The organism is Chryseobacterium sp. (assembly GCF_045629545.1).
Classification (GTDB): Bacteria; Bacteroidota; Bacteroidia; order Flavobacteriales; family Weeksellaceae; genus Chryseobacterium.
This window is the reverse complement of record NZ_JAZQRK010000016.1, coordinates 1-55,418: the sequence shown is the minus strand read 5'-3', so window position 1 is coordinate 55,418 and position 55,418 is coordinate 1. Positions and strand designations below refer to the sequence as shown.

Below are 55,418 nucleotides of genomic sequence, written 5' to 3'. Positions count from 1 at the left end.
ACCAGAAATGGTAGGTATGTTTCAGAAAGAAGTGGCACAAAGAACAGCTGCTGTGCCAAGAACAAAAGAGTATGGAATCCTTTCTGTATTGGTACAAGCCTACTATGATGTAGAGTACTTATTTACTGTTCATGAGAATGTATTTAATCCCCCACCAAAAGTAAAATCTGGGGTGATAAAGCTGACTAGAAATCCAAAAGAAGGATTGGTAGGCAATGAAGTTTTATTTAAACAAATTGTTAAGGCCGGCTTCAACCAAAGAAGAAAAAAATTATCCAATTCTCTAAAGGTTCTGAATATACCTGAAGGATTAGCTGGGCACAAATTTTTCGATATAAGAGCTGAAGAACTAAGTATCAAAGACTTTATCTCTTTTACCCAGCAGTGGAAAGACAAACTATAACAACTAAAAGCCTTTCAAGAAAATATTGGAAAGGCTTTTTTATTTCTAAAAGTTGAATTTTATTATTCTCTATTTTTCAACATGATCCATCCCGATCTACTAAAGTTGGTTTTAGATTTATTATATTGGAAATTGAATTTGTACCAATAGGTAGCTGTAGGAAGTCTTTTTCCAAACAAAGTACCATCCCATATCGGATTTTCTTTGGTAAATCTAAACATTACAGAGCCATATCTATCATAGATTTCTCCATCAAAATTATTAAAATTACCTATACCTGAAAGGTTAATTACATCGTTTACTCCATCTTGATTAGGTGTAATTACATTATTGATGTACACAGTAAAAAATTCTAATGTACCCTCACATGTAGTTCCCTTTAACCTCACATGTATGATGTAATTAGTATTATCCGTAAGGTTGCTAAATATATTAGAGTCTTGCCATGTTATCCCATCAATCGAATATTCTAAAGTCCCTTGCACATTATTCACAGATGGATTAGCTGCAGTTATAGTGAGGGTATTATTACTATAGTCCACATTGGTTACAAATGGTGATGCTGCTGCTTGCACTTTTACAGTGAACATTTTTTCACAAATCCCATTATCTATAATTACCGTATAAATTCCTAATTCTGTTGCAATAATTGTTTGGGTAGTTGCTCCTGTACTCCATAAGTAAGTATAGTTGTTTCCAGCGCCAGCATTCAAAGTTACTCTATCTCCAATACACATTTCTACATCTAATAGTGGAGAGGTAATTTCTGGTATTACTTCAACTGTTACAGTAGCGGGTTGAAGAGATTTACATCCCTTTGGTCCAAGTGCATATACTGTAAATGTAGTTGTTTGGTGTAGCGTTACGGTTTGTGTATTTCCAGATCCCGAGAAGTTATTCCATTGGTAAGTTGTTCCTCCTGTAGAAGTAAGCGTTACAGATTCGCCAGCACAGATTCTTCCACTAGAAGCAGATAATTGCGCAATAGGAGTTGTTTCCTTTTGAATAGTTAAAACAACCATCTTACTACAAAAAATGCCATCAGATACTACTACATACAACAGCTGTCCATCATTTCCATTGAAATTGGATACATTAGTGATATAATTATTATTTTGTGCTAATGCATCTGCTTGATTAACATAAAATTGAAAAATAGCATTCGTATTAGGACTTATGAGTGGCTTGGTAGCATTTAGATCAAAAGTGGTAATGTCTGGTGTACTACAAAGTAAAAAAGTAGCATCTTGTGCTAAGGGTGTGGTACCTCCATGAATCTCAATAGTAGCAGTACCAGGGCAAGAGTTCCCAGGCACGCTTACTTCTATAGTATATGTTCCTGGCTCAATTGCGGTAATAGAATTTGTAGTTGCACCGGGTACCAAAGCACCATTATAATACCATTGATACGTCATAATAGGATCATTTACAGAGGCTGTAAGTACTGTAGGAACTTTATCGCAAACATTGATATCAGAAGGTAATGCTGCTCCATTATTATCCTGTAATTCTACACCAATATTAAAAGATCCACCTTCCAAAAACACGGCAGAATCATAACTACTATCAGTAGCATCTGCTAAAACCAATTTGAAATGATATGCTTGCCCTGGTACTACTGTTGCGGTAGCAGTAAGCGGAATTGTTCTGCCATTAAAATTGGTTTCAACAGCTGCATTATTATATCCACCAAAAAAACTAGGATTTACTGCACCACAACCCAATACAGAACCATCAAATTGAGTTGCGGGACGGATATTAGTAACACTTACAGGTCCTGCTCCACCAGGTAGAATAGCCATATTCACATAAGGTCCACCTGCTACTGGTTTTAGCAATAAAGCAAATGCATCGGAAAAACTGCATGGGAAAGTGCCAGTGTATTCTTCTGAGGCGAATAAGTAATTAAACTTAACTTGACTAGAAGTAGGTACAAAGTCAAATTCTAAGATAACAGCATCATTCAATGACGTTCCAGGAGATGTAGCAGCCACCAAATCGGGATCACTACCAGTAGGCAAATTATCTCCTAAGGTACTGCTCACGAATATATTACCTGATTTTGAAACGTGTCCTGTAGATAAAACAATACCGTCCTTAAATGGAAATGTGGTATCAGCACGATGGAAATATCCCCAAGATCTATTGGCATTACTTACAGACAAGTTCGGACTTACTTGCACGTTGGAAACATTAGGCGTTAGACAAGTATTGGTACCCGATGAAATAAGTACATCTTTTACCAATTGCAACGGTGTAAATCCGGATTCTGGATAAGGGGCAACATTGACGTCAATAAAAGATCCTGCTTTTTTTGAGGCAACTGAGGCCACTTCTTTTTGTGGTAATCGTACACCTTTGTTTTGAGAATGATAACAATTGGACCCAAAGATTCCAATTGATAATAACAGCACAATTTTTCTCATTGATTGATTTTTGAAAATTTCAGTATTTTTAAAGTAAATTTAAATTATAATTTTAATTTATTGCAAAATTTTACATTTTAAAAACAAATTTATACAAAAAAATAAATATTCCACATTATATGGGATTTTAAATAAAGAATAATAATCTGCAATATTTTAATAATCAAACAAATCTATCTGCATATTTTAGAACGTTGCAGTAAAATCGTTTACATAATATAAAAATAGCTGAAAAGGAAGTTTATTTTACAAAAAAAAGCCTTTCAAGAGGTTTGAAAGGCTTTTCTATTTTTCACATCATTATTAAAGGAATTATTGGATCGTTAGTTTCTATTTTTTAGCAAGATCCATCCAGAGCGAAGTTCTAATTTTTTGCTCGCTGGATTTTCCCATTGTACTCTATACCAATAAGTAGCCGTTGGAAGATTGATGCCTTTAAGAGAACCATTCCAAATGGTGTTAGATTTACTTGCTTTAAAGAGTTCGGCACCATAACGATCAAATATAGAGGCAGCGAAATTATTGTACTTGCTAATTCCTGTGAAGTCTACATAATCATTATGTCCATCTGCGTTTGGAGTAATGGCATTGTTCAATGCAAAAGTAAAATACTCTAGAGAAGTTCCACATTCTGCATCTTTTAGTCTAACCATTAGATGATAATCAAGATTATTCAAGGCATTATAAAAAACATTAGAAAGTTGCCATGTAACTCCACCATCATTAGAATATTCTAAAACCCCGCCTGATGGGTTAGTTGTAGTAACCGTGAGAACGTGATTATCGTATGAAACATTAGTAAACTGAGGTAAAATAGGATTAAGTAATTGAGCTGTAAATACTCTGGAACAAATTCCATTGCTAATTGTTACATTATATGAACCTGGAATATTGGTAGAAATAGTCTGGGTTGTTGCTCCATTACTCCATAGGTACTCGTAGTTAGGGCCTGCACCTGCATCCAAAATACCTGTATTTCCCGCACAAACTGAAACATCTTGTAAAGTGGATACTATTGCAGGTACCACTTCAATTATAATACTAGCAGCAACACCAGATACACAACCATTACCACCCAACGCATATACCGAATAAGTAGTGGTAGATGTAGGATTAACAATTTGAGTATTTCCTGTACCTGATAGACCAACCCAATTGTAAGTAAAACCTCCACTTGCAGTGAGTGTTACTGGATCTCCCGCACAAATTTTAATAGCAGATGCCGTAATAGAAGCTGTGGGAGGGCCAACAACAATAGTAATGGTAGCATTAGTAACAGAGGTACATCCATTAGCACCAATACCCGAAACCGTATAGGTGGTTGTGGTAGCGGGAGAAACAACTTGTGTATTCCCTGTTCCGGGCAAAGTTCCCCAATTATAAGTAACAGCGCCAGAAGCAGTAAGTGTTACAGACTCACCTGGGCAAATCTGCATAATGTTTGAAGTTACAGTAACTACTGGAGATACTTTATCTTGTGTAACGGTAACATTAGCGGTATATATACAGGGCAAATTTGATGGTGCTGTAGTAGTAGTAATTGTTATTGTATAAACTCCACCAGCACTTACAACAGGCGTTAAAGAATTAGCTCCAGAAACAATAGTACCACCAGCCGTTGTCCATGCGATTGTAGCACCTGTAGGTACAGTAGAACCCGAAGCATTAAGCGTTATCTGAGGAGTTGTGCAAGTAATAGTCTGAGGAGTAGCAATTGTAATATTAGTAGCTGCTGTAGCTTGTAATTGCAAATTGGCTACATATCTACATCCACCATTACTTATCAAAACATAGATCGTTTGGTTTCCATTACTTACATAAGCCGTCGGGTTCGCAATTGTATTGTTGTTACCCGCATTTGCATCTGCTAAATTTTGATAATAACTGAATGTAATGCCAGTCGCTGTGCTCATCTGCCCTTGTACGGAGGTAAGATCAAAAGGAGTTCCTCCTTGTACATAGCACTTTAATATGCTAGCATTTTGCACAGTGAATGGTTGTCTTACTTCTATAGTTTGTGTTGCACTGGTAAGAGATAAACAACCATTGGCTCCAACTGCCGTTACTGTATAGGTAGTAGTTGTAGTAGGTGATACTGTTTGTGTACTTCCTGTACCAGGTAAACCTACCCAATTATATGTAACACCTCCAGAGCCTGTAAGAATTACAGATTCTCCACTACAAATAATAATTTTGCTTGCCGAAAGTCCTGTTGTAGGTGGGGCACTATCTCCTACTATCGTAATATTAGCCGTTGCAGTACAAGAAAGATTTCCTGGCTGGTAGGTATTGGATATTGTTAAAGTATATACTCCAGCATTATTAATTATAGGATTCAGAGTATTTCCTCCAGAAACTATATTTCCTCCAGTTGTTGTCCAAGCGAATGTAGATCCTGCGGGATAAACAGATGAAGAAGCATTCAGAGTAATTTGAGAATTCAGACAAGTAAGCGCTGCTGCTGGTGCAATGGTAGCAGTAATTTGAGGTGCTTTTATCAACTGTAATTCTGCTACTCTAGAACAAAATCCGTTTTTCACTAAAACATAAATTATTTGATTACCTGTACTTGAGAAAGTAGCAGGAGTAGCTATAGTGCTTGCATTGCCCGCCAATGCGTCTGCCTGATTGAGATAATATGAAAAAGTAACTCCAGGAGTTGTACTTATAGAGTTTTGAGCAGTTGGTAAATTGAACATTACATTTCCTGCACCATAACAACTTGTTAAAGTGGCATTTTGTACAGTAGGAGAAGTTCCTCCCACAATGGTAACACTTGCACTTCCAGGGCACGAATTTCCTAATACTGTAACTTCTATAGTATAAATTCCTGGTAATGAGGTAATGTGCGTACTAGAAGTAGCACCCGGAATTGGAGTACCATTAAACAACCACTGATAAGTGACATCTGGAGATTGTACGGATGCAGTAAGAGTTTGCTGTGCATTATCACATACATTGATGCTTGCGGGCAATTGTACACCAGTAGGACCTTGGATCTGAACTCCAACATCAAAGGAACCCGCTTCCAAAAATACTCCAGAATCATAGGCAGCATCTTGAAAATCTGCTAAAACCATTTTAATACGATAAGTTTGCCCAGGTATTACAGTTGCTCTAGCAGTTAATGGGATTGTTCTACCGCTAAAGTTAGTTTCTACAGTGGCGTTATTATAACCTGCGAAATAACTGGCATTAAGTGCTCCACAGCTAAGCGTATTTCCTCCAAATTCTGTACTAGGACGTATATTTCTCACACTTACAGGTGCACCATTAGGCAGCACAGCTAAGTTAGTGTAGGTAGGATCACCTACTTTTTTTAGCAGTAATGCAAATCCATCTCCAATGGTACAAGGGTAGTTACCATCATATTCTTCTGATGCAAACAAGTATCTAAATTTCACTTCCGTAGCTACTGGTACAAAATCGAATTCAATAAAAGTAGCATCTTTTAGATTTGCGTTATTATAATTGAGTGCTGCAGCAAGATCTACATCACCTTGCACTGCTACTCCATCGCTCAATTGTCCAGATTGGAAAGTATTTCCTGCTTTTCTAGCATGGCCTGTAGTAAGAAGTATACCTTTGGCGAAAGGAAAATTAGTAGTTCCCTTATTGAAGAATCCCCAAGTTCTTGTCGCATCATTTGTCGCAAGATTGGGCGATACCGCAATATTGCTTACATTAGCTGTGGAACAAGCAGAACCGCCCGCAATTAAGACATCTTTTACGAGTTGGCTAATACTGTATGAAGACTCAGGATAGTTGGTCGTATTTACATCTATAAAATTCCCTGCTTTCTTAGATTCAATTGTTCCCTTCTGGAATTTTGTAGTCCCCATTCTATCTTGTGCGTGGCCAAAATTTCCAAAAAGAGCTAATAGTAAAGCCAAAAATACACTTCTTGCACTTTTATTTAACATTTTTTATTGTTTTGAACAAAATTACTATTTTTTTTTGTTTAAAGTAAAATCAAAACAGGATAAATAATCTCAGTAATTTTAACAATAACAATAATACAGCAACGATTTCACAAAAAAATAGACCAACAATTAGTTAGTCTATCTATTTTATATCTGTATTACCAATTAAATTCTAAAATCCTGTCCCCATTTGATGCTGTTATAAATTTAATATTATTTTAAAAACTAAAAAATTACTAATCATTCGTCAGTTCATCAATTTTACTTTGAAGTTCATTGATTCTGTCTTTCAAAAACTTTATTTCAGTTTTATTGATGCTTACATTGCTTTTCAGGATTACATTTTTAGCTCTATCGCTATGGTCTTCGTCATCTTCGTCTTCATTTATTTCTTCTATGTCTTCTTGGATATCCTCTATGTCTTCTGTAATTTCTTCTATATCCTCACTGATTTCTTCAATGTCTTCGCTGATCTCCTCTATGTCTTCTTGGATATCCTCAATGTCTTCTTGGATATCTTCTATTTTCTCGTGGCTTCTATTTACAGCCATTTGGATAAATATAGAAAGGTAAATTGCTTCTAATGATAAAACCGTAGTCAAAATAAGTAGCATTTTGTCAAAAGATACTACCCCTAACAACGGTAATGAAAATGATACTATGAAAATAACAGTATGCGCAATGACCGAAGGTATAGAACCTACCCACCACGTCAGTTTATCTGCAATCTTTTCCAGATATTTTATCTTCTCCTCTCTCTCTTTATCTCTTGCCATGATAGTTTTATAATTCTTTTGTTACCCCTAATCCAAATAAGGCAAAATCGTATTTTGCAGGATCGTATTTATCCAATTTTCTCACCACTTCATCCAATAGCGCTACTGTTTTCCAATCATTTTGCGTACGAGTAATCAGTCCCAGTTTTCTAGATATATTACCTGTATGCACATCTAATGGTATCGAAAGATGACATGCATCAATGTTTTCCCAAATACCAAAATCTACGCCACGATTATCTTTTCTCACCATCCATCTCAAAAACATCATTATTCTTTTTGCAGAAGAATTTTTGTAAGGTGAACTCACGTGTTTATGCGTTCTATGTTTTTCTGATCCTATAAACGCAGTTCTAAATCTTTCTATAGAATGGTAAAAATTATATTCACCTTCATTAATAATAAATAAACTTTCTAGACTTTCATTTTCTTTATAAATTCTATTAAATTGTTTAATAAAAAATGTAAAATCTTCTCCATTAAAAGTTCTATGTACACTATGATTTTTTATGGATTCTAAATCTTTTTCCGAATAATTGAGCACAAAATCATAAGGAGAATTCCCCATGATATTTAGCATTTTTTCAGCAGACTTAATAATCGACTTTCTATTTCCCCAAGAGATTGTTGCAGCCAAAAAACCAGCAATTTCTATATCTTGTTGTAAAGAAAAACGATGCGGAATCTGTATAGGATCGTTCTCTATAAAATCTATTGTATTATAGAGATCTGCCTTCTCATCCAAAAATGATTTTAGCTCTTTAAAATTCAACATTTTCAATTAAAATTTTACTACCTCCAATGCCTTCGGTAAAAAAGTATTTGGAAATATTTCCCTTGCTTCATCTGTAAACACAGATAAATCCCCATATCGGTTAGAAAAATGTCCTAAAATTAATTTCCCAACTTCCGCTTGTTGCGCAATTATCGCAGCTTCTAAAGCAGTAGAATGTCCTGTGTAATCTGCCATCTCTTTCAAGTCGTGTAAAAATGTAGATTCATGATAAAGTACTGTTACGTTTTTAATGATAGGGATCACTGATTCCAAATATCTAGTATCACTACAGAATGCGTAAGATACGGGCGCAGAAGGTTCCGTAGTTAACACCTCATTTTTCAGAATATAGCCGTCACTCAACTCGAAATCTTTACCTGATTTGATGTTATGATAATCGCAAGTTTCAATCTCAGGATATTTGGTAATTTCCTTCATATTGAGATGCTTATCTTTCTTTTTTTCTTTAAACAAATAACCATTACAATAGATCCTATGATCCAATGGTATGGTATAAACTTCTACTCTATTGTCCTCGAATATTTTTTCAGATTCTTTGCTTTGCAACTCATGGTAAACCACTTCAAAACCTCGATGTGTCTCTGTAATGTTAAAGATTGTTTCTAGCATTTTTTTTATGCCCTTCGGACCATACACATGCAGAGGAACATCTCTTCCCAAAAGCCTGAATGACGCAATAAGGCCTGGCAAACCAAAACAATGGTCGCCATGCAAGTGCGAGATGAATATATGATTGATCCTAGAAAATCTTGCTTTAGCTTTTCTCAGTTGCACTTGTGTGCCTTCGCCACAATCTATCAAAAAACTTCTTTCCTCCATCTCCAAAAGTTGTGATGTAGGAGAAGTATTAACCGTAGGAATTGCAGAGTTGAAGCCTAAAATTGTTAAGTAAGTACTCAAATTATTTTTGTATTAAGGTAAATGTATTGCAGAAATTCAATTTGTGGGATAAAAAATCTCTGTTATTATTTGTTTTCTGAATGAAGGTATTTCAAAAACAAATCTAATGCTTTTTTACGATGACTCATTTTGTTTTTATCTTCAGGATCTATTTCTGCAAAAGTGAAATCATATCCTTCTGGTACAAATATTGGATCATATCCAAAGCCTCTGTGCCCTTTGTTTTCATCTAAAATATTTCCATATACACGGCCTTCAAAATACTGAGCTCCACTTTGGTCATAGTAGCAAAGTACAGTGATAAAATAGGCTTTTCTGTTTTCTATTCCTTTTAATTCTTCCAACACTTTAGCCATATTTTTGGCAAAATCATGATCTCCTGCGTAACGTGCAGAGAAAATCCCAGGCCTTCCATCCAAAGCTTCAATTACCAATCCACTATCGTCTCCCAAACTAGAAATTCCTGTTTTTTCAAAGCAATATTTTGCTTTTATCAGTGCATTGGCATTAAAAGAATCTCCATCTTCCACAATCTCTTCATGCAAATTGTAATCCGTAAGACTTTTTACTACAAAGTCAGTTCCCAGTATTTGCTCTATTTCCTCCTTCTTATGTACGTTGTGTGTGGCTACAAGTAATTCCATTTTATTTTTTAATTCTATTTTAAATTTCAGAATAATGTACTTTATATTTTTTTACAAATAAATAATAAAAAAGAGAAAAAAGTACAATTCCTATTGCTAATATTATCCATTCGGAAACCTTAATTGCCTCCGAAAAACTTTCATTTTTAGTATAAAAAATTAAAATTGATGAGCACAAATTATTAAAACCGTGCAACAACATAGGTAATAATAATGATTTTGATTTTTCGTATACCAATCCCAAAACGCATCCTAATAGTACAGCTCCTACAAACTGCCAAGGATTACCGTGAACCAATCCAAAAATAATGGCTGCAAACAAAATGGCTTTCCAAGATTTTACGCCTTTATTCACCAATCCTTTTTGGATAATTCCTCTAAAAATAATTTCCTCAAATATAGGTGCCATAATCACAGCTGTAATTATCATTACTACAGGATTATTGGTGAGTTGACCCATTAACTGAGTAAAAAAATCGTAATACTCTCCAAAGAAAGGTCCAGTAGTTGGAATTTGAGACGTTACAAATTCACCTATAAACATCATTCCCAACATCATTGGAAAAATTAATAAATACGTATAGAAATTGGTTGGTGAAAAATTGAAATTCAATTTTTTATGCGTTGAAGGTCTTACCACAAAAAAATCGAAAAAAGCAATCGATGTTAAGAACACTATAGCATTAGATACCATTAGATACCAATCTTTGTATTGCAAATTTTGCTGAAAAAAATACATACTGATCACGTTGATGATCGCTATAGCCATAGATCCTACTACAAAACCTGAAAGCAAAATAAATCCTCCTAGCCATGTAAATGTAAATTTTGGGTAAATGCTTTTTTCCATATTTGTAGTCCTATTTTTCCAAAAACAAAGATAATTTAATTTAAGAATTTAATCGTAATTTAAAATGAGTTTGTGATTGTAGAAAATAGATTTTTTGTTTTGATTAAAAATCACGATTTTTGCAACTTCAAAATACACTATGTCAGACTTAATAAAAGAAATAGAAAGAAGAAAAACATTCGGAATTATTTCTCACCCCGATGCCGGAAAAACAACACTTACTGAAAAGTTACTACTTTTCGGAGGTGCCATCCAAGAGGCAGGAGCCGTAAAATCGAATAAAATAAAAAAAGGAGCTACCTCCGACTTTATGGAAATTGAAAGACAGAGAGGAATCTCTGTGGCAACTTCTGTATTGGCTTTCGAATATAAAGATCACAAAATAAACATCCTAGATACACCTGGTCACAAGGATTTTGCTGAGGATACCTACAGAACACTTACCGCAGTAGATTCTGTGATAGTGGTGATAGACGTTGCAAAGGGTGTAGAAGAGCAAACCGAAAAATTGGTAAAAGTTTGTAGAATGCGTAACATCCCCATGTTGGTATTCATCAACAAACTAGACCGTGAAGGTAAAGACGCCTTCGATTTGCTAGATGAAGTAGAACAAAAATTAGGATTGCGTGTAGTTCCTTTATCATTACCTATTGGTATGGGAGCAGATTTCCAAGGGATTTATAACATTTGGGAAAACAATATCCAACTTTTCTTGGAAGAGAAGAAACAAAAGGTGGGCGAAGCGATAAAATTTGATGACATCAACGATTCTACAATTGATGAAATCATTGGTGCTAAAGCTGCTGAAAACTTAAGAGAAGAATTAGACTTAATACAATCTGTATATCCACCCTTCAGTAGAGAAGAATACATGAATGGAGATTTGCAACCTGTATTTTTTGGATCTGCGCTGAATAATTTTGGTGTAAGAGAATTGTTAGATGCTTTTATCGAGATTGCCCCAATGCCTCAACCCAAAGAGAGTACAACACGCGTTGTAAAACCTGAAGAGAATGCCTTTACCGGATTTGTATTTAAAATCCATGCGAATATGGATCCTAAACATAGAGACCGTCTTGCCTTTATTAAAATTGTATCAGGAACATTCAAAAGAAATGAAAATTACTTACTAGTAAGAGAAGGCAAAAAAATGAAGTTTTCTTCTCCCAACGCTTTCTTTGCAGACAAAAAAGAAATTGTAGACGAGAGTTTTCCTGGTGATATCGTAGGATTACACGACACAGGAAATTTCAGAATTGGTGATACTTTGACGGCTGGTGAAAAAATAAACTTCAAGGGAGTACCAAGTTTCTCTCCTGAACATTTCAGATACATTAATAATAATGATCCTTTAAAAGCTAAACAATTGGCAAAAGGGATTGATCAGTTGATGGACGAAGGAGTGGCACAGCTATTTACTTTAGAAATGAACAACAGAAAAATTATTGGTACTGTTGGTGCACTACAGTACGAAGTAATACAATACCGTCTGGAGCATGAATACGGTGCAAAATGTAACTACGAACCATTAGCCATGCACAAGGCATGTTGGGTAGAAGCAGACGAGAAATCTGAAGAGTTCAAAGAATTTGCAAGGTTGAAACAAAGATTTTTGGCAAGAGATAAGTACAACCAATTGGTTTTCTTGGCAGATTCTTCATTCACAATTCATATGACGCAAGAAAAATTCCCGAATGTGAAGTTGCATTTCATTAGTGAATTTAAACAAGATTAATTTTCAATTTAATGATAAAATACAAAAAACCGTTCTTCAAAGAGAAGAACGGTTTTTTGTATTTTATATCGTAAAAATTACTGCCTAAAATTTTGTAAAACAGAAATAATTATTTTACAAATTACTGATTATTAAATACATGAATATTTACGACAATAATACATTCTATTTACAAACAGATATTTGGTACTCGATTTAATTTTACATCAACAAAAATTAACGATATGAAAAAGTATATAGTATTGATTGCTGTTGCTAGCAGCTTGATTATGTGTAAAAAAGGCGAAGCTACATCTTCTGAATTTAAAGATTTGGTCTCATCAGCCGATAGTGTAATTGCTAATAGCAGTTCTACCGTAAATGATATGAGCAATGAAGCCAATGCAATTTTGGATTCTGCTTCTATAAAAATTAAAGATTATCAAAAGACAGGAATTGCTATAAAGGAAGAAATAGAAAAAACTGGGAAAAATCTAGACTCACTATCCCAAGAATTTGCTAAAGCGAAAATTAACTCGAATAATGATGATAAGGATACTTTAGTTCATAAAGATAAACAAGTAGTGGTAAATGTTGCCGCGCCAAAAGTGATCAAAGAAACCAAGGTGATTTATCAAGATCGTGAAGCCACAAAAAAAAGAGAAGTTATTGCACAGGTAGATAAGATGAGGAAATCTGGAGTTGTAGAATTAAATGTAGAAGATGCTGAAATGGCAAAAGAAATTGTATTAGATCAAGTGAAAAAATACGATGGATTTATTAAAAGCGAAAATACCTCTACCAATAATAATGATAAACAGATTTCTTACCTAAAGGTGAAAGTTCCGATTCAGAAATTCGATTATCTTATGGAGGATCTTAGCAACCAAATAGGCGTTGTGCAAAATAAAGGCATTGATATTTTTGGGGAATACTATGATAAAAATACACTTTGTGATATCGAGGTTACGTTATCTAGCGTAGGAAATAATGCTGTTGTACTCGATGATAAAGACTTTGGATCACGTTCATTTGCGGCGCTTTCTTCTGGATGGAATGTGATCACCTCTATCTTTCTTTTTCTACTGCCCATGTGGCCCCTGTATTTGATTGTAGGGATTGCATATTACTTTTATAAAAAGAAAAACGTAAAGAATACATAGTGTAAAATAAAAATCCTTTCAGAGATTATCTGAAAGGATTCTTGTTGATTATTTCATATTCACTACCTTATCAACTACATATTTTGTATTCCCTCGCCAAGGCAAGTTCCCCTTATATTCTTTGTAGTGAAGATCGAAGTTTTTTCCGCTGTTCGATTCTAGTTGTTTGAATATTTCTGGATCTGAAACAGAAAATTCAAATTCATAGCTAGTAACAGAACCCGTTTTATTTCCTCCAAAACCTTCCTGAATCAGCTTGCCTTCATATGTTTTAAAAACATAGCCTTTCTTGATAGCATAATTGAGATATCCTGATTTTACACCTTCTCCGAAGACAAAGAAAAATTTGTACCAAACAAGAACACTTAAAAGTAGTGCTACCACTCCAATAGTAATCCACAAAGATTTTTTCATATATATAGTGTTTAGTGATTTGTTGTCATTAAAAAAATAAATTTATTTTGCGATACTTCTTGAAATTACAATTTTTTGGATCTCTGAAGTCCCCTCATAAATCTGTGTGATCTTTGCATCACGCATCATTCTTTCTACATGGTATTCTTTCACATATCCATATCCACCGTGAATTTGAACTGCTTCAATAGAGGTATCCATTGCCGTTTGAGAAGCGAATAATTTTGCCATTGCTCCACTCTCAGAAATATCTTTACCTGCATCTTTTTCCACTGCAGCTTTGAAACATAGCATTCTTGCAGCCGTAATTTGAGTAGCCATATCTGCTAACTTAAATGCAATTGCTTGGTGATTGATAATTTCAGTTTTAAAAGCTTTTCTTGTTTTTGCATACTTTAAAGCCAATTCGTAAGCTCCAGAAGCGATACCCAATGCTTGAGAAGCAATCCCAATTCTACCACCGTTTAGTACAGCCATTGCAAAATTGAATCCGAAACCATCTTCACCAATTCTGTTTTCTTTTGGTACTTTTACGTTGTTAAAAAGTAAAGAGTGTGTATCACTACCTCTAATTCCCAATTTGTCTTCTTTAGGTCCGATTTCGAAACCTTCCCATCCTCTTTCTACGATAAATGCGTTGATACCTTTGTGCTTTTTCTCAGGATCGGTTTGTGCAATAACGATGTAATAGCTTGCCGTTCCACCATTAGTAATCCAGTTTTTTACACCATTCAACAGATAGTAATCCCCTTTATCTTCTGCAGTAGTTTTTTGTGAAGTTGCATCAGATCCAGCCTCCGGTTCTGATAAAGCAAAAGCTCCTATCACCTGTCCGCTTGCTAATGGAGTTAGATATTTCACTTTTTGGTCTTCTGAGGCGAATTTTTCCAATCCTGCACATACCAAAGAGTTATTTACAGACATCACCACAGCAGCAGAAGCATCTACTTTTGCTATTTCTTCCATTGCTAAAACGTAAGAAACGCTATCCATACCAGCTCCACCATATTTAGGATCAACCATCATTCCTAGAAGACCCATTTCTCCCATCTTTTTTACTTGCTCGGTAGGAAATTTTTGATCGCGGTCTCTCTCGATAACTTCAGGTAATAATTCGTTTTGTGCAAAATCTCTTGCTGCCTGCTGAATCATCAGCTGTTCTTCTGATAAATTAAAGTCCATAAAAAGTAATAATAATTATATGTCCGTAAATTTACACAAATTAGTTAAATCTAGAAAAATTAATTCCCAATTGAAAATTATTTAAAGTTTTAGGCTGTTCTTTCAAAAAAGCTTATATTTAGAATTCTTTATTAAATAGCTAATAAATTATGACAATAAAAAGATTATTCGATATACCTTACCGTGCTTTAGAAAAATTCCCAAAAGAGGATATGTTTGTAACCAAACATCAGGGAGAGTGGGAAAAAACATCAACACAAAAGTTTATCAATCAGGGAAATAAGATCTCCAGAGGATTGTTGAAATTAGGTATAAAACCAGGCGATAAAATAGCGCTGATCACTAGTAATTCTCGTACAGAATGGGCTATCATGGATTTTGGAATTTCACAAATTGGAGTGGTTTCTGTTCCAGTATATCCATCAATCTCTTCGGAAGACTATGAATTTATTTTTTCGAATGCTGAAATAAAATACTGTTTTGTTTCTGATAAAGATCTATTGGCAAAAGTAATGACCATTAAGCATAATGTCCCATCTCTTCAAGGCATCTTTACATTTGATCCTGTAAAAGGAGCAGCCAATTGGAAAGAAATAATTGATCTTGGGGAAGATGATTCTACACAAATTGAAGTAGAAGATTTATCAAAATCAATTAACACTGAAGACATAGCAACACTAATCTATACTTCAGGAACAACAGGTAAACCAAAAGGAGTAATGCTGACACATGAAAATATAGTTTCTAATGTATTGGGGTCTTTATCTAGAATCCCTAGAAGGAAAAATTTAGATTACAAAGATACTCGTATACTAAGCTTCTTACCTATTTGCCATATATTTGAAAGGATGCTGTTTTATCTATTCCAATACAATGGCTTTTCCATATACTTTGCTGAAAGTATAGAAAAAATGGGTGAAAATGTGAAGGAAGTGAAGCCGCATTATATGACGGTAGTCCCAAGATTGGTAGAAAAGGTGTACGACAAGATTTACCATACTGGCTCAACTGCTGGAGGTCTAAAATCAAAAATATTTTTTTGGGCTTTGGATCTTATCAGCAAGAAAAAAGAGGTAACAGCACCTTCCGGATTAAAAGAAATTATTGCGGACAAATTGGTTTTCAAAAAATGGAGAGATGGCTTGGGTGGAGAATTAGTTACTCTAGTATCAGGTTCTGCGGCTTTATCACCTAGACTGAATTTATTATTCCAAAATGCCGGGATACCTATACTTGAAGGCTATGGACTTACCGAAACATCGCCTGTTATATCTGTGAACTCCTTTGGAAAAATGAAAGTAGGCACTGTAGGACATCCATTGGATAATCTAAAGGTTGTCATCCAAGAAGATGGAGAAATTACAGTGAAAGGACCTTCTGTTTTTAAAGGGTATTTTAATAATGAACAGCAGACAAAAGAGTCTTTTACAAATGATGGCTTCTTTAGAACAGGAGATATTGGACATCTAGATAATGAAGGTTTTTTACAAATTACGGATCGAAAGAAAGAAATGTTTAAAACTTCTGGTGGAAAATATATTGCACCTCAAATTATTGAAAATTTAGCCAAATCATCTAAGTTTATAGAGCAAATAATGGTAGTTGGTGATGGTGAGAAAATGCCTTGTGCATTGATACAGCCCGATTTTGAGTTTGCAAAAAGTTGGGCAATGAGAAATAATATATCCATAGGTACTTCCCTACTAGAAATTGCTAGTAGCAAAGAGCTTAAAGAAAGAATAGAAAACGAAATAAGCAATATCAATGAACATCTAGGGAATTGGGAAAAGATTAAAAAGATAGAACTTACTCCAGAAATTTGGACTATAGAATCTGGCTTGGTAACTCCAACGTTGAAGCTGAAGAGGAAAGCCATTAAAGAAAGATTCATAGCACTTTATACTAAAATGTATGAACATAAAGATTAAAAAAAAACCTGATAATTTTTTTTATCAGGTTTTTTTGTGTTTCAAAGAAAATCGAAAAACTAGAATTTAATCACGGATTTCATTTTCTCATCTTCTTCCATTACCAACTCGTCATCTACAAGGATTTTACCTGAGTGCTCATCAATAATTATTTTTTTTCTTTGTGCGATCTCCATTTGCTTTTGTGGAGGTATTGTAAAGAAAGAACCCTTAGGAGCCCCTCTTTCTAATCCTACTACTGCAAGACCTGTAGAGGAGTTATTTCTAATTCTTTGGTAAGAAGCTAATAATCTTTGGTCGATTTTTGAAGCGAATTCCTCAGATTTTTCAATAAGGTAGTTTTCCTCTTTCTGAGTTTCTGCTACCAAACCTTCCAATTCTTCTTTCTTGAACTTCAAGTGATTTTTGAAATCTGCTATTTTAGTGTTTAGCTCATTTAGCGTCTCCTCTTTGTGAGAAATCTTAGCACCATATTCTTTGATTCTTTTTTCAGAAAGTTGAATTTCAAGATCTTGGTATTCAATTTCTTTCCCTAAAGCTTCAAATTCTTTATTGTTTCTTACGTTATCTTGTTGAGATTTGTATTTTTCAATTAGAGATTTTGCATGGTTGATCACTTCATTTTTTGTATTGATTTGATCATTTTGCTCTTTTATCTCAGCATGAAATTTTTCAGCTCTTTTTTCAAGACCTTCAATCTCAATTTCAAGATCTTCAACCTCAATTGGCAATTCTCCTCTCGTGTTTCGGATTTCATCCAATCTAGAATCAATGATTTGTAAATCGTATAAAGCTCTTAATTTTTCTTCAACTGAAATATCGGTGGTGATTTTTGCCATATCTATAGGAAATAATTTACTGGGTTTGTCTTTTCACTAGAATTTAAGATTGCAAATGTACTAAATTTTTGCGACAAAATTTCAAATAATTGTTCACTTACCAATTGCTCGGACTCGTAATGCCCAATGTCGCAAAGTAGCATTTTAGATTCTGCTAAAAAATAATCATGGTATTTCAAATCTCCCGTTAGATAAGCATCACACTTTTGCGCTATTGCAGCTCTTATTCCGCTAGCTCCAGATCCTCCCAAGACTCCTACCCTTTTTATTTTCTTTCCTATAAATTCTGAGTGCTTTATTATATTTAGCTTAAATTTATTTTTAACTAAGGTTAGAAATTCTACTTCGTCCATTTCATTTTCTAACTCACCATACATACCCAGACCTGTCTGTTGATTTTCATTATCTAAACTTACGATCTGATAGGCTACTTCTTCATAATTATGTGCTGCCTTCATAGCTCCAACAATTTTATTTTGTTTGTAACCTTCAAATATCACTTCAATTTTCACCTCATCTGTACATTCTCTTTTACCTTGTTCACCTACAACAGGATCAGAGCCCAAAAGTGGCCTGAAAGTTCCTTTGCCTTCACTTGTATAACTGCATTCGTCGTAAAAACCAATATTGCCTGCACCAGCCTCAAATAGTGCCTTTCTCACTTTTTCTGCATTATCCTTAGGTACTAAAACAGAAATTTGCCTCAGATTATTTTTTTTAGGCTGAAGAATCTTTTGATTTTTTAAATTTAATAGATTACATATCCCTGCATTTACTCCTTTAATATCATTATCAAAAGCGGTATGGATTGCGTAGATAGCAATCTTATTCTCAATAGCTTTTAGAATTGCTCTTTCTACATAGTTTCTCCCTGTGATAGATTTCAACCCCGAAAAAATAATGGGATGGAAACAGACTACCATATTTACCTTTTTCTCTATAGCTTCTTGTATGACATTTTCCAGCGCATCATGGCAAACCAAAATGCCCGTGACTTCTCTGCTATCCAAACCACATAAAAGCCCTACATTATCGAAATCTTCTGCTTGTGGCATCGCAATATGATTCTCAATTTCTGAGATTACTTCACGTATTGTCATTTTATTCTGTAAGTTTGCTACAAAATTAGGGATAATTTAACAATAACATATAACACATCTCATGGAAAGAGAACATTATTATGAACCCGAGGATAAACTGTGGAAACGCTTCCTATACAGAATCATCTATAGATCGGACACCAAGCTAGGGAAGCTATTTGATATTGTACTCCTATCTCTCATTTTTGTAAGTACGGGTATCATTATGATGGAAAGTATACCTGCTCTAGATAAAAAATTTCACATTTATTTTATTATTTTAGAGTGGATTATTTCATTAATGTTTACTACCGAATATGTGATGCGTATTGCAGTTATTAAAAATAAGAAAAACTATATATTCAGCTTTTTTGGGATAATAGATTTTTTGTCTTTGGTTCCTTTTTATCTAAGTTTTTTCTTTCCTTTTACGAAGTATTTTTTGATTTTCAGAATGTTGAGAATGCTAAGGGTTTTCAGGATTTTTAATCTTTTGGATTTCATGAATGATGGATATTTCATCGTTAAAGCCTTAAAAAATAGTTCCCGTAAAATTTATATTTTTTTATTATTTTTAATTATCTTCTCGGTAATTGTTGGTTCTTTAATGTTTATGGTAGAAGGTGGAAGACCAGGTTTTGAAACTATCCCACAATCTATATATTGGGCCGTAGTTACCGTGACAACAGTGGGCTATGGAGACGTATCACCTATTACACCTACAGGAAAATTTTTCGCAGTAATTCTAATGCTTGCTGGTTATTCTATAATTGCTGTACCTACTGGAATAGTAACTGCGGAAATGAGAAATAAAAGACAAAATTTAGAATTGATATGCGAGCGTTGCGGTAATGACGATATAGATGATGATGCTAGATATTGCAAACGGTGTGGAGAAAAACTGCAAATTCTGTAGAGAATTATTTTTTTAATTAAATCAAAATTCAAATTGGAGATAACCCAATCCTTCATGGCAAGGATTTAGCTTTAGAAATGATAACACTTAACCTAAAATAATCACACAATGGACACACAAAACAAAAACAGACCCAACAATTTGGTAATAATTTTATTTGGACTCATCATTCTGGTAGTGGTATTCTACTTTATCATAGTGATGTTTTTCCCAGAGGTATTATCCTTTCTCAATACAGGGTCTTCGCAAACAGTATCTCCAAATAACTAAATTTAAAACTTTCATATATAACAGAAGGGACTCATTAGCGAGTCCCTTCCGTAGTTTTATACAATTAAAGCATTTTATTTTTTTATAGCCTTAATGGTTTGTTTAGAACCATCATTCATAATAAGAACAATCATATACATTCCAGATTTCAATTCAGATAACTGAAGTTGAGAAGATGGATTATCTATCGTTTTTACCACTCTTCCAGCAATATCAATAACAGAAACTGATTTCACCTTTGTAGCGTCTGAAATTGTAAGAACATCAGCAAATGGATTTGGATAAGCTTTGAGATTATTTTTAGAATTAGGTACTTCTGTAGTTGAAAGGTTAGCGGACTCTACTATGAAATTATCTATAAAGAATTCATAATCTTCCGGATCTACGGCAACACCATTACTACCAATAAAAGCAAATACTGTATTTGCACTAGTATACGTTGGTAAATCCAAAATATATGTGCTAGAAGTATTACTTGGACTATTTGAAGTATTCCATGTTTGTAGTACATTCCAAGTAGTGCCCCCATCAGACGAAACTACAAATTGTACATAATCATCTGACCCCATTGCTGATGGGTCTGAATTACTATAATCTGTCACTCCGTAATCGAATTTTACTCTATATCCACCTGCTGATAAATTAAATGCATTTGTTTTTAGCCACCCCACTTCTTCAGTACTCGAAAGTGAATATAAATTTATTTTAGCAGCACCTGTAGAACCCGAATTTAAAAAGCCATCTGCATGCCAATTAGACCCAGCCGTAGTGGATCCAGAAGCTACTGAACCTCCTAATGCTTGGGACCAGCAATTTCCAGGGAAGGTAGAAAAATCGTTCGTATAAGATGGCACTACAGCGCCACAGAGGGTATTAAATTTGGGATAAGACATCCACGCACTTTTATCTGTACTGGTACAGAGGGTTCTAACCCACGCATAATAACTGGTAGAAGGTTGTAAGCCTGTGATATTTTTAGAAGTAGATGTTGCTGGCATATTTCCTGTTGGAACTGCTGACACTGGAGGAGCAGAATTAGTAGTAGAAAGGTAATATTCATAACCTAGACCAACTGTGCTAGTAGGAGCGGTCCAATTGAGAGTTGCAGAGGTAGTAGTGATAGCACTTACATTTGTATTAGAAGGTGCTAAACATGTAGGAGGTGCTCCAATAGTTATCATATAATCATGCGCTTCCCCATAACCGAGTATATTACATGGAATGGGATCATTAAAGAATCTTGTTGCTACCCTCATTCTGTAATTTCCTACTGGCACTGATGAAGGCACAATTATATTACCACTGCTAGTATCTACTCCATTCAAATTTATACTTTGTGTCGTAGACATCGTTTCTGTAGCTCCATCAAAGGAGCCATCATTATTAAAATCTATCCATATTTTTACATGTTGACTACCATAATCATGAGTTATGGTAAATGGATAGGTTAGGCCAGGACTCAAAATTATAAATTGATTTGTAAAATCTCCATAAGATCCAGTAGAGCAGCCCGAGCCTTGATGATTAAAATTGGCGGTTGTCATTTGAAAATTGTCTATCAAATCTCCACCATCACATCCATCATCAAACTCTGGGATACAATAAGTTTGTGCGAAAGCGTTTGCAAAAAGTAAAATGCAGCTTGTAAATAGAATTTTTTTCATATTCTTAATATTTAATAAATTTGTGTTACTAAATTACATTAAATCTTGAAAAAAAATTGTTATTTTTTCATAAATTATTGTAAAATATGAAAAAAGTGACAATTTTACTTATGCTAATAAATAAAATTTATTTTATGCCTTCGAAATTTGTACTACCACATTACAATCCATGAAAATTGTATTTATATAATTTAAGATTCTGAATATCAAATTTAATTTTTTAAATTTTCCAAATTTTAAATTTGTAGGCTCGCCTAAAAATGAAATCTTTTAAAATTTATTGTTAAAAAATATATTTAGCAATACAATGTTGAGAACATAAATAAGTAGTATCCTTCACTAATATTTCCATCATTTTCTAAAGATTCCAAAAGTAGATTTAAGATGTGATTTTTATAGAAATTAGTAAATCGGCTTTTTTATTAAACATAATTTTCTTCCCTCACTAGTACTGGTTATAAGTCCTGCCTTATTTCCAAATTTATAGGTTTTATGTGCTTTCCCTTGCCCATATATTTGGTAAAAGTTTCGTGAATGCTGTTGTTATTCTCCCTATCGTTTCTTTTTTTGCATAAAAAATTTGGTGTAAAGTGGAATTAAATTTTAATAAAATATTCCAAGCTTTTTAATTTAAAAATCGTTTACAACTCTAGAATCAATCTCAAGGCGATGGTTTACTGCCTTTTAAAATTCGTTGTAGCGTTTGTGTGCTTGGGATGTTACCATTGTAAGTGTTACGAACTATATCTTTGGTGACATTCAATTAGCATTGTATAATTCAGTTCTACTATTAAGTTCAAGAAGCAATCACTTTCTAACACAATTTTGCATCACTGGGGATAAATTGGTATTCTTATTTAAAATTTTTGTGTTGGACAAAATAAAACTCCTTGTATTCACCTACGCATCGTTTCTTATCCGCTGTATCGAATAATTTTATCCATACCCTTATCGGAAATGAACAGAGTATTTAGGGTCAAGAGGAAGCTTGTGTTAAAAGAAGATCATAAACAAAAACGTTACATGAAAGGTTCATAATCCAAGCATTTTTCAATGGCTCATGGCCCAATTTATATAAGTTTTAAAAAAGCAAACAGTCAAGCATGAACAGGATCGGATGGGTAAAACTACATACTTCAGAGTTCAAAGGCTAAAATTATTTCTCGTATAACTTAAGTCTTTTCATTTTAAAGCAAAACAACTACATATTTATCAACATTAAAATCATCCGACCTTAGTCATAATGTTCTAGCATTTTTCCATAAAATTTCGACCAATATATCAGCAAGATTTAAACTATAACATATAAGGTTTTGCAATGGAAAAAAAAGACAGATGGTAAATATAAAATACCGATAAATTTTATGTTTAATAATCCCTAGGGGTCTTTAAGCTAGGCACCAATAATATTAATTTTATTATTCAAAAAAGAAACGGCAACTGTACTTAGTTGCCGTTTCCTACCAAATTTCTAAAAAATATTATTTTTTTATAGCCTTAATAGTTTGTTTGGATCCGTCTTTCATGTTTAAAACAATCATAAACATTCCAGATTTCAATTCAGATAACTGAAGTTGAGAAGATGGATTATCAATTGATTTAACTAATCTTCCAGCAATGTCAATAATAGAAACAGATTTCACATTTGAAACATCAGATATAGTAAGAACATCTGCAAAAGGATTCGGATATACGGTAATCGTATTTTTATTTAATTCTGATTCAGAAGTTCCTAAGCAAAGAGCAGGATCTGCTGTAGCAGTAACCAGTTGTCTTGCAGATTCACAACCTGTAACTACTTTCCAATCGTAGAAATAATAATATGAAGTACTTACAGAATTACCACTCAAATTACCACCTGTAATAGACATAACTCCTGGAATACTCATTGGGTAAGCCCCCCATGAAGTTCCAGATTCACGTATAAGCTCAGAAATATTTCCTGATTTCGTTGTCATCATCAATTTATAATTTGTTCCAGGAGTGATCGCAAAATTTAATGGAATAAATGTTTTTGTAGGAGTTGCAGTACCTGTTAAATTAACAGTAATTGTTTGAAGCATTGTTGCTGGAGAAACGTTACCATTTTGTAATTGAATTGTAACTGTACCCGCTCCTGTACCTACGGGATATACATATACACCCTCTAGGTTAAAATCAGTAATTGCATCAAAAAACAGACCTGCAGATAAACCATATCCAGCGCTAGACATTGCGTTGACCAAACCTACATTAGCGTTTGTTCCTGTATAAGCTGAAGCATAATAATTTGTTGTACTAGAAAGAACTGGCGTAGTAAAAACGTTTCCAGTTGCTATTGGAACACCCCCAGTAGAAGCGTCATACCAATTGATATTTGCTCCTGCTGCAGTAGTTGCATTAAGGGTGGTGACGTTACCTGGACAAAATGAATTTCCTGTCGCGGTAATTATTGTAGGCGGAGAACATAATGTAGTAAAAGTAGCAAAATTTTCGCTCCAAATACTTCTATCGTTGCCTACACATACAGATCTTACCCAAGTGTAATATTTAGTAGATGGTAATAACCCATTAATTGATGCTGAAGTAGTAGAAGAAGACATAGAATTGGTAGCATCCAAAACGGTTGTCGCCGTAGGTGCTGTACTAGATGTACTGTAGTATACTTGGTATCCATTTGCAGGAACCGTATTTGGTGAAGTCCAAGATACTGTAGCTCCCGAAGGAGTAATAGTAGAAGTTGCAACTGATACTGCAGTTGGCTCTACACAAGTAGGCATCAGTTCATAAACAACATCATCTATAAATAAACCGTTGGCTGGTGACCCAGTATGTTTAAATGCCAAGATTGTTACACCTGCTGGAGCCGTTATGTTATTTATAAAAAAATCATTCGGTACAGTAGTACTAGTGGTAGTAAATGAACCGAGAGAAGTAAATGTAGTTTGATCATTTGGGTTTGTAAGATAGCCCACCTCAACTATACCCCCTATGGTAGAATTTGATCTTGCTTTAAACTTCAACTTATATGCTCCAGATTGCAGTGTTGACAATGGTGACATTGAAACCATCGCAATATTCGTTGCAGTAGATGAATAAATATAAAGAACATTCGGACCACTCATTGCAGTACTTGCTTGTGTATATGCAGTACCAGTAGTTCCAACTTTCGCCCAGCACGATGGTAGTGCTGCAGGAGTTATAGAATCAAAATCCTGTGTAAAGTCTGCAACTAGCCCGCACGGATTAATCACAACAGATGCTGAATTTGTAGATAATGAACTCGCAGAACATGTAACAACACATCTGTAATAAACTGTAGCACCCGCAAAAGGAATTGGGGTATAACTAGACGTAGTAGCACCTGTACCTGCTGCAACATTTGTCCAAGTTGTATTATCAGAAGATTCTTGCCATTGGAAAGTAATACCTGATACTCCTCCACTATAACCTGAAAGCATCAACTGAGCAGGAGTTTGACCATTAATCATAGATTGTGTAGATGGCGTAATGGTACCAGAAGTTGGAGTTCCTGCGCATGGACTTGGTGGTGTCCAAGTATAAGTAAGACCCGTCTCGGGCACCATCATACCACCTGTAGCCGCCGCTCCTTTAAATGACAAGGTTGCTGTATTACTTGTACCTGAGGTAGATGAAGACCAGTTTGTAGTAGTAGTTCCTGTTCGATTATTATAATCTACTGGACTTAGAGCACCTTTTAGTCCTACCTGTACAGTACTTGCAGTAGTTACCTGCGAAGAGGCAATATTATTATAAACTGTTTGTATAGCATTAGTTCCTTCAAATAGTTTTATTTGAAAATTCAGCACATCTCCACTACCACCATATCTGCTAGAATTTTTCCATTGTACCGTTAGTACACGTGATCCGACATTCCCAGATGTTGCATAAGAAATATTATCATTTGCCACAAAATACGCTGTTGCAGAAGTACTGCTAGCTGTTGCATTTGCAGACATAGTGATTACATTACCATTTACCGCAACTACTGTAGTACCTGCAGGTATTTCAGATCCCACAATACGCATACCTGCCGTAATGTTACTTGCCAACCCTGTACTCGTACCCGTAAGAGTAAAAGTGGGGCTACTAATAGTACGTGTAGCATTAGCAGCTCTAAAACCTCCAACTAAATCTAACCCAAATGCAGAAATAACATCATTTGTATTGGCAGCTGATGATGAGATAGGTGATGAACCAGTACCGGCAGTTGCGGAACCCGCAATAGAACCAAGTCTTATATATCCATCGGTACCTATAAAGAATCCATCGTATATAGTTCCTTTATAAGTAAAATTGAATCCGATAGGAAAAGCATTGAAAGTTCCAGAGCTTGTAGTCCCATTAATTCCTCCTGTACTATTATGAAAATAATGGCTATCAAAGCCACTTGTAGCAGATGGTAACAGTTCCATATTGGTACCACCCGTAATTGGTACATAATTACCAACTGCTTGTGTAAAAGAATAACTCGACACTGTTTGAGCCATTGATGTACTTGTAACGAATAAAGATAATGCGAGTACAGCATATCTTTTTCTACAATTCATCACATTTTTTAAATGAGAAAGATAATTCATATATAATTGATTTAGAATGGCTACTAAATTAATAAATATAATAACACAAAATATTATTTAATGAATATTTATCATTATTATCGCACTTTTATTTATATAAGATTTATTTATTAAGAAATTTTAATAAAATTTTAATAATTAGAATGCAGTAATTATTATTTCTATTATAGTTGACATTTAGAATAAAAAACTTTCATCTATCTAAGACATCAGATTATTAATCTCCAATGATTTATAAATAAAAAAAGTGACCAAAGCCACTTCTACAATCTTAATTTCTATTTTTTTAGGATTTAGTTTAAATAAAACTCATATTTATTGAGCAAAGCAATTTCTTGAATCAAATCTCCATTCAGATCTACAGTATATTTTGTAGATTGTAGTTCAATATGCTTTTCGTCCTCATCGTTTTTAATGTAAACTTTAAATTTTTTATCTCCTTTATTTTGTTCAAAAACATTTTCAAGGAAATTGAGGTCTTCCTTACGAAAATCCATTACATCCATCACCAAAGAGATACTTTTGGCAAATTTATCAAACGCTTCCTGAAGCTCTATAACATCCGTCACGTTCACGAAAACTCTACCATCTTTTACCTGTGCAAATTTAATCTTCAAGATAACAAAACGTTGCACCTCCAACTTCTCTTTTAGGCGCATATAATCTCGATCTCCCAATCTGAAAGAGTAAGATCCTGAGTAATCCTCAAGCATTAAAAAAGCCACTTTTTCACCACTTTTGAATCCATCTTGTACTCTGTATTCGGTGATGAGACCCGCCACTGTAAATTCTTTGCCTGAACCCCCATTTTCTCTTTCTTTTTGAAGTGTTTTCCAATCCTTCTTCTTTTCCTCAAATAATTCTGTGGAAGTGTTAGCAAATGCCTGCTCCTTGTAAGCATCTACCTCATCCAAATTAAGGAAAGAGAAGTGACCTTTTGGCTCTGCTTTCTTCAAAGATTCTTCTATAATTTCATCTTCACCTGCAATAATATCATCCGAAACAATATCTACACTTTCTGAAACCTCATCCGGAATATCTATCTCCAAAATGGGTGCAACATCAGCATGGATTGTATTTTCTAATCCCTTCTCTAGAACAGATTTTTTACTTAATTGTCCCTGGATAAACTGAAAGTGGTATTTGAATTCATCCAACGGATGAGCCGAAAGATAGAAACCAATAATTTCTTTTTCTTTATTCAGTTTATACATATTGGGCCACTCTGGGCAAGGCGCCAGCTTGGGTTGTTCTATTTTTATCTCATCCGCAAAATCTGCAAACAGCGAATTTTCTACTTCATTTTTACTTTCTTGGAAGCTTTGTCCGTATCTCAATAGCCTTTCAATGTTGGTTTTCCCGGATGGATCTATATCAAAATATTGTCCTCTATGGAATGGAGCGAGCTCATCAAAAGCACCTGCAATCACCAAACTTTCTGCTACTCTTTTGTTCATCTGAGAAGAAGGTATTCTTTCTAAAAAGTCATACAAATTTTTGAACCTTCCATTTTCTCTTTCTTTATTAATGGCTTCACTTGGCCCTTCACCAATTCCTTTGATTGCCCCCAAGCCAAAACGAATTTGCCCTTTGTCATTTACAGAAAACTTATACTGAGATTCATTCACATCGGGTCCTAATACATCAACACCCATAGATTTGCAATCCTCCATGAAGAGTGTTATCTGCGCGGTATTGTTAATGTTATTACTCATTACACTCGCCATATACTCTGCTGGATAATTGGCTTTTAGATAAGCCGTATGATAAGCAATAAGTGCGTAGCAAGTAGAGTGAGATTTGTTGAAGGCATATTCTGCAAACGCTTTCCAGTCATTCCATATTTTTTCTAAAGGACCTTCTGCCAGATTATTTTTCCTTCCTCCTTCTATGAATTTTGGGTACATCTTATTCAAAACATCAATCTGTTTTTTACCCATTGCCTTTCTCAGTGTATCTGCCTCCCCTTTTGTAAAGTTGGCTAATTTTTGAGACAAAAGCATTACTTGCTCTTGGTAAACGGTAATTCCGTAGGTTTCTTTTAGGTATTCTTCTGTTTCTTCAAGGTCATAAACTATTTCTTCAATACCATGTTTTCTATTAATAAAATTCGGAATGTACTTTATTGGTCCTGGACGGTACAAGGCATTCATGGCAATAAGGTCGGCAAAAACAGTAGGTTTCAGCTCTCTCATATATTTTTGCATGCCTGGACTTTCATACTGGAAAATCCCAATAGTCCTACCTTCCTTGAAGAGTTGATACGTTTTTACATCGTCTAAAGGTAAATCGTCCGGGTTAATGTCTACTCCATGTCTTTGCTTGATCAACCTTACCGCATCTTTGATAATGGTAAGCGTACGAAGTCCTAAAAAGTCCATCTTTAGAAGTCCTGCACTTTCTGCCACCGAGTTATCAAATTGAGAAACCAGAATATCGGCATCTTTCGCAGCAATAGTTACTGGTACCAAATTACTTACATCTTCCGGTGTTATAATAACTCCACAAGCATGTATTCCTGTATTTCGTATACAACCCTCCATCTTTTGTGCACTCGCAAGTACATCAAAGCGTGGATCGTCGTTATTATTAAGGATAAACTTCATCTCGTCCACCAATTGTTGGTCTTCGGGTTTTAATTTATCATATTTGGACAAAGCTTTAGCAATATTCATCCCTGGCGCGGGTGGAATAAGTTTTGTAATATTAATTGTTTCCGGAATTGATAAATCTAATACACGTCCTGCATCTTTTATCGCAGACTTACCACCCAACACAGAATAGGTGATAATCTGAGCAACTTGGTTTCTTCCGTATTTGTCAATCACCCATTTGATAACTTTATCACGACCTTCATCATCAAAATCGATATCAATATCGGGCATAGAAACCCTTTCAGGATTAAGAAAACGCTCAAATAGCAAATCGTATTTAATGGGATCAACGTTGGTAATTCCAATACAGTAAGCAACTGCAGATCCTGCTGCAGATCCACGTCCAGGTCCAACCCAAACTCCCATATTTCGCGCCTCATTACAGAAATCTTGTACAATAAGGAAATATCCTGGATACCCCGTATTGGCAATTACATCCAACTCGAAATCCAAGCGTTCTTTAATTTCGTCTGTAATTCCGGTTTCTGTATATCTTTTCCTAGCTCCTTCATAAGTAAGGTGCGTAAGGTAAGCCATCTCTCCCCTTTTGCCGCCATCTAGTTCATCCTCAGCATGGAGAAACTTTTCCGGAATATCAAATTTCGGCAAGAGAACATCTCTCTTTAAAGTGTAGGGACTGAATTTTGGCAAAAATTCTTCATAGGCTTCAAACGCATCTGGATAGGCTAAAAATGTTTCTTTTAGTTCTTGACTATTTTTAATGTAATATTCTGTAGTAGCTAGTCCGCGTCTTTTTCCAAAGCCTTTTCCAACGGGTGTAGATTGCTTTTCGCCATCTTTGATACAACTAACGATATCTTGAATATTAGAATCGTTTTTATGAGTATAGTAGGTCTCATTTTGGGCTAAAATTTTAACATCATACTTATCCGCAAAGTGCAACAAAACATCATTCAAGTGCTCTTCTTCTGGCAGTTGATGATTTTGAATTTGAACATAAAAATCGTCTTGAAATGTATCTTTCCACCACTTGAAAAGTTCTTCCCCTTTCTGCTCACCTGTATTTAGGATGGCTTCTGGGATATCTCCATTAACACCAGAGGTAAGCGCTATCAAACCTTCCTTATATTCGGCAATAACTTCTCTACTAATTCTTGGTACTCCGAAATAGAAACCTTTTAAGAAACCTATACTCGATAGCTTTGCTAAATTTTTGTATCCATTAAAATCCTTGGCAAGAAGCACAACTTGTGTTCTTTTGTCGGGATCATCTTTGGTAAATTGTTTTTGCTCATAACGATCTGAAATATAAAATTCGCAACCCACCACAGGGATTAAAGGCTCAGAAATAGGTTCTTCTTCCGTAAATTCGGTTCCGTTTTCTTCTGCTTCTTGCTTTTTGGTTACATATTCTTTATGCTTCTTCGCACGATCGGAGTTGGCAGATTCAACAGCTGATACAAATTTGAATGCACCCATCATGTTCCCAAGATCCACCATACCTACAGCAGGAAAACGATCTTCTGTAGCTCTTTTGATAAGATCTGAAATACTAGAAGTAGCCGTAAGCGTTGAAAAAACACTATGATTGTCAAAATTAAAATAGCGTCCAAGATCTACATCATCTACACTCCCTACATCTGCTTTCTTTTTTTTATTATTAAAATCTGCAACTTGCCTTCTTACAATAATAGGAAAAGGCTTTATAGGATCAGGATACAGCGTTTGAAAATAAGCCAACTGATCTTCTGAGGTTTTCAAAATTTCTGATGTGATAATGCCTATCCTCATCATTTCGAAGAAAACTTGCGCTGTCGCATTTACATCGGCTGCTGCGTTGTGTGCTTCATCAAATTTGTACCCGTATAATTTTTCGTATAATTCTTCTAGCTTCGGAGATTTGTATCTTCCTCCTCTTCCACCACCTAGTTTGCAATAGTCGGTTCCCAAAATCATCGTATCCGCTTTGGGTTTCTCTTGCAGATTATCCGTCATATTTTTACGGAAAAATTCGGCACCTACAATATTGTAATCAAACTCTACATTATGACCAGAGACTACCCTTACACGCTCTAGAACTTTAGAAAACTCTTCTAAGATCTCTTGTAAATCTCGTCCTTCTACTTGGGCAATTTTCGTGGTAATACCATGAATTCTTGCCGCGTTGAAGGGAATATCATATCCTTCTGGCTTTATTATATAATCCTGATTCTCTAGCAGCACACCATTATCATCGTGCAGCTGCCAAGCAATCTGTACCATTCTTGGCCAGTTATCTGAGTCTGAGAGTGGAGCATTAAAATTCTTTGGTAAACCAGTGGTTTCTGTATCAAATACTAAGTACATGGATGGTTTTAAGGTTTAAAAAAAGTAAGTTGTAAAGTTACTCAATTTTTTTATTAAATAATTTTAAGAGATATATGAATGGTCTAAAATTGTAACTTAGAAGAAATACTTTTTTCAGAATATTATTATACTAAATTTCCTCACAATATTTGGAAATTAAATGTTCCAAAATTGGTGTATTAATGTAAATTTAGTGAATACTTACTATTATTAATTAATGAAATAATATTTTTTATATATATTTGCTAATAAATAAATTAATATATAGTTTACGTAGTATTATGAAAAAACATTTACTTTTAATAGGAACATTAGCAATAGGCTTTTTAAATGCACAAAGTAATGATGTTCTTAACAAAGAATTTGCAAAACAAAACAAAGAAAATACAGCAAAATTTGATGCTTATATTGCCAAACGATTTGGTGCAGATAAATCTGCTGAAACCTTGAAAATAATTGAAGAGGAAAGAAAGAATCTTGCTGGTTTTGTATTTGATTTGCCTTATTTTTTTCAAGAAAATGATCTAAGACAAGTATCAAACTCTAATGCAGACAACTTAAATACCGCGGGTGGAGTTAATGGACTAACTGGTGCTTTCAATGGAGAGGGTATTAAATATACAGTTTTTGACGGGGGAAGAATTTTTGAAGCACACAATGCTTTTAATAACCTACCTAATAGGATTACCAATTTAGAGGATGCAATACAGTCTTATTCTGATCATGCAACAGGTGTTGGTGGATTTATTGGATCTAAAAGTGTTTCATTAACATCTGGCACACCTCCCATACCTGTAGGTAACATAAAAGGTGTTGCCATGAATTCTACAATGGATAGTTATATGTTTGCAACAACTACTCTTCCGGGAGCAACTTCCCCATCTACAGTATTTCAAAAAATTCTTACAGCTGCACCTAAAATTTCTAACCACTCTTATGGTGTGAATTCTGGATGGACAGAGACATATAGCTCAACTGCTCCATATCCTTTAACTGCATACAACTGGAATGGTGGCTATCAAAATGGAATTATTTATGATTACAACGGTACTTATAGTACAAATGACTATAATTACGATTTGATAGTTTCCAACAATCCATCATATATCATCGTTAAATCATCAGGTAATTATTTTGGTATGGGACCAAATGCTACAAGTGGCACTGCCCCTAAATATTATAGAAGTGCAAATGGTGCATGGGTTCCTTTTCCAGCTACTGCTACATTACCTTCTGATAATTGTTCTCAAGGATATGATTGTATTGGCCCTGGTTCATTAGCAAAAAATATTATCGTAGTAGGTGCAACCGACATTATTACAACCAATAATTTTAAATATACAACTTCAAGTGATGTAGTACGTTCTTCATATAGCAGTGCTGGACCAAGAGATGATGGTGGTATTAAACCAGACATCTCAACGGTAGGTACCAATGTTTATTATCCATCTACAAACGCTACTGGTAGTAGTTCTTATGCTGGTGGCAGTGGTACATCCTTCGCAGCACCTGTGGTAACTGGTATCATTGGATTGTGGACGCAAATAAATAAGCAGCTCTTCAATAATGCAGAACTTAATGCAGCTTCGGCAAAAACCTTAATGATTCACTCTGCTTCTGAAGCAGGAAATATAGGACCAGATCCACATTTTGGATGGGGATTCATCAATGCTAAAAAGGGTGCAGAATTGCTAGTTGCAAAATCAAATAATTCAATAGTTTTTAATGATGAAACATTGATAAGTGGTACTACCAACACAAAAACTGTTATTGCTTCTGGAAGCGAGCCGCTTAAAGTAACTATATCTTGGCTAGATCCTCAATTTAATTTTCCTGACCAGTACATTAGCGATGTCTATAACAATAGAATATCTAGATTAGTTAACGATCTTGATGTTAGAATTATTGATACTGTAACTAATACAGTTTACCAACCATGGAAACTAGACGCGGATAGCCCAATGACTCCAGCAACTAAAGGTGATAATACTGTAGACAATGTAGAACAAGTGGTGATAGATGCTCCGGTTTCAGGTAGAACATATAGAATTGAGATTACTAATAAAGGTACTTTAAAGAACAGTGAAGGATTAAATGCTCCACAAAATTATTCTATTATGACCACCGGGTATACTAGTTTATTAGCCTTAGGAGAAACATCTAAATCTAATGAAATAATAATTGCACCCACTATTACAAAAAATTATGTGAAAATCTTGAAAGCACCTGCAAAATCAAAATATACTATATTAGATTTAACTGGAAAATTAATTCAAACGGGTACAATAAATTCTGAAGAAAATAGTTTAGATTTTTCTTCATTCAGCAATGGAATCTACATTATCGAATTGAAAACGGATGCAGAAACTATAACTAAAAAAATTATTAAAGAATAATTATCATTCAAATATAACAATACAAAATACTAACAATCGTTAGTATTTTGTTTTTTTATGTATCTTTGTTTTCTATGGAAAATACACTGCACCAAAAGGTTTCACAAGATATTTTACTCAAAGCTTATCACCATATGATGCTTGCTAAGGCAATGGCGGATATCTATGAGGAAAACAGATCGATTTGTAAATACGTACATAGCACTTCTAGAGGACACGAAGCTATACAATTGGCAACAGCTTACCAGTTGACAAAAGAAGATTGGGTTTCACCCTATTATAGAGACGAAAGTATTTTGTTGGGTATAGGTTTTGAGCCATACCAACTGATGCTTCAATTGCTGGCAAAAGCAGAAGATCCATTTTCTGGTGGTAGATCGTACTACTCGCATCCATCGAGCAGAGACGAAAGTATGCCAAAGATTATCCACCAAAGTTCGGCTACAGGGATGCAGACTATTCCTACAACTGGTGTAGCTCAAGGTATAAAATACATTCAAGAATTCAATTTACAAGAATTTGAAAATAATCCTGTTGTAGTTTGTAGTTTGGGTGACAACTCTGTAACGGAAGGTGAAGTAAGTGAAGCATTTCAGTTTGCTGCGCTACACCAACTTCCTATTATTTTCTTGGTTCAGGATAACGAATGGGGAATTTCTGTAACCAAAGAAGAAGCAAGAACTTGTGATGCTTACGATTTTGTTGCTGGTTTCACAGGTCTTGGAAGAGTTCGTGTAGATGGAACCAATTTCGAAGAAAGCTATATTGCCATGAAAAAAGCAGTAGACTTTGTAAGAACAGAGAGAAAACCACTTGTAGTTTGTGCAAAAACAGTACTTATCGGACATCATACCTCTGGTGTAAGAAGAGAGTTCTATAGAGAAGAAGACGAAATAGCAAAACATAGAGAAAAGGATCCAGGTGAGATCATAAGAATTCAACTTTTGGATACTGGCGTAGATGAAGCTTTACTAAAGCAGATTACCAAAAAAGCTAGATTAGAAGCTGAAGAAGCATTCGAAAAAGCTCAAAAAGCAGAAGATCCGCTACCAGAAACCGTGATGGATCATGTTTTTGCTCCGACACCAATAACTGAAGAAGTGGGTGTACGCGAACCAGAAGGAGGAGAAAAAATAGTAATGGTAGATGCTGCCATCCACGCGATACAAGAAATCATGTGGAAACATCCTGAAGCTTTATTATACGGACAAGATGTAGGTGAAAGAATTGGAGGTGTTTTCCGTGAAACCGTTACGCTGGGCAAAAAATTCGGAAAGAAAAGAGTTTTCAATACAGCAATTCAAGAAGCTTATATCATTGGATCTACCACTGGAATGAGTGCCGTTGGATTAAAACCAATTGTTGAAGTTCAGTTTGCAGATTATATTTACCCAGGAATCAACCAATTAATTACTGAAATTTCTAAATCTAGCTATTTGAGTAATGGAAAATTCCCTGTCAGCAATATTATCAGAGTACCTATTGGAGCGTACGGCGGTGGCGGACCTTACCATAGTGGAAGTGTAGAAAGTATTTTAGCTAATATTAAAGGAATCAAGATTGCTTACCCAAGTAATGCAGCCGATTTCAAAGGATTATTAAAGGCCGCTTATTATGATCCTAACCCAATAATTATGCTAGAACATAAAGGGCTATATTGGAGTAAAGTTCCTGGTACAGAAGATGCAAAAACCATAGAACCTGCAGAAGATTATATTTTACCATTTGGAAAAGGAAAAATTGTAGTTGAGGCTGAAGAGTCTGTAATTAAGAAAGGTAATTCTGTAGTGGTAGTTACTTACGGAATGGGAGTTTATTGGGCGAAAGAAGCCGTAAAGAGCTTTAGTGGAAACGTTGAAGTTATTGACCTAAGAACCATCTGCCCGCTAGATGAAGAATTGGTATTCGAGCGTGTAAAAGCGCACGGAAAATGCATTGTGCTTACAGAAGAGCAAATCAACAACTCTTTTGCGGAAGCCTTTGCTCACCGTATATCCAAAAACTGCTTTAAGTATTTAGATGCTCCTGTAGAAACTATGGGATCTATCAATACGCCGGCAGTTCCTATCAATCTGGTATTGGAAAAAGCTTATCTTCCAAATGCAGAAAAATTAGCTGCAAAAATTGAAGAGATGTTGAAATACTAAATATATTTCTAAAAATATAAAATCGGGTCTAATGCTTTATTAGATCCGATTATTTTTGGCTTAAATATTTAAACAAAAAAAAGAGAACCACCATGTGATTCTCTTTGCTTAGTAGCGGGAACCGGACTCGAACCGATGACCTCCGGGTTATGAGCCCGACGAGCTACCTACTGCTCTATCCCGCGATGTATCTTTAGACTCTTACCGAAAGAGTTAACTTAGTAGCGGGGACACGACTCGAACGTGCGACCTCCGGGTTATGAGCCCGACGAGCTACCTACTGCTCTACCCCGCGATGTATCTTTAGACTCCTACCGAAGGAGTATCTTAGTAGCGGGAACCGGACTCGAACCGATGACCTCCGGGTTATGAGCCCGACGAGCTACCTACTGCTCTATCCCGCGATGTATCTTTAGACTCTTTACCGAAAGAGTTAACTTAGTAGCGGGGACACGACTCGAACGTGCGACCTCCGGGTTATGAGCCCGACGAGCTACCTACTGCTCTACCCCGCGATGTATCTTTAGTCTCCTACCGAAGGAGTATCTTAGTAGCGGGAACCGGACTCGAACCGATGACCTCCGGGTTATGAGCCCGACGAGCTACCTACTGCTCTATCCCGCGTTATTGGACTGCAAATGTACGATTTTTTTCTACAACTGCAAGTTTTTCTTTTAAATATAGCATTTTTACTGAAATTATATTTTATTCGTACCTTTGTCTTATGGCAAAAATATTGAAAATATATCCGGAAAATCCTCAGGAAAATCTTATCAATGAGGTGGTTAAAACGTTAAACAATGGAGGGATTATTATCTATCCATCCGATACTGTTTATGCACTAGGCTGTAATATTTTTGATATTAAAGCCATGGAAAAACTGGCTCAAATCAAAAAGACGAAACTAGATAAAGCCAAATTTTCAATCATTTGCAACGATCTAAGTCACTTGTCCGATTTTACGAGACCTGTAGACACTTCAATATTTAGATTTTTGAAAAGCCATCTTCCAGGGCCATTCACTTTTATACTAGAAGCCAACAAAGCATTGCCTTTGGCTTACAAAAACCATAAAACAATCGGAATTCGTGTTCCCGATCATCCAATTCCGCAGCTTATAGTAGAAAAATTGGGTCATCCTATTGCTTCAACTTCCATTAAAGATGATGATGAGGTAATAGAATACTCTACTGATCCAGAACTAATCGCTGAAAAATACGACCATTTGGTAGATATTGTAATAGATTGTGGTTTTGGAGACAATGTTGCATCTACCATTGTAGATCTTACTTCGGGCGAACCAGAACTGATCCGTCAAGGAAAAGGAATTTTGTAGAAATACCATTTTTTAATAATGAATTGGATTTCCAAATATTCTGTTGGGATTATTTTTACCTTTCTATTGCTTATCCTTACCATGTTGTATGTTTTGCCACTTACCAATTTTGTTTGGGGTACTAATTTCATGACGACCAACAAATTTTATTTTACAAGATTGGTATTATGGGTAGTGTTATTTCTAGTTTTTCTCTATAATTACTTCATAGAAAAAAATAGTTTTTTTTTGTGGAAAGATAAAAAATATGGATTGCCTTTTTACGTTGGCGCAGTAGGTATCCTATATTTAACCTGTCTTTTTGGAGGAGGCACTATATCAATTATTTTAAATAAATCAACCAATCAAAATTTGAGTAATAAGTTGGTAAATCTCACTGCATTATTCAAAAATAATTATCCTCTCATCATTACGGTATGTCTTACAGCTGGCGTTGTAGAAGAATTATTGATGCGAGGATATATACAACCAAGATTAGAAAAAATATACAACAATCCTACTGTTGGAATTGTTGTAAGCGCCCTCTTATTTGGCCTGCTACACCTTACTTACGGAACTGCTGTACAAGTGATTGTCCCGTTTTTCATTGGGCTTGTATTTGCCTCATTTTATAAAAATTACCGCAACCTGAAAATTCTAATTATCTGTCATTTTATATATGATTTTATCTCGCTAATGGCAATGAATTTTTATTTAAATTAAAAAAAAGCTACGTCAAATTCTTATGAAAATAATTACCTCACCAGCAAAACTGATGAATATCGAGAACTCTACAGAGTTACTGAAAACTACAACCCCAAAATTCATCAAAGAAGCCGAGTATCTTCAATCTTATCTTAAAGAAAAATCTCCCAAATACTTGTCAGAACTAATGGAAATCTCCACCAAATTGGCTGATGAAAACTGGGAACGAAACCAAGTTTGGACAGCTCATCCAAAAGCCAACCAATCGGCGCCTGCGCTTTTCACATTTACTGGTGAAGTCTATAGAGGTCTTGATGCAAAAACATTAGACCAAGAATCTGTTGACTATCTTCAAAAAAACTATAGAATACTTTCGGGACTTTATGGATTGCTGAAACCATCAGACAAGATTATGCTGTACAGACTAGAAATGGGAAGACCTTTTGCGTTTGAGCATTATAAAAATCTATATGAATATTGGAGAGAAAAAATCACAGAACAACTGAATTCTGAGATGAAAAAAGGCGAAATTCTAATGCATTTGTCGAGTACAGAATACGGAAAAGTGATTGATAGAAAAAAATTCAAACATCCTATTGTTGATTTTAATTTTTATGAATTAAAAGACGGAAAGCTAAAAACAATCGTTGTCTACACCAAACACGCAAGAGGTCTGATGGTAAGATATTGCGCGGAAACAAAGGCGGAAACCTTGAACGATGTAAAGGCTTTCAACTATGAAGGGTACAGAATAGACGAAGAAAAATCCACAGACACCAACTTGGTATTCACTAGATAGATGAGAATTGTAGACTACAAAAAACACTTTACCGAGAGCCTTTCACATCTTTATACAGATTCTGAAAGCGCTTTTATTTTTTCAATTTTCATCGAAAAGCATTTGAAATTATCGGCTTTTGACCAAAGAAGAGCCGAAAATCAAGTTTTGACTGAAGAAGAAATTTCGACTTTAGATTTTATTTTAAAAGAATTAATAACAACAAAACCTCACCAACATATTTTGGGTGAAACGGAATTCTACGGCATGAATTTCTTTGTAAGTGAAGATGTTTTGATTCCTCGTCCAGAAACAGAAGAACTCTTGGAATTGGCAATTTCGAAAATAAAAAAGTCGGCTTTCGGACAAGAAAAATTTAAGGTTTTGGATATCGGAACTGGCAGTGGCGTTATTCCTTTGGTTTTGAAAAAGCATTTTCCAAATGCAGAAATTTCGAGTGTAGATTATTCTGATAAAGCTTTAGAAATAGCGAAAAAAAATGCGGCTCATCTAAAATTGGAGATTAATTTCCTTCATGCAGATTATCTCAACTTAGAATTGAAAGATCAGTATGATGTCATTGTATCAAATCCTCCCTATATTGGGTTGGATGAAGCAAAAGAAATAGAAGGTTCTGTAAAAGATTTCGAGCCAATGATGGCTTTGTTTTCGCCTACTGAAGACGCTTTGTTATTCTACCGAAAGATTGCTGACGACTGCAAAGAAAGTTTAAAAGAACAAGGATTATTATTTTTGGAAATAAACCAAAAATTGGGACCAGAGACATTAGCGTTGTACACAGATACGTTTTCAACATCAGAATTAATAAAGGATCTCTCAGGAAATAACCGTTTCGTGATGGGTGAAAAATAAACAAGAAAGGTTTCAAAAGTAAATTTGAAACCTTTTTTATGCTTATAATTAAAGTTCAACTGAATGAGGCATCTATAATAAATCACTTAATTAAAATTTAAAAACCATTAAGACTAAAATTTTTCTTTAAATAAATGGCAATTAATATAAAACTGATGACCATGGCAACTATGGCAATCGTTCCTAAGCCTACAATATAATTGGACCATGGCAAAGCGCCAAGCATCATCCCTAATGCGCCAATTGCGGTATTGGTAAAGCTAATAACCGAAGATGCTGCGCCAGCATTCATTTCTTTTTGACCTAATAAAACATTGGCTGAAAATGCTCTTAAAAAACTATTGGAAAATGTGATGGGCAAAAAGGTAAGCACAAATACAAATGGCGAAGTATGACCTACCAAAACAGTAAGAATACCCCCAAGCATTATGGTTCCAAAGGAATATAAAACGATTTGTTTTGGCGTAAGTAGATTTTTAACTTTAATATAAATAGAAGGACCAACCATTAAAATAATAGAGTTGAACGCGAAAAACAAACTATACTGCGTTTCTGAGAGACTAAACCAATCCATATAAATATAGGAGGATATTGCAATAAAAGCCATATAGATAGCTCCTGTACACCCAGTTGCTAATAAAAATGTTACAAACGGAATATTTTTGTAAATGGTTCCTAAAGATTTGAAAGTATCGAGAATGCTTCCTTTCAATTTCTTCTCTTCATCTAAAGTTTCATTAAACATTAAAGCCATAAAAACAGCACCTATAGAGATAGCCGCCAATACCACAAACGTCATTTGCCAATTGAGATATTTGATAACCACAGCACCAATAATGGGCGCTAATGTAGGTGCAATTACACTTAACATTTGGATTAAAGCGATGATCTTTGGTCTTTCGATATCGCTAAAAGAATCTTTCACGATAGCTGTAGAAACCGCTACCATTGCTCCTGCTCCCAAAGCTTGCGTTATTCTAAATAGGATTAATAATTCTATATTAAATGCGACCGCACAAAGCAGAGAAGAAACTAAGTAGAGACCTAAACCTGAAAGTAAAACGGGTTTTCTTCCATATTTATCACTCAGTGGGCCCATGAGAAGCATCCCAATAGCGAAGAATATAAAAAAGCCAACCAAAGTATAGTTTAACAACTGCGTAGTGGTAGAAAACTCTTTCAGAATGGTAGGAAACGCCGCAAGATACATATCCGTAGACAATGGCGCCGTCATACTTAGAAGTAATATCAATCCGATCAGTCCATTTCGTTTTAGTTTGGGCTGATTGGGTAAAGAAAGCATTGAATTCATTAGATCATAATTAAATTTAAGAAAAAAAATAAAGCCCAAAAACTGGACTTTATTCTATATTTGAAAAGGTGTTGGGTAGAGAAAACTACTCTACTACCCTATTCTTTTTTTGATGAAAATCTCGTAAGACAAGTACAAAAGTGGTAAAGACATTGCACCAAGGTATAAGCTATTTTGTATTGCCGTCTCAGGTCTCATTATTACAGCATAAACCAACCCGAAGAATGCACCTCCCAAATGGGCAGCATGTCCTAGATTATCCCATTGTTTGGGCTTTATCATCATATAGACAGAATATCCAAAATAAAGCGTCCCAAACAACCATCCTGGCAAAAAGTTAACACTAATTTCATTGGGAGCCATCGCAATTGCTGCAAAGATTATCCCCGAAACCGCGCCTGATGCACCAATTGCAGAATACCAAGGCTGATTTTTGTAAATAAATAGACTAAACAAATTACCTAAAACCATAGAGGCAAAATAGATAATAAGAAAGCCTATTTCTCCAAAAAATTCAATTACAGGACCTTGAAACATGAAAAGTGAAAACATATTGAAGAATAAATGCATAAAATCGGCATGCAAAAATCCTGAACTCACCAATCTTACATATTCTTTTCTATTATTAATCGCACCTACGCTAAATTTATACTTCTCGAAAATAGCAGCATCATTCAGTGCGTAATAACTCGCAATACTGGTAATGGCTATAATAATTAAAACTAAATTATTCATATTCTATTCTTTTTATTTATCCTTCTCATCAAATAGGTCGCCAATAGCTCCCGCATCTTTATCTATGATTGGATTATTTAGTCTTACTTCCTCTTCAATAATCTCTTCTTCCTCTTCTACTTCCTCAATTTCTGGGATGGTGATATTAATCACTTTCACCTTAGATTTCGTCAGTTGGTTTCCTATGGCTTTTATCCCTTTAATGGAGATAAACTCATCTATATTAAAGGTCTCAGGATCTTTTTCCTTGCCTTTTTCTTTTGCAAAAATAATTTCAGCAGTTCCATTATTGGCAACAATCACATTTTCTATAAATGATTTTGGATGATCCGAAGGCATGAAACTTTGAATATTAGGCGTATTGTCTAGCAAAAATCTTTTTATAAAATATATTCCTTTGTCGCCATCGTAGTAGATACATGTGATGGGTTGACTAGGTCTCCATTTTTCTAAAATAATATACTCATCATCAAATCTGTTTCCAAGATCAAAAGTAACGAGTTTGGCTTCGCCTTGAGAATTGACCACCAAGATTTTATCATCTCCTCTGAAAGTTCCCAATAATGTACCACGGGCATCTGCATTGAGTCTTCTCACTGTCTCGTCAAACCATATTTTTCTTGGCGCCAAAGTAGAAACTCCTTCTTCCTTAAGATCTACTTTTTTCACAGAATATTTGGTTACTAAATTTCCTTTGGAGTCTCTTCCTTTTATTGCTAATTCGGAAAAATCAATCTCCATTTTGTTTTTTCTAATTCTAGGATTAGGTTTTAGAAGTACCGTTACAGACTCTGCTTCCCCATTAGGATTGGCAGAGAAATACAACATTTCAGATCCTCTGGCGTCAGATGCTAATGGATAGTCTGTATTTCTTGTAACGCCCGTTACAGAGAATCTCTTCATGTAAACAGGACCAGAAGTACCTTCACGGTAAATCATATTATACACTGTCCTTTTATCATTCTTCTTCCAAATGGCTACGTGCTGGATATCTTTACCGATAAAAGTTTTAGCTTCCACTTTTACCACCTTCATTTTACCATCTTTACGGAAAGTAATAATATCATCAATATCAGAACAATCGAATAAATATTGGTCTTTTTTAAGCGAAGTTCCGATAAAACCCTCTTCGAAATTTGCATAAAATTTCTCGTTGGCTACGGCTACTTTTGTAGCATCTATGGTATCGAATACACGCAGTTCTGTCTTACGTTCTTTGTCTTTACCGTATTTTTTCTGAATAGTTAGATAATAATCAATAGCATATGTTATCAGGTTTGCCAAATGATGTTTCACTTGCTCTATTTTACCTTCTAAGGCTGCAATATTTTCTTTAAATTTATCCAAATCGAAACGCGAAATTCTTTTAATTCTAATTTCTGTAAGTTTCAATATATCTTCTTCAGTAACTGCTCTTAGTAGATGCTTTGTATGAGGCTTTAGACCTTTAGCAATTGTTTTTAATACCTCTTCCCAACTTTTTACCTCTTCTATATCATGGTAGATTCTATTTTCAATAAAAATCCTTTCTAATGAAGAAAAATGCCAATTTTCTTGCAATTCATTCAGTTCAATTTCCAATTCTTTTTTGAGCAAGGAAACTGTGTGTTCTGTATTTCTTCTCAAAATTTCGGATACGGTAAGGAACATTGGTTTGTCCCCTACAATCACACACGCATTAGGCGATATAGTAACTTGGCAATCTGTAAATGCGTAGAGCGCATCTATCGTTCTATCCGCAGAAACATCATTATGCAAATAGATAAGTATCTCTACTTTATCTGAAGTATTATCTTCAATTTTTTTTATTTTAATCTTCCCTTTTTCATTGGCTTTGATAATAGAATCTATCAGATCTCCAGTATTTTTAGAAAAAGGAAGTTCAGAAATCATCAGTGTATTTTTATCAACTTGAGAAATTCTGGCTCTTGCTCTTACTTTACCACCACGATGTCCGTCATTATATTCTGAAACATCGAGCATCCCAGCAGTAAGAAAATCTGGAAACAATTCGAATTTTTTCCCTTTAAGATGAGCTATTGAAGCGTTAATTAATTCGTGGAAATTGTGTGGAAGAATTTTGGTAGACAAACCTACACCTATACCTTCAACACCTTGGGCAAGTAATAATGGAAATTTTACTGGGAGATCTATTGGTTCGTTATTTCTGCCATCATAAGATTTGGTCCAATCTGTAGTTTTAGGATTAAAAACTACTTCCAAAGCAAATGGAGTAAGGCGCGCCTCAATATAACGGGCTGCTGCTGCAGAGTCCCCTGTATAGATGTTCCCCCAGTTCCCTTGCATATCTATCAGAAGTTCTTTTTGCCCAATACCTACCATGGCATCGGTAATAGAGGCATCACCGTGAGGGTGATATTTCATGGTGTTTCCTACAATATTGGCTACTTTATTGTAACGTCCGTCTTCTAGCTCTCTCATGGAGTGCATTATTCTTCTCTGTACAGGCTTTAAACCATCAAAAACCGATGGTATGGCTCTATCCAAAATTACATAAGAAGCGTAATCTAAAAACCAATCTCTATAGAGACCAGAGACTTTCTTTAAGCTTTCACCTTCGTGAGAATTTTCTTCTATCATTGTTTTACTTAATGGCTTTTTTCTTGGTTTGTTTTTAAAATTTTACTAAGAGAAAAAACTAAATCATTAATTTCTTTATTGGTGAGATACGTAATTTCATACCTTAAAATGGAGTGTCCAATTGTATTTTTACTAGCTACTTTGATGTATAATCTTTTAATGAAAAGAAAGTTTAAAATTTCATAATTGATTAATTTATATTTCGGAAACTCATCGCTAAGAGGTTTTTGTAGAAAAGGGATAATATTCCTATTCCTAAAGTGTACCGCTTCTCCATCACTATCATACTCGAAAATTTGTCTGCCAGATTTATAAAAAATCAAAAGCAGTAATATGGGTAGAACAAGGAAAAAATAGCTGTTAATCTTAAATAAATTAAACTTATATTCTTCTAGAAAAAATGCAATGATACCGATCATTAGAACCATCCACAGACATGTGTTGATGAAATTATATCTCGGTATTTTACTTTTATTACTTAATCTCATTTATATTTTGTGTGCGTGTGGCAGATTATTTTTATTACTCCTCTATCAATTCTTTTTTATCAATATCACCATCCTCAATGACCAAATTTCCCAATATAAATTGTTGCCTATCTGGTGTATTTTTACCCATATAGAACTCTAGAAGTTGATCTATTGTTTGCTCTTTTCCCGTAACTACGGGCTGTAGCCTGATATCTTTGCCTATGAAATGTTTAAACTCATCTGGAGAAATCTCCCCCAACCCTTTGAATCGGGTAATCTCTGGGTTTTTTCCGAGTTCTTTCAGAGCTTTGACTCTTTCTTGCTCCGAATAGCAATATCTAGTTTCCTTTTTATTTCTTACTCTAAATAAGGGTGTTTGTAGAATAAACAAATGACCATTCTTAATCACATCAGGGAAAAATTGTAAAAAGAAAGTAATCATCAGTAATCTAATGTGCATCCCGTCTACATCGGCATCGGTAGCAATAATGACTTGGTTGTATCTAAGATCTTGTAGGCTTTCCTCAATATTAAGTGCTGCTTGCAACATATTGAATTCCTCATTCTCATAGACTACTTTCTTGGTTAATCCGTACACATTCAGAGGTTTTCCCTTCAAAGAAAATACCGCTTGTGTATCTACATCACGAGACTTTGTTATAGATCCGGAAGCAGAGTCTCCCTCGGTGATAAATATTTGGGTTTCGGCTTTTCTTTCAGCCTTCTGGTCGTTGTAGTGTTGTCTACAATCTCTCAATTTTTTGTTGTGTAGAGATACTTTTTTGGCTCTATCTCGCGCTAACTTTTGGATACCAGACAATTCTTTTCTCTCTCTTTCGGAAATTAAGATTTTTCTTTGAATAGCTTCTGCAATTTCAGGATTCTTGTGCAAGAAATTGTCTAGTTTATTTTTAAGAAAATCAATTATAAAAATCCTCACCGTAGGTCCATTCGGTCCCATATCATTGGATCCCAACTTTGTCTTGGTTTGAGATTCGAATACAGGTTCTTCTACATTAATGGAAATAGCAGCAATAATGGATTTTCTTATATCCGAAGCATCGAAATTTTTATTAAAAAACTCACGGATAGTTTTTACATACGCTTCACGAAAAGCATTAAGGTGAGTTCCACCTTGTGTTGTATTTTGTCCATTAACAAATGAGAAATAAGTCTCTGTTTGAGATTTATCCGAATGTGAAATCGCCAACTCGATATCCAAATCCTTTAGGTGAATAATCGGATACAATGTTTCACTTTCTATTTCCTCTTCCAATAGATCTTTTAGTCCGTTCTCAGAATAGAAAGTTTCTCCGTTGAAGATGATTTTCAACCCTGGATTTAGGTAAGAGTAGTTTCGCAACATTTTTGCGATATATTCTTTTCTAAACTTGTAATTCAAGAAAATACTAGCATCAGGAACAAAAGAAATCTCTGTACCATTACGTTCCGAGGTTTCTTTTTCATCGAAATTTTCGGTAATAATTCCTCTCGAAAATTCTGCAATTTTCATTTTTCCTTCGCGGAACGAGCGTACTCTAAAGAAGTCCGATAAAGCATTAACAGCTTTAGTACCCACTCCGTTCAGACCTACAGATTTCTTAAAAGCTTTACTGTCATATTTACCACCAGTATTCATTTTAGAAACTGCATCTACTACCTTTCCTAGCGGGATTCCTCTTCCATAATCACGAATTGTGACTTTTCCATCATCTACTTTTATTTCAATTCTTTTTCCAGATTTCATTCTGAACTCATCTATGGAGTTATCCAGAATTTCTTTTAATAAAATATAGATACCATCATCCGCAGATGACCCATCGCCTAACTTACCGATATACATACCAGGACGCAAACGAATGTGCTCTTGCCAATCGAGTGTTCTGATGTTATCTTCGGAGTATACAGGGTTTATTTCTTGTGACATAATTATTTCAGCAAACATACAAAAGTACAAAAATCAGCAAAAAAAAGCGAATATTTCGGTGGCATATTTTGAATTATTTTAAATTAAAATTACCTTACAAATGGGTAATATACGCTCAATATTCAATTCATTATTTCTGATCAAAAAAAAGTATCGAATGGTGTGTAAACTCAAATACCTGCAAAATAATAATTGTAATAATGAACTTTTTTAATTAAAAATTAAATCAAATAAAAATAATCTAAAATGCTAATAATACACTACATTAGTTAATACAAACAAATCCGATATGATACTCCTTACGTCTTCAAAACTTCCAACTGTAGGGATGACAATTTTTTCTCAGATGTCACAACTTGCGATGCAACACAACGCTATCAATTTGTCGCAAGGATTTCCAGATTTCATGCCCGATGCTCAACTTCTTAATAGTGTAGATCATTTTATCCAAAAAGGTTTCAACCAATATGCACCGTTAGGAGGGATTCTGAGTTTGAAAGAAGAGGTTGCCATAAAAATAGAAAATAGCCATCAAGCAATCTATCATCCAGACGCCGAAATCACCATCACTGCTGGTGGAACTCAAGCCATTTTTACCACATTGGCGACATTTATATCCAAAGGCGATGAAGTAATTATTTTTGAACCTGCTTATGATTGTTATGAACCTTCTGTAGAACTTTTTGGCGGTATCGTAAAACGTTTTCAGATGAAAGCACCTAATTATGAAATTGATTGGAGCGAAGTGAAAAATCTAGTGTCTGAGAAAACAAAAATGATTATTCTCAACAACCCGAATAATCCTTCTGGAAAAATTTTGACTGAAAATGATGTGCAATCTCTCATTCAGATTGTAAAAGATTCCAATATCTTGATTTTAAGTGATGAAGTGTACGAAAACATCGTTTTTGATGGTAAAAAACATCTTAGTTTGTGCCAATATCTTGAACTTAAAGAAAGAACTATGATTGTGGCTTCTTTTGGTAAACTTTTTCATATTACAGGTTGGAAAGTCGGATATTGTGCTGCTCCAAAAGAGATGATGGCAGAGTTTAGAAAAGTACATCAATTCAATGTATTTTGCGTGAATACGCCTATACAAATGGCTTTGGCAGAATACATGAAAGACGAGGAGCATTATCTTCACTTAAATTCGTTTTTTCAAGAAAAGAGAGATTTCCTAAGACAAGGTTTGGCTTCCACATCATTCGAATTATTAAGCTGTGAAGGAACCTATTTTCAGGCTGTCACTTACCAAAATATTTCAGGTAAAGACGATTTTGAATTTGCAAAGGATCTTACCATCAACCATAAAGTAGCAAGCGTGCCTTTTTCTGCTTTTTATAAAGATCACCTAAATGAAAATGTGATTAGACTTTGTTTCGCTAAGAAGCAAGAAACTTTAGAACGAGCGATTGAAAATTTGGCTAAATTATAATTTGTTATTTAAAGAAAATAGCGTTTTCAAAAGTGTAAAAAGTCTACAAATATTTTTCAACCGCAAAAGTTGAAAAAAGCATGAAATTGAATTTAATCTTGCAGACATTTTCTTTAACCGCAAAAAGTGGCAAAAAATTTTGGGAATTTTAGGAATTCAAAAGAGTAAAAAAGTTAGAAATTACATTAAACCTAAAAATACATTTTTTTCAATCGCAAAAGAGACAAAAGATTTTGGAAGTTTTAGATATTCAAAAGTTTAAAATTTATATTTAAAATAATAAGAATTAGCTCTTAAGATCAATAAAAAACGCTTCCAAATTCATGGAAGCGCTTTTCTATATTTTGAATTGCTTTCGCGATCTAATTAAACATTAAATCTGAAGTGCATAATATCACCATCTTGTACGATGTATTCTTTACCTTCAACCGCCAGTTTACCAGCTTCTTTGATTTTTGGCTCAGAACCATACTGAATATAATCGTTATACTTGATCACTTCTGCACGGATAAATCCTTTCTCAAAGTCTGTATGGATAACACCAGCTGCCTGAGGAGCCGTCCAACCTTGTCCGATAGTCCAAGCTCTTACTTCTTTTACTCCAGCAGTGAAATACGTTTGAAGTTTTAGCAAATCGTATGCTTTTCTAATCAAACGGTTAACACCTGGCTCTGTAAGACCCAATTCTTCTAAGAAGATTTCTCTTTCCTCGAAAGTATCTAGTTCATTAATATCTGCTTCAATTTGAGCTGCTAAAACTACTACCTCAGCATTCTCTTTTTGAGCCATTTCTTCAATTTTAGAAATCCATTCGTTGCCGTTTTTAATAGAATTTTCATCTACATTACAAACGTACAGTACAGGTTTATTCGTCAACAACTGAACATCATTAATGATAGATTTTGCAAAATCGTCCATAGGGAATTCTCTTGCGTTTTTACCATCTTCTATAAATTTTTCTAAGCTTTGAAGAGTTTCATACGTCATGATATCATCTTTCTTACCAGATTTGATGAATTTCTTGGCTTTTTCTACAGCTTTCCCTACAGTTTCCAAATCTTTCAACTGAAGTTCGATATCAATAATTTCTTTATCTCTAAGAGGATCTACAGTACCTTCTACGTGGATAATATTACCGTTTTCAAAGCATCTCAAAACGTGGATAATTGCTTCACACTCACGAATGTTTGCTAAAAATTGGTTTCCTAAACCTTCCCCTTTACTCGCACCCTTTACAAGACCTGCGATATCTACAATCTCTACAACTGCTGGCAAAACTCTCTCGGGATTGATCAATTTTTCTAGCTCAAATAATCTTTGATCTGGTACAGAAACCGTTCCTAGGTTGGGTTCTATTGTACAGAAAGGATAATTTGCTGATTGTGCTTTTGCGTTACTCAAGCAGTTAAAAAGGGTTGATTTACCAACATTCGGCAAGCCTACGATTCCACATTTCATATATTCAAAGATTTAAGATTCATGCAAAAGCAAGTTTGCTTTGCCTGATTTTTATTAAAGGTTTGCAAAGATAGTGTTTTTAGGCACCAATTCATAATAAAAAAAACTGCCATTGTTTTGGCAGTTGTATTGGTGTCATTATGCCTTACAACGGATTTTCTCCCGTGGCGTCCCTAGCCAAAGGTGCATCATCTGGGGTTTCCTCTAAAGTTTTATCTAGATTAAATAAGGACTCATCAGTAGCTCTGTCACCGCCCGCAATCTTTAATTTATCAATAAGGCTCATCGCTAGAGTTTCTTCCTCTATTTGTTCTTTCACGAACCATTGTAGAAAATTCCAAGTTGCCCAATCTTTTTCTTGGAGTGCAAGGTCCACCAAAGTGTAAATTTTGGTCGTATTGTCTACTTCATGTTTAAATACGAGATCAAAACATTCTACTAGATTTTTGGGTTCTGGACCTGGATTAGGTAAGGCATCAATAGTGGGCTTCCCTCCTCTATTGAGAATATATTGCATAAATTTAATAGAATGATTTCTTTCCTCTTGCGCATGACGAAAAAGGAAATTTGATATCCCACCATAACCTTCATCTGAAGCCCAAATACCGTATGATAAATAGACACGTGATTGTAGATCTTCTACATTCATTTGTTGGCTAAGTGCTTTTTCCATCTTTGAGGAAAGTCTCTTTGTATTCATAATATTAAGTATTGGTGATGTAAATGATCAAGCAAAAACAGTTCCGAATATCCCACTTTAACTCTTTGATTCTGAGTAAGTCTCAATTTTAATTTTAATTTAATAATTATTTAAAATAAAAATATGTAACAAATAGGTCAGCGCGACTGTCTAATATAGACAAACACACCTTCACCTAAGAGTAAAAATATTATGAATAAAAAATTAAGCTTCGCACTTTTGCTTATTGGAAGTTTCGCTTTTGCACAAGAAACTGCTCCTTCTGATAGTACAAGTAAAACCAAAGAGATACAAGAAATTATCTTAAAATCTCAAAGAAAAAAGCAATTTGTAGATAAAGCAGTATATACTTTTGACGAAGAAGCTTTGAAAAAAGCAAGATACGCCAACGATCTTCTAAGAACGTTACCAGAACTACAATTTGACCCAATTTCTAGCGCTATAACGAGCATAAAAGGAGGAAGCTTTTTACTCCTAATCAATGGGATTGAAGCTACAGAAGTACAAGCGAGAACTATACGCCCAGAAAATGTAGTAAAAGTAGAATATTATGATAGTCCACCTACGAGATACGCCAACAGAGCAGATACCGTGGTGAATATTATTACCAGAAATCCTGAAATAGGTTTTGCAGGCGGTGTAGAGGTAAATTCTGCCCTTACCACAGGATTTGTAAACGGACAAACCTACGCCAACTATATCAATGGTAGAAATACGATTGGACTAGAATACACGATAAATTTCAGAGATTATAATGATAGAAAAGTAAATAGAATCTACAATTACGATCTTCAAAATTCTACTTATGATACCAACGAAAAAAAAACTGATCATTTCGGGTACACGTATCAGGATTTGGTTTTGAGATACAGCAATGCGCTAACCGACAATTATGTTTTTCAGGCTAAATTTTCTATGAATATTTACAATTACTTTAATAAATCTAATGGCGAAAGTACTTTTATTAAAGATAATAATGCAGAAGCTCACGGAACTTCTCAATATGCCTACGATAGTTACTCGCCACCCAAACTCGATCTTTATTTTTCTAAAAATTTAGGGAAGAAAGATGAAATAAGCTTAAACTTAGTAGGAAGTACTTACAGTAGCGAAAGTTATCAGAATGATAAAGAATGGATTTTAAATTCTGGCAATTCTGTTTTTAATAATGAAATGAACCTTAAGGCTAAACAAAATAGTTTTGTAGCAGAAGTGGCACATACACATGATTTCAAGGCTGGAAAATTGAGTTCAGGATACAGAATTTCTACCAATAATGTAGATAATTCTCTTGATAACCTAGCAGGTAGTTTTGATTATACTGTGAATTATCTTACGCAATATATGTACTCCGAATTTGCAGGAAAAAAGAAAAAATTGATGTACCGTTTAGGTTTAGGTTTAACGAATATTCATAACAAAACTGCAGCTACTACAGAGGATGAATGGACAATCACTCCAAAAATTATTTTAGGCTACGAAATTAGCAAAAACAAAGCACTAAGATTTACGAGTAGCTACACACCATACAGCCCATCGAGCTCTAATCTAAGTCCAAATCTAAACCAAGTAGTTCCGAATATTGTAACCACAGGAAATCCTTATTTGAAAATTCAAAAAGCTTGGAATAACAACATCAACTATTCCTATAACAATAAGTATTTTGATTTTAATGCGAATGCATTTTACAATTTCACAGACAATGCCATCAACAGCATCTATGTGCCTTACAACAATGGTTCTCAATATGCTTTAACCTATGAAAACTCTCAATATGCATCTAGAACAGGTGTGCAAATTACGGGATCTGTAAAACCTTTTGGCAACCAACTTTTGGTACTGAAAGCAAACCTATATCCTACGATGCAAAGGGTGAAAACCAATTCGGGTGCTTTGCTAAAGAACAATTATCTTGGTAATAGCTTTACGCTTTCTTCGGAATATAAGGACTTTAGCATTTATTATATATTGAGTATTCCAGTGTATACTTTGAGTGGAGCATTTTTGTCTACCAATGAGAATCAAAATCACGTTTTTATCAATTACAAAGTAAAAGATTGGACCCTGAACACAGGAGTATATTGGGTGGGGATGCCATCCAGATACCAAACAAAGACTTTGAAGGAAAGTCTAGTTCAATATACCTCTGAAACCAAAATATTTAATAATAAAAATATGTTTACATTGGGAGTGAGCTATGACTTTGCTAAAGGTAAAAAAAGTGAAATCAACAAAAAGCTAAATAACGATGTTGCGCCTGCCACAACTTTTTAATTAAAACAAAAAAAAAAGAATGCTAGATGATCTCTAGCATTCTTTATCTTTAATTTTGACACTAATTATTTAATTTTCTTTGCCATATAATCACTTTCATTACCCAAACGATCTATTGCTTTTATTGCAATAGCATTTAAGGTTTTTCCATTTTTATTTTTTATAATGTCTTTTGTTAATTGTTCTAAAGTAAAAATTTCGTATTCCCAAACTCCATCATACTGAGTAAATAAAACCCACTGGAAAACGTCGCCTATTTTCTTTGAACTCCAATTTGTTTGAACAAAATTACCTGAATCATTTACAAATAAGGTTGGCTTTTCTATAGCAACCGTCTTTATCCATGGACTCTTTGGTACTAATGCTTTTTCCTGATACACATTATTCTTCAACGTAGTCATCATATTATTGCTTTTGGTAAGACCAGCTATACTCCAATGGATTTCTCCCACATTACTAGACAAAATTTGTCTTGTTAATTCCACTTGGTTTTTAATTTCTGTGGATTTATCAGAAGTTTTTACTTCTACTGTATTTAAACCAGGCCATAGATGACGATTCATGGTATTTTCGGATTTCCACCAGTTTAATAATTTAGCAAAACCCTGACCTTTAGAATCAATTGGCCAATATAATTGTGGCGCGAAATAATCTACCCAACCTTTATTTAGCCATAATTTGGCATCGGCATACAATTCGTCATACTGAGAAGATCCTACTATTCCTTCTGGATATCCAGGTTTCCAAATTCCGAACGGACTAATCCCAAATTTTACATAATTTTTCTCTGCATGAATTTCTTTATAAATTCTTTCTACAAACTTGTTCACGTTATCTCTTCGCCAATCTGCTCTAGAAAGGCTTCCACCAGAATTTACATATCGATTCCAAGATGCATTGTCGGGAAAATCTTTTCCACCATTATAAGTTGCATAAGGATAGAAATAATCATCAAAATGGATTGCATCCAGATCATATCTTTTCACCAAGTCTTTAACCACATTAGAAACGTGACCTTGCGTTCTAGGATCAGCTGGATCCAGCCAATACATTCCGTTTCTTAATTTAACAGTAATTTCCGGAAGTTTATTCACCATAGATTGACTACCCACGGCTCCACCATTGGTGTGATGCGCACGATAAGGATTTAACCAAACATGAAGTTCCATTCCTCTTTTATGTGCTTCTTCTATCCAAAACTGCAAAGGATCGTAATTAGGATAAGGTGCTTTACCAGTTTGCCCAGTAAGGAAGTAAGACCAAGGTTCTATATTACTCGTATAAAGTGCATCTGCAGACGGACGAGCTTGAAAAATCACAGCGTTGAAATTGTTATCCTTCAATAAATTTAGCATGGTAATCACTTCAGCTTTTTGTTGTTCTACAGACAAATTATTTTTGGAAGGCCAATTGATATTTGCAACACTTGCAACCCAAACGCCACGAAATTCTCTATTGATGGTAGGAAGATTTACCTTCATTTCATCATCAATCATTACTGTGGCATTTTTTGGTGGTGAGGTTGGAGTTTTGCTAGGTTGTTTTGTTGTTTTAGGAGTATTAGTAGACTCAGAAGGCGCAGAACTTGATGTATTATTTCTTGCGGTACAAGATTGCATACCCAAAGAAATTACACCCACTATAGATATATATGTAATAAAATTTCTTTTCATAGGCTACAAAAATACATTTTTTATAGGATGTGCAAAATTTCATGCTTTTTAGTTTTAAAATAAAATGAATCAGCAGTAGAAAAATTCCACGCTGCTCAACCTAAAAAAATATACTTACCTAATCTTATGCTTTTGGTTCTGGTATAAGTTCGCTATCGAAATTTTCGCTACCGAATGCTAAAACGGGGATTAATACAAATCCAAGGAAAAATAATAATATTTAGTATAACAGGGTTTGTTTTGTATGTGTTTATCTGATAGGACTAATATAAATACAAATTTTAAACCTTATTAATATTACACTTTAAAACACCTATAAATAGCTATAAAATTCAACAAGTATAATGCCCTATAAAACTTGTCCATTAGTTAAATTGAAATATATTAACTTTTAATAAGTTTAAAATTATGAAAACAGGAAGACGTAAATTCGATTCAGGCTTTAAGGCAAAAGTAGCTCTTGAAGCATTAAAGGAACGTAAAACTCTACAACAATTAGCTCTAAAATATGAGTAACATCCGAATCAATCTCTCAATGGAAGCAATTGTTTATAGAAAAATCTGCACAGGTTTTTGAAAGTAAACTTCTGAGAGAAATTAATGATGAAAGCTTCTCTGAGCTTTATGAGGAGATTGGAAAGCTGGCAATGAAAAAAGAACGGCGAAGTACATCACGATTGCAATTAAATAAATATAAAATAATGAGTAATTTCTAAACCTCTTACAAAACGGTACTTATGATGAAATAAAAAAAATGGCAGTTAGGAAATAAATTATTTAACAAATTAAACTCACCTTCGCAAATCCAAATCGCCTTTTTTATAAATCTCCTATTGTAAATATTATAGATACTAGATTTTATGTATTTTAGCAAAAATAATAAATTTACGTAAAGCGAAACTCTACATAACTAGGATTTGCGCAATGCGTGAATACAAACGTTATTACGAAATTTTATTCCAAACATTGCGCAAAAAGTTCGTTGAAAAATTGAAGATTAATGGATTAAATTCTATCTGGTTTTAATGCGCATATAAATACGTTACTTTTTCGAGTTCAGCTGTCAAACTTTGCAAAGAGACTTTGCTGAAAGTTACACTTTCAAAGCGATGCTCGCGTAAAGTTTGCTGAAGTTACAGAAAAAAAACGAAAAAGTCAAGTACTTTCTCTGAAAACTAACCAGATAGA

At 34.6% G+C, this 55,418-nt stretch carries 36 protein-coding genes and 5 tRNA genes; 14 read left to right on the top strand and 27 right to left on the bottom strand.

Annotated features, from left to right (window positions below; translation table 11 throughout):
• The coding region (locus ACKI42_RS04090; RefSeq protein WP_407402723.1) for a ribosomal RNA small subunit methyltransferase A at positions 1–403 on the top strand (403 nt) is incomplete at its 5' end.
• A 62-nt stretch (positions 404–465) separates the two neighbouring features.
• Here the strand turns inward: ACKI42_RS04090 and ACKI42_RS04085 are convergent.
• From ACKI42_RS04085 to ACKI42_RS04055, 7 genes are all read right to left on the bottom strand, one after another.
• Entirely contained in the window at positions 466–2,829 is a 2,364-nt protein-coding gene (locus tag ACKI42_RS04085) for a choice-of-anchor L domain-containing protein (protein ID WP_407402721.1), read from the bottom strand.
• Between the two features lie 323 nt (positions 2,830–3,152).
• Positions 3,153–6,752, bottom strand: a complete 3,600-nt coding sequence (locus ACKI42_RS04080; RefSeq protein WP_407402719.1) for a choice-of-anchor L domain-containing protein — start codon at positions 6,750–6,752, stop codon at positions 3,153–3,155.
• 236 nt (positions 6,753–6,988) lie between these two features.
• A complete protein-coding gene (locus tag ACKI42_RS04075; protein WP_407402717.1) occupies positions 6,989–7,528 on the bottom strand; it encodes a DUF1003 domain-containing protein in 540 nt (179 codons plus the stop codon).
• Between the two features lie 7 nt (positions 7,529–7,535).
• The gene (locus ACKI42_RS04070) at positions 7,536–8,300 is read right to left on the bottom strand and encodes a TIGR02757 family protein (protein ID WP_407402725.1); all 765 of its coding nucleotides are present in this window, start codon (positions 8,298–8,300) and stop codon (positions 7,536–7,538) included.
• Between the two features lie 9 nt (positions 8,301–8,309).
• Positions 8,310–9,224: a ribonuclease Z gene (locus tag ACKI42_RS04065; protein ID WP_407402715.1), complete on the bottom strand. Its 915-nt coding sequence runs from the start codon at positions 9,222–9,224 to the stop codon at positions 8,310–8,312.
• Between the two features lie 65 nt (positions 9,225–9,289).
• Positions 9,290–9,868 carry an RdgB/HAM1 family non-canonical purine NTP pyrophosphatase gene (gene rdgB / locus ACKI42_RS04060; protein ID WP_407402713.1) on the bottom strand — a complete coding sequence of 193 codons (579 nt, stop codon included), beginning with the start codon at positions 9,866–9,868 and terminating at the stop codon, positions 9,290–9,292.
• Between the two features lie 19 nt (positions 9,869–9,887).
• Complete coding sequence (locus ACKI42_RS04055) at positions 9,888–10,718, bottom strand: CPBP family intramembrane glutamic endopeptidase (RefSeq protein WP_407402711.1); 831 nt, start codon at positions 10,716–10,718, stop codon at positions 9,888–9,890.
• A gap of 139 nt (positions 10,719–10,857) precedes the next feature.
• Between ACKI42_RS04055 and ACKI42_RS04050 the strand changes: the two genes are divergently transcribed.
• The gene (locus tag ACKI42_RS04050) at positions 10,858–12,453 is read left to right on the top strand and encodes a peptide chain release factor 3 (RefSeq protein WP_407402709.1); all 1,596 of its coding nucleotides are present in this window, start codon (positions 10,858–10,860) and stop codon (positions 12,451–12,453) included.
• Between the two features lie 224 nt (positions 12,454–12,677).
• Positions 12,678–13,595: a DUF4349 domain-containing protein gene (locus ACKI42_RS04045; protein ID WP_407402707.1), complete on the top strand. Its 918-nt coding sequence runs from the start codon at positions 12,678–12,680 to the stop codon at positions 13,593–13,595.
• Between the two features lie 48 nt (positions 13,596–13,643).
• Here ACKI42_RS04045 and ACKI42_RS04040 read toward each other — a convergent pair whose 3' ends face one another.
• Together ACKI42_RS04040 and ACKI42_RS04035 are read right to left on the bottom strand one after the other, a co-directional pair.
• Positions 13,644–14,009, bottom strand: a complete 366-nt coding sequence (locus ACKI42_RS04040; RefSeq protein WP_407402705.1) for a hypothetical protein — start codon at positions 14,007–14,009, stop codon at positions 13,644–13,646.
• 42 nt (positions 14,010–14,051) lie between these two features.
• Positions 14,052–15,191 (bottom strand): acyl-CoA dehydrogenase, encoded by a 1,140-nt coding sequence (locus ACKI42_RS04035; protein WP_407402703.1) that lies wholly within the window; start codon positions 15,189–15,191, stop codon positions 14,052–14,054.
• Between the two features lie 149 nt (positions 15,192–15,340).
• Here ACKI42_RS04035 and ACKI42_RS04030 point away from each other — a divergent pair, with 149 nt between their 5' ends.
• Positions 15,341–17,119: an AMP-dependent synthetase/ligase gene (locus ACKI42_RS04030; RefSeq protein ID WP_407402701.1), complete on the top strand. Its 1,779-nt coding sequence runs from the start codon at positions 15,341–15,343 to the stop codon at positions 17,117–17,119.
• Positions 17,120–17,178: 59 nt separating this feature from the next.
• Here ACKI42_RS04030 and ACKI42_RS04025 read toward each other — a convergent pair whose 3' ends face one another.
• Positions 17,179–17,958, bottom strand: a complete 780-nt coding sequence (locus ACKI42_RS04025; RefSeq protein WP_407402699.1) for a zinc ribbon domain-containing protein — start codon at positions 17,956–17,958, stop codon at positions 17,179–17,181.
• A gap of 2 nt (positions 17,959–17,960) precedes the next feature.
• The gene (locus ACKI42_RS04020; RefSeq protein WP_407402697.1) at positions 17,961–19,058 is read right to left on the bottom strand and encodes a Nif3-like dinuclear metal center hexameric protein; all 1,098 of its coding nucleotides are present in this window, start codon (positions 19,056–19,058) and stop codon (positions 17,961–17,963) included.
• 61 nt (positions 19,059–19,119) lie between these two features.
• On the opposite strand from ACKI42_RS04020, the gene ACKI42_RS04015 reads away from it, so the two are divergent.
• Together ACKI42_RS04015 and ACKI42_RS04010 are read left to right on the top strand one after the other, a co-directional pair.
• Entirely contained in the window at positions 19,120–19,953 is an 834-nt protein-coding gene (locus ACKI42_RS04015) for an ion transporter (RefSeq protein WP_407402695.1), read from the top strand.
• Between the two features lie 108 nt (positions 19,954–20,061).
• The gene (locus ACKI42_RS04010) at positions 20,062–20,223 is read left to right on the top strand and encodes a hypothetical protein (RefSeq protein WP_407402693.1); all 162 of its coding nucleotides are present in this window, start codon (positions 20,062–20,064) and stop codon (positions 20,221–20,223) included.
• A gap of 74 nt (positions 20,224–20,297) precedes the next feature.
• On the opposite strand, the gene ACKI42_RS04005 is transcribed toward ACKI42_RS04010, so the two are convergent.
• The 3 genes from ACKI42_RS04005 to dnaE form a co-directional block, all read right to left on the bottom strand.
• Entirely contained in the window at positions 20,298–21,887 is a 1,590-nt protein-coding gene (locus ACKI42_RS04005; protein WP_407402691.1) for a GEVED domain-containing protein, read from the bottom strand.
• 1,481 nt (positions 21,888–23,368) lie between these two features.
• Entirely contained in the window at positions 23,369–26,437 is a 3,069-nt protein-coding gene (locus ACKI42_RS04000) for a T9SS type A sorting domain-containing protein (protein ID WP_407402689.1), read from the bottom strand.
• A 323-nt stretch (positions 26,438–26,760) separates the two neighbouring features.
• Positions 26,761–31,428: a DNA polymerase III subunit alpha gene (gene dnaE, locus ACKI42_RS03995; protein WP_407402687.1), complete on the bottom strand. Its 4,668-nt coding sequence runs from the start codon at positions 31,426–31,428 to the stop codon at positions 26,761–26,763.
• 281 nt (positions 31,429–31,709) lie between these two features.
• Between dnaE and ACKI42_RS03990 the strand changes: the two genes are divergently transcribed.
• Positions 31,710–33,824 (top strand): S8 family peptidase, encoded by a 2,115-nt coding sequence (locus ACKI42_RS03990; protein WP_407402685.1) that lies wholly within the window; start codon positions 31,710–31,712, stop codon positions 33,822–33,824.
• 74 nt (positions 33,825–33,898) lie between these two features.
• Entirely contained in the window at positions 33,899–35,971 is a 2,073-nt protein-coding gene (locus tag ACKI42_RS03985; protein ID WP_407402683.1) for a thiamine pyrophosphate-dependent enzyme, read from the top strand.
• 112 nt (positions 35,972–36,083) lie between these two features.
• Here ACKI42_RS03985 and ACKI42_RS03980 read toward each other — a convergent pair.
• The 5 genes from ACKI42_RS03980 to ACKI42_RS03960 all read right to left on the bottom strand — a co-directional run bounded on the left by ACKI42_RS03980 (position 36,084) and on the right by ACKI42_RS03960 (position 36,595).
• Positions 36,084–36,156: transfer RNA gene (locus ACKI42_RS03980), tRNA-Met, on the bottom strand.
• 37 nt (positions 36,157–36,193) lie between these two features.
• Positions 36,194–36,266: transfer RNA gene (locus ACKI42_RS03975), tRNA-Met, on the bottom strand.
• Between the two features lie 36 nt (positions 36,267–36,302).
• Positions 36,303–36,375: transfer RNA gene (locus ACKI42_RS03970), tRNA-Met, on the bottom strand.
• Positions 36,376–36,413: 38 nt separating this feature from the next.
• Positions 36,414–36,486: transfer RNA gene (locus tag ACKI42_RS03965), tRNA-Met, on the bottom strand.
• Between the two features lie 36 nt (positions 36,487–36,522).
• Positions 36,523–36,595: transfer RNA gene (locus ACKI42_RS03960), tRNA-Met, on the bottom strand.
• Between the two features lie 100 nt (positions 36,596–36,695).
• On the opposite strand from ACKI42_RS03960, the gene ACKI42_RS03955 reads away from it, so the two are divergent.
• The 4 genes from ACKI42_RS03955 to prmC are packed head-to-tail and all read left to right on the top strand — an operon-like array spanning position 36,696 to position 39,642.
• Entirely contained in the window at positions 36,696–37,307 is a 612-nt protein-coding gene (locus tag ACKI42_RS03955) for an L-threonylcarbamoyladenylate synthase (RefSeq protein WP_407402681.1), read from the top strand.
• Positions 37,308–37,325: 18 nt separating this feature from the next.
• On the top strand, positions 37,326–38,009 hold the full coding sequence (locus tag ACKI42_RS03950; RefSeq protein ID WP_407402679.1) for a CPBP family intramembrane glutamic endopeptidase: 684 nt from the start codon (positions 37,326–37,328) through the stop codon (positions 38,007–38,009).
• A 22-nt stretch (positions 38,010–38,031) separates the two neighbouring features.
• Positions 38,032–38,790: a peroxide stress protein YaaA gene (yaaA, locus tag ACKI42_RS03945; RefSeq protein WP_407402677.1), complete on the top strand. Its 759-nt coding sequence runs from the start codon at positions 38,032–38,034 to the stop codon at positions 38,788–38,790.
• Complete coding sequence (prmC, locus tag ACKI42_RS03940; RefSeq protein ID WP_407402675.1) at positions 38,791–39,642, top strand: peptide chain release factor N(5)-glutamine methyltransferase; 852 nt, start codon at positions 38,791–38,793, stop codon at positions 39,640–39,642.
• A 97-nt stretch (positions 39,643–39,739) separates the two neighbouring features.
• Here prmC and ACKI42_RS03935 read toward each other — a convergent pair whose 3' ends face one another.
• The 5 genes from ACKI42_RS03935 to ACKI42_RS03915 form a co-directional block, all read right to left on the bottom strand.
• On the bottom strand, positions 39,740–40,954 hold the full coding sequence (locus tag ACKI42_RS03935) for a Bcr/CflA family efflux MFS transporter (RefSeq protein ID WP_407402673.1): 1,215 nt from the start codon (positions 40,952–40,954) through the stop codon (positions 39,740–39,742).
• Between the two features lie 93 nt (positions 40,955–41,047).
• On the bottom strand, positions 41,048–41,689 hold the full coding sequence (locus ACKI42_RS03930) for a rhomboid family intramembrane serine protease (protein WP_407402671.1): 642 nt from the start codon (positions 41,687–41,689) through the stop codon (positions 41,048–41,050).
• 12 nt (positions 41,690–41,701) lie between these two features.
• Positions 41,702–44,290, bottom strand: coding sequence for a DNA gyrase/topoisomerase IV subunit A (locus ACKI42_RS03925; protein WP_407402669.1), 2,589 nt, complete (start codon positions 44,288–44,290; stop codon positions 41,702–41,704).
• Between the two features lie 8 nt (positions 44,291–44,298).
• Positions 44,299–44,613: a hypothetical protein gene (locus ACKI42_RS03920; protein WP_407402667.1), complete on the bottom strand. Its 315-nt coding sequence runs from the start codon at positions 44,611–44,613 to the stop codon at positions 44,299–44,301.
• 199 nt (positions 44,614–44,812) lie between these two features.
• The gene (locus tag ACKI42_RS03915) at positions 44,813–46,687 is read right to left on the bottom strand and encodes a DNA topoisomerase IV subunit B (protein ID WP_407402665.1); all 1,875 of its coding nucleotides are present in this window, start codon (positions 46,685–46,687) and stop codon (positions 44,813–44,815) included.
• A 289-nt stretch (positions 46,688–46,976) separates the two neighbouring features.
• Between ACKI42_RS03915 and ACKI42_RS03910 the strand changes: the two genes are divergently transcribed.
• Positions 46,977–48,125, top strand: coding sequence for a methionine aminotransferase (locus ACKI42_RS03910; protein ID WP_407402663.1), 1,149 nt, complete (start codon positions 46,977–46,979; stop codon positions 48,123–48,125).
• 366 nt (positions 48,126–48,491) lie between these two features.
• On the opposite strand, the gene ychF is transcribed toward ACKI42_RS03910, so the two are convergent.
• The gene (gene ychF / locus ACKI42_RS03905) at positions 48,492–49,583 is read right to left on the bottom strand and encodes a redox-regulated ATPase YchF (protein ID WP_407402661.1); all 1,092 of its coding nucleotides are present in this window, start codon (positions 49,581–49,583) and stop codon (positions 48,492–48,494) included.
• A gap of 145 nt (positions 49,584–49,728) precedes the next feature.
• A complete protein-coding gene (locus ACKI42_RS03900) occupies positions 49,729–50,283 on the bottom strand; it encodes a ferritin (protein ID WP_407402659.1) in 555 nt (184 codons plus the stop codon).
• Positions 50,284–50,475: 192 nt separating this feature from the next.
• Here ACKI42_RS03900 and ACKI42_RS03895 point away from each other — a divergent pair, with 192 nt between their 5' ends.
• Entirely contained in the window at positions 50,476–52,557 is a 2,082-nt protein-coding gene (locus ACKI42_RS03895) for a TonB-dependent receptor domain-containing protein (protein ID WP_407402657.1), read from the top strand.
• 65 nt (positions 52,558–52,622) lie between these two features.
• Here the strand turns inward: ACKI42_RS03895 and ACKI42_RS03890 are convergent, their stop codons facing one another.
• The gene (locus ACKI42_RS03890) at positions 52,623–54,230 is read right to left on the bottom strand and encodes a glycoside hydrolase family 10 protein (RefSeq protein WP_407402655.1); all 1,608 of its coding nucleotides are present in this window, start codon (positions 54,228–54,230) and stop codon (positions 52,623–52,625) included.
• Between the last annotated feature and the right edge of the window lie 1,188 nt (positions 54,231–55,418).

Coding starts and splice junctions, on each gene's coding strand:
- ACKI42_RS04085 (WP_407402721.1), bottom strand. CDS start 2,829: ATGAGAAAAATTGTGCTGTTATTATCAATTGGAATCTTTGGGTCCAAT.
- ACKI42_RS04080 (WP_407402719.1), bottom strand. CDS start 6,752: ATGTTAAATAAAAGTGCAAGAAGTGTATTTTTGGCTTTACTATTAGCT.
- ACKI42_RS04075 (WP_407402717.1), bottom strand. CDS start 7,528: ATGGCAAGAGATAAAGAGAGAGAGGAGAAGATAAAATATCTGGAAAAG.
- rdgB (WP_407402713.1), bottom strand. CDS start 9,868: ATGGAATTACTTGTAGCCACACACAACGTACATAAGAAGGAGGAAATA.
- ACKI42_RS04055 (WP_407402711.1), bottom strand. CDS start 10,718: ATGGAAAAAAGCATTTACCCAAAATTTACATTTACATGGCTAGGAGGA.
- ACKI42_RS04050 (WP_407402709.1), top strand. CDS start 10,858: ATGTCAGACTTAATAAAAGAAATAGAAAGAAGAAAAACATTCGGAATT.
- ACKI42_RS04045 (WP_407402707.1), top strand. CDS start 12,678: ATGAAAAAGTATATAGTATTGATTGCTGTTGCTAGCAGCTTGATTATG.
- ACKI42_RS04040 (WP_407402705.1), bottom strand. CDS start 14,009: ATGAAAAAATCTTTGTGGATTACTATTGGAGTGGTAGCACTACTTTTA.
- ACKI42_RS04035 (WP_407402703.1), bottom strand. CDS start 15,191: ATGGACTTTAATTTATCAGAAGAACAGCTGATGATTCAGCAGGCAGCA.
- ACKI42_RS04030 (WP_407402701.1), top strand. CDS start 15,341: ATGACAATAAAAAGATTATTCGATATACCTTACCGTGCTTTAGAAAAA.
- ACKI42_RS04025 (WP_407402699.1), bottom strand. CDS start 17,958: ATGGCAAAAATCACCACCGATATTTCAGTTGAAGAAAAATTAAGAGCT.
- ACKI42_RS04020 (WP_407402697.1), bottom strand. CDS start 19,058: ATGACAATACGTGAAGTAATCTCAGAAATTGAGAATCATATTGCGATG.
- ACKI42_RS04015 (WP_407402695.1), top strand. CDS start 19,120: ATGGAAAGAGAACATTATTATGAACCCGAGGATAAACTGTGGAAACGC.
- ACKI42_RS04010 (WP_407402693.1), top strand. CDS start 20,062: ATGGACACACAAAACAAAAACAGACCCAACAATTTGGTAATAATTTTA.
- ACKI42_RS04005 (WP_407402691.1), bottom strand. CDS start 21,887: ATGAAAAAAATTCTATTTACAAGCTGCATTTTACTTTTTGCAAACGCT.
- ACKI42_RS04000 (WP_407402689.1), bottom strand. CDS start 26,437: ATGAATTGTAGAAAAAGATATGCTGTACTCGCATTATCTTTATTCGTT.
- dnaE (WP_407402687.1), bottom strand. CDS start 31,428: ATGTACTTAGTATTTGATACAGAAACCACTGGTTTACCAAAGAATTTT.
- ACKI42_RS03990 (WP_407402685.1), top strand. CDS start 31,710: ATGAAAAAACATTTACTTTTAATAGGAACATTAGCAATAGGCTTTTTA.
- ACKI42_RS03985 (WP_407402683.1), top strand. CDS start 33,899: ATGGAAAATACACTGCACCAAAAGGTTTCACAAGATATTTTACTCAAA.
- ACKI42_RS03955 (WP_407402681.1), top strand. CDS start 36,696: ATGGCAAAAATATTGAAAATATATCCGGAAAATCCTCAGGAAAATCTT.
- ACKI42_RS03950 (WP_407402679.1), top strand. CDS start 37,326: ATGAATTGGATTTCCAAATATTCTGTTGGGATTATTTTTACCTTTCTA.
- yaaA (WP_407402677.1), top strand. CDS start 38,032: ATGAAAATAATTACCTCACCAGCAAAACTGATGAATATCGAGAACTCT.
- prmC (WP_407402675.1), top strand. CDS start 38,791: ATGAGAATTGTAGACTACAAAAAACACTTTACCGAGAGCCTTTCACAT.
- ACKI42_RS03935 (WP_407402673.1), bottom strand. CDS start 40,954: ATGAATTCAATGCTTTCTTTACCCAATCAGCCCAAACTAAAACGAAAT.
- ACKI42_RS03930 (WP_407402671.1), bottom strand. CDS start 41,689: ATGAATAATTTAGTTTTAATTATTATAGCCATTACCAGTATTGCGAGT.
- ACKI42_RS03925 (WP_407402669.1), bottom strand. CDS start 44,290: ATGATAGAAGAAAATTCTCACGAAGGTGAAAGCTTAAAGAAAGTCTCT.
- ACKI42_RS03915 (WP_407402665.1), bottom strand. CDS start 46,687: ATGTCACAAGAAATAAACCCTGTATACTCCGAAGATAACATCAGAACA.
- ACKI42_RS03910 (WP_407402663.1), top strand. CDS start 46,977: ATGATACTCCTTACGTCTTCAAAACTTCCAACTGTAGGGATGACAATT.
- ychF (WP_407402661.1), bottom strand. CDS start 49,583: ATGAAATGTGGAATCGTAGGCTTGCCGAATGTTGGTAAATCAACCCTT.
- ACKI42_RS03900 (WP_407402659.1), bottom strand. CDS start 50,283: ATGAATACAAAGAGACTTTCCTCAAAGATGGAAAAAGCACTTAGCCAA.
- ACKI42_RS03895 (WP_407402657.1), top strand. CDS start 50,476: ATGAATAAAAAATTAAGCTTCGCACTTTTGCTTATTGGAAGTTTCGCT.
- ACKI42_RS03890 (WP_407402655.1), bottom strand. CDS start 54,230: ATGAAAAGAAATTTTATTACATATATATCTATAGTGGGTGTAATTTCT.